Annotated in this window: 52 protein-coding genes and 4 tRNA genes (2 of these 56 only partly in view); 26 read left to right on the forward strand and 30 right to left on the reverse strand. The window is 64.0% G+C overall.

What is annotated here, in order from left to right; all coding sequences use genetic code 11:
- The 6 genes from AC1RNN_RS07030 to adk form a co-directional block, all read left to right on the forward strand.
- Positions 1-491, forward strand: partial view of a MotA/TolQ/ExbB proton channel family protein gene (locus AC1RNN_RS07030; RefSeq protein ID WP_493087476.1) — the 3' portion only. Its footprint begins 136 nt before the window's first position; the window shows 491 of its 627 coding nt (coding positions 137-627); its start codon lies beyond the left edge, outside the window; it ends in the stop codon at positions 489-491.
- Between the two features lie 26 nt (positions 492-517).
- Positions 518-946 carry an ExbD/TolR family protein gene (locus tag AC1RNN_RS07035; protein ID WP_493087474.1) on the forward strand — a complete coding sequence of 143 codons (429 nt, stop codon included), beginning with the start codon at positions 518-520 and terminating at the stop codon, positions 944-946.
- Between the two features lie 3 nt (positions 947-949).
- Entirely contained in the window at positions 950-2,005 is a 1,056-nt protein-coding gene (gene lpxK / locus AC1RNN_RS07040) for a tetraacyldisaccharide 4'-kinase (RefSeq protein ID WP_493087472.1), read from the forward strand.
- A complete protein-coding gene (locus AC1RNN_RS07045) occupies positions 1,986-2,168 on the forward strand; it encodes a Trm112 family protein (protein WP_493087470.1) in 183 nt (60 codons plus the stop codon). Before lpxK ends, AC1RNN_RS07045 begins: the two co-directional genes overlap by 20 nt.
- 5 nt (positions 2,169-2,173) lie before the next feature.
- On the forward strand, positions 2,174-2,950 hold the full coding sequence (gene kdsB / locus AC1RNN_RS07050; RefSeq protein WP_493087468.1) for a 3-deoxy-manno-octulosonate cytidylyltransferase: 777 nt from the start codon (positions 2,174-2,176) through the stop codon (positions 2,948-2,950).
- 109 nt (positions 2,951-3,059) lie between these two features.
- Positions 3,060-3,716 (forward strand): adenylate kinase, encoded by a 657-nt coding sequence (gene adk / locus AC1RNN_RS07055; RefSeq protein ID WP_493087466.1) that lies wholly within the window; start codon positions 3,060-3,062, stop codon positions 3,714-3,716.
- A 45-nt stretch (positions 3,717-3,761) separates the two neighbouring features.
- Here the strand turns inward: adk and AC1RNN_RS07060 are convergent, their stop codons facing one another.
- Positions 3,762-4,727: an asparaginase gene (locus tag AC1RNN_RS07060; RefSeq protein ID WP_493087464.1), complete on the reverse strand. Its 966-nt coding sequence runs from the start codon at positions 4,725-4,727 to the stop codon at positions 3,762-3,764.
- A 114-nt stretch (positions 4,728-4,841) separates the two neighbouring features.
- Between AC1RNN_RS07060 and lexA the strand changes: the two genes are divergently transcribed.
- The 3 genes from lexA to AC1RNN_RS07075 all read left to right on the forward strand — a co-directional run bounded on the left by lexA (position 4,842) and on the right by AC1RNN_RS07075 (position 6,933).
- Positions 4,842-5,516 (forward strand): transcriptional repressor LexA, encoded by a 675-nt coding sequence (gene lexA / locus AC1RNN_RS07065; RefSeq protein ID WP_493087462.1) that lies wholly within the window; start codon positions 4,842-4,844, stop codon positions 5,514-5,516.
- Positions 5,517-5,535: 19 nt separating this feature from the next.
- Positions 5,536-5,859 (forward strand): hypothetical protein, encoded by a 324-nt coding sequence (locus AC1RNN_RS07070; protein ID WP_493087460.1) that lies wholly within the window; start codon positions 5,536-5,538, stop codon positions 5,857-5,859.
- Positions 5,860-5,925: 66 nt separating this feature from the next.
- Positions 5,926-6,933 carry a D-2-hydroxyacid dehydrogenase family protein gene (locus tag AC1RNN_RS07075; protein WP_493087458.1) on the forward strand — a complete coding sequence of 336 codons (1,008 nt, stop codon included), beginning with the start codon at positions 5,926-5,928 and terminating at the stop codon, positions 6,931-6,933.
- A gap of 40 nt (positions 6,934-6,973) precedes the next feature.
- Here AC1RNN_RS07075 and AC1RNN_RS07080 read toward each other — a convergent pair whose 3' ends face one another.
- Complete coding sequence (locus tag AC1RNN_RS07080) at positions 6,974-8,926, reverse strand: type IV pilus assembly protein FimV (protein WP_493087456.1); 1,953 nt, start codon at positions 8,924-8,926, stop codon at positions 6,974-6,976.
- 297 nt (positions 8,927-9,223) lie between these two features.
- Between AC1RNN_RS07080 and AC1RNN_RS07085 the strand changes: the two genes are divergently transcribed.
- Genes AC1RNN_RS07085 through AC1RNN_RS07095 form a run of 3 tightly spaced genes read left to right on the forward strand, consistent with a single transcriptional unit; the run spans position 9,224 to position 12,379 of the window.
- Positions 9,224-9,943: a Crp/Fnr family transcriptional regulator gene (locus AC1RNN_RS07085; protein WP_493087454.1), complete on the forward strand. Its 720-nt coding sequence runs from the start codon at positions 9,224-9,226 to the stop codon at positions 9,941-9,943.
- A 27-nt stretch (positions 9,944-9,970) separates the two neighbouring features.
- A complete protein-coding gene (locus AC1RNN_RS07090) occupies positions 9,971-11,056 on the forward strand; it encodes a phosphotransferase (protein ID WP_493087452.1) in 1,086 nt (361 codons plus the stop codon).
- Positions 11,057-11,104: 48 nt separating this feature from the next.
- On the forward strand, positions 11,105-12,379 hold the full coding sequence (locus AC1RNN_RS07095; RefSeq protein ID WP_493087451.1) for an acyl-CoA dehydrogenase family protein: 1,275 nt from the start codon (positions 11,105-11,107) through the stop codon (positions 12,377-12,379).
- Between the two features lie 99 nt (positions 12,380-12,478).
- On the opposite strand, the gene AC1RNN_RS07100 is transcribed toward AC1RNN_RS07095, so the two are convergent.
- The 12 genes from AC1RNN_RS07100 to AC1RNN_RS07155 all read right to left on the reverse strand — a co-directional run bounded on the left by AC1RNN_RS07100 (position 12,479) and on the right by AC1RNN_RS07155 (position 25,566).
- On the reverse strand, positions 12,479-13,717 hold the full coding sequence (locus AC1RNN_RS07100; RefSeq protein ID WP_493087450.1) for a cyclic di-GMP phosphodiesterase: 1,239 nt from the start codon (positions 13,715-13,717) through the stop codon (positions 12,479-12,481).
- Between the two features lie 114 nt (positions 13,718-13,831).
- Positions 13,832-14,461, reverse strand: a complete 630-nt coding sequence (locus AC1RNN_RS07105; RefSeq protein WP_493087448.1) for a DUF6806 family protein — start codon at positions 14,459-14,461, stop codon at positions 13,832-13,834.
- A 13-nt stretch (positions 14,462-14,474) separates the two neighbouring features.
- Positions 14,475-14,567: transfer RNA gene (locus AC1RNN_RS07110), tRNA-Leu, on the reverse strand.
- A 71-nt stretch (positions 14,568-14,638) separates the two neighbouring features.
- Positions 14,639-14,712: transfer RNA gene (locus AC1RNN_RS07115), tRNA-Cys, on the reverse strand.
- An 81-nt stretch (positions 14,713-14,793) separates the two neighbouring features.
- Positions 14,794-14,869: transfer RNA gene (locus tag AC1RNN_RS07120), tRNA-Gly, on the reverse strand.
- A gap of 61 nt (positions 14,870-14,930) precedes the next feature.
- On the reverse strand, positions 14,931-17,375 hold the full coding sequence (gene lon, locus AC1RNN_RS07125; protein WP_493087446.1) for an endopeptidase La: 2,445 nt from the start codon (positions 17,373-17,375) through the stop codon (positions 14,931-14,933).
- 142 nt (positions 17,376-17,517) lie between these two features.
- Positions 17,518-18,783 (reverse strand): ATP-dependent Clp protease ATP-binding subunit ClpX, encoded by a 1,266-nt coding sequence (gene clpX / locus AC1RNN_RS07130; protein WP_294768169.1) that lies wholly within the window; start codon positions 18,781-18,783, stop codon positions 17,518-17,520.
- A 100-nt stretch (positions 18,784-18,883) separates the two neighbouring features.
- A complete protein-coding gene (gene clpP / locus AC1RNN_RS07135; RefSeq protein WP_255413700.1) occupies positions 18,884-19,513 on the reverse strand; it encodes an ATP-dependent Clp endopeptidase proteolytic subunit ClpP in 630 nt (209 codons plus the stop codon).
- Between the two features lie 137 nt (positions 19,514-19,650).
- On the reverse strand, positions 19,651-20,961 hold the full coding sequence (tig, locus tag AC1RNN_RS07140; RefSeq protein ID WP_493087443.1) for a trigger factor: 1,311 nt from the start codon (positions 20,959-20,961) through the stop codon (positions 19,651-19,653).
- A gap of 67 nt (positions 20,962-21,028) precedes the next feature.
- Positions 21,029-21,115, reverse strand: a tRNA-Leu gene (locus tag AC1RNN_RS07145).
- A 115-nt stretch (positions 21,116-21,230) separates the two neighbouring features.
- A complete protein-coding gene (locus AC1RNN_RS07150; RefSeq protein ID WP_493087441.1) occupies positions 21,231-24,386 on the reverse strand; it encodes an efflux RND transporter permease subunit in 3,156 nt (1,051 codons plus the stop codon).
- Positions 24,387-24,393: 7 nt separating this feature from the next.
- Positions 24,394-25,566, reverse strand: coding sequence for an efflux RND transporter periplasmic adaptor subunit (locus AC1RNN_RS07155; protein ID WP_493087439.1), 1,173 nt, complete (start codon positions 25,564-25,566; stop codon positions 24,394-24,396).
- Between the two features lie 150 nt (positions 25,567-25,716).
- Between AC1RNN_RS07155 and hpnC the strand changes: the two genes are divergently transcribed.
- The 4 genes from hpnC (at position 25,717) to AC1RNN_RS07175 (ending at position 31,305) form a co-directional block, all read left to right on the forward strand.
- A complete protein-coding gene (hpnC, locus tag AC1RNN_RS07160; RefSeq protein ID WP_493087437.1) occupies positions 25,717-26,610 on the forward strand; it encodes a squalene synthase HpnC in 894 nt (297 codons plus the stop codon).
- 40 nt (positions 26,611-26,650) lie between these two features.
- Complete coding sequence (hpnD, locus tag AC1RNN_RS07165) at positions 26,651-27,490, forward strand: presqualene diphosphate synthase HpnD (protein ID WP_493087436.1); 840 nt, start codon at positions 26,651-26,653, stop codon at positions 27,488-27,490.
- A complete protein-coding gene (gene hpnE, locus AC1RNN_RS07170; RefSeq protein WP_493087434.1) occupies positions 27,487-28,797 on the forward strand; it encodes a hydroxysqualene dehydroxylase HpnE in 1,311 nt (436 codons plus the stop codon). The genes hpnD and hpnE overlap by 4 nt, the downstream gene beginning before the upstream one ends.
- Positions 28,798-28,905: 108 nt before the next feature.
- Positions 28,906-31,305, forward strand: coding sequence for a penicillin acylase family protein (locus tag AC1RNN_RS07175; RefSeq protein ID WP_493087433.1), 2,400 nt, complete (start codon positions 28,906-28,908; stop codon positions 31,303-31,305).
- 24 nt (positions 31,306-31,329) lie between these two features.
- Here the strand turns inward: AC1RNN_RS07175 and AC1RNN_RS07180 are convergent, their stop codons facing one another.
- The gene (locus tag AC1RNN_RS07180) at positions 31,330-32,025 is read right to left on the reverse strand and encodes an HAD family hydrolase (protein ID WP_493087431.1); all 696 of its coding nucleotides are present in this window, start codon (positions 32,023-32,025) and stop codon (positions 31,330-31,332) included.
- 21 nt (positions 32,026-32,046) lie between these two features.
- Between AC1RNN_RS07180 and hemH the strand changes: the two genes are divergently transcribed.
- A complete protein-coding gene (gene hemH, locus AC1RNN_RS07185) occupies positions 32,047-33,150 on the forward strand; it encodes a ferrochelatase (protein ID WP_493087430.1) in 1,104 nt (367 codons plus the stop codon).
- A 2-nt stretch (positions 33,151-33,152) separates the two neighbouring features.
- Here hemH and AC1RNN_RS07190 read toward each other — a convergent pair whose 3' ends face one another.
- Positions 33,153-34,124 (reverse strand): bifunctional helix-turn-helix transcriptional regulator/GNAT family N-acetyltransferase, encoded by a 972-nt coding sequence (locus tag AC1RNN_RS07190; protein ID WP_493087428.1) that lies wholly within the window; start codon positions 34,122-34,124, stop codon positions 33,153-33,155.
- A gap of 113 nt (positions 34,125-34,237) precedes the next feature.
- On the opposite strand from AC1RNN_RS07190, the gene AC1RNN_RS07195 reads away from it, so the two are divergent.
- Positions 34,238-34,450: a SlyX family protein gene (locus tag AC1RNN_RS07195; RefSeq protein ID WP_493087426.1), complete on the forward strand. Its 213-nt coding sequence runs from the start codon at positions 34,238-34,240 to the stop codon at positions 34,448-34,450.
- 16 nt (positions 34,451-34,466) lie between these two features.
- Entirely contained in the window at positions 34,467-35,105 is a 639-nt protein-coding gene (locus AC1RNN_RS07200) for a LysE family translocator (RefSeq protein ID WP_493087424.1), read from the forward strand.
- 43 nt (positions 35,106-35,148) lie between these two features.
- On the opposite strand, the gene AC1RNN_RS07205 is transcribed toward AC1RNN_RS07200, so the two are convergent.
- The 4 genes from AC1RNN_RS07205 to modA form a co-directional block, all read right to left on the reverse strand.
- Complete coding sequence (locus AC1RNN_RS07205; RefSeq protein ID WP_493087422.1) at positions 35,149-36,777, reverse strand: GGDEF domain-containing protein; 1,629 nt, start codon at positions 36,775-36,777, stop codon at positions 35,149-35,151.
- Between the two features lie 126 nt (positions 36,778-36,903).
- Positions 36,904-37,998, reverse strand: coding sequence for a molybdenum ABC transporter ATP-binding protein (modC, locus tag AC1RNN_RS07210; protein ID WP_493087420.1), 1,095 nt, complete (start codon positions 37,996-37,998; stop codon positions 36,904-36,906).
- Positions 37,995-38,678, reverse strand: coding sequence for a molybdate ABC transporter permease subunit (gene modB / locus AC1RNN_RS07215; RefSeq protein WP_493087419.1), 684 nt, complete (start codon positions 38,676-38,678; stop codon positions 37,995-37,997). Before modB ends, modC begins: the two co-directional genes overlap by 4 nt.
- A gap of 3 nt (positions 38,679-38,681) precedes the next feature.
- Complete coding sequence (gene modA / locus AC1RNN_RS07220) at positions 38,682-39,434, reverse strand: molybdate ABC transporter substrate-binding protein (RefSeq protein WP_493087417.1); 753 nt, start codon at positions 39,432-39,434, stop codon at positions 38,682-38,684.
- Positions 39,435-39,477: 43 nt separating this feature from the next.
- Between modA and AC1RNN_RS07225 the strand changes: the two genes are divergently transcribed.
- Positions 39,478-40,254, forward strand: a complete 777-nt coding sequence (locus AC1RNN_RS07225; RefSeq protein ID WP_493087415.1) for a TOBE domain-containing protein — start codon at positions 39,478-39,480, stop codon at positions 40,252-40,254.
- A gap of 75 nt (positions 40,255-40,329) precedes the next feature.
- Here AC1RNN_RS07225 and AC1RNN_RS07230 read toward each other — a convergent pair whose 3' ends face one another.
- The 10 genes from AC1RNN_RS07230 to AC1RNN_RS07275 all read right to left on the reverse strand — a co-directional run bounded on the left by AC1RNN_RS07230 (position 40,330) and on the right by AC1RNN_RS07275 (position 50,763).
- The gene (locus AC1RNN_RS07230; protein ID WP_493087413.1) at positions 40,330-41,211 is read right to left on the reverse strand and encodes an alpha/beta fold hydrolase; all 882 of its coding nucleotides are present in this window, start codon (positions 41,209-41,211) and stop codon (positions 40,330-40,332) included.
- A gap of 8 nt (positions 41,212-41,219) precedes the next feature.
- Positions 41,220-42,293 (reverse strand): branched-chain amino acid ABC transporter permease, encoded by a 1,074-nt coding sequence (locus AC1RNN_RS07235; protein WP_493087411.1) that lies wholly within the window; start codon positions 42,291-42,293, stop codon positions 41,220-41,222.
- A gap of 10 nt (positions 42,294-42,303) precedes the next feature.
- A complete protein-coding gene (locus tag AC1RNN_RS07240; protein WP_493087409.1) occupies positions 42,304-43,284 on the reverse strand; it encodes a branched-chain amino acid ABC transporter permease in 981 nt (326 codons plus the stop codon).
- Positions 43,281-44,006, reverse strand: coding sequence for an ABC transporter ATP-binding protein (locus AC1RNN_RS07245; RefSeq protein WP_493087407.1), 726 nt, complete (start codon positions 44,004-44,006; stop codon positions 43,281-43,283). Before AC1RNN_RS07245 ends, AC1RNN_RS07240 begins: the two co-directional genes overlap by 4 nt.
- Positions 44,003-44,776: an ABC transporter ATP-binding protein gene (locus AC1RNN_RS07250; RefSeq protein ID WP_493087406.1), complete on the reverse strand. Its 774-nt coding sequence runs from the start codon at positions 44,774-44,776 to the stop codon at positions 44,003-44,005. The genes AC1RNN_RS07245 and AC1RNN_RS07250 overlap by 4 nt, the downstream gene beginning before the upstream one ends.
- Before the next feature lie 59 nt (positions 44,777-44,835).
- On the reverse strand, positions 44,836-45,975 hold the full coding sequence (locus tag AC1RNN_RS07255) for a substrate-binding domain-containing protein (RefSeq protein WP_493088223.1): 1,140 nt from the start codon (positions 45,973-45,975) through the stop codon (positions 44,836-44,838).
- A 212-nt stretch (positions 45,976-46,187) separates the two neighbouring features.
- Positions 46,188-47,672, reverse strand: a complete 1,485-nt coding sequence (locus AC1RNN_RS07260) for a sigma-54 interaction domain-containing protein (RefSeq protein ID WP_493087404.1) — start codon at positions 47,670-47,672, stop codon at positions 46,188-46,190.
- A gap of 105 nt (positions 47,673-47,777) precedes the next feature.
- Complete coding sequence (locus AC1RNN_RS07265) at positions 47,778-49,289, reverse strand: tripartite tricarboxylate transporter permease (RefSeq protein ID WP_493087403.1); 1,512 nt, start codon at positions 49,287-49,289, stop codon at positions 47,778-47,780.
- Positions 49,289-49,801: a tripartite tricarboxylate transporter TctB family protein gene (locus AC1RNN_RS07270; protein ID WP_493087401.1), complete on the reverse strand. Its 513-nt coding sequence runs from the start codon at positions 49,799-49,801 to the stop codon at positions 49,289-49,291. The genes AC1RNN_RS07265 and AC1RNN_RS07270 overlap by 1 nt, the downstream gene beginning before the upstream one ends.
- Complete coding sequence (locus tag AC1RNN_RS07275; RefSeq protein WP_493087399.1) at positions 49,801-50,763, reverse strand: Bug family tripartite tricarboxylate transporter substrate binding protein; 963 nt, start codon at positions 50,761-50,763, stop codon at positions 49,801-49,803. The genes AC1RNN_RS07270 and AC1RNN_RS07275 overlap by 1 nt, the downstream gene beginning before the upstream one ends.
- Before the next feature lie 85 nt (positions 50,764-50,848).
- On the opposite strand from AC1RNN_RS07275, the gene AC1RNN_RS07280 reads away from it, so the two are divergent.
- The 6 genes from AC1RNN_RS07280 to nusB all read left to right on the forward strand — a co-directional run.
- Positions 50,849-51,526, forward strand: coding sequence for a response regulator (locus AC1RNN_RS07280; RefSeq protein WP_493087397.1), 678 nt, complete (start codon positions 50,849-50,851; stop codon positions 51,524-51,526).
- A 1-nt stretch (position 51,527) separates the two neighbouring features.
- Positions 51,528-52,952 (forward strand): sensor histidine kinase, encoded by a 1,425-nt coding sequence (locus tag AC1RNN_RS07285; protein WP_493087395.1) that lies wholly within the window; start codon positions 51,528-51,530, stop codon positions 52,950-52,952.
- A 6-nt stretch (positions 52,953-52,958) separates the two neighbouring features.
- Entirely contained in the window at positions 52,959-53,360 is a 402-nt protein-coding gene (locus AC1RNN_RS07290) for an RNA-binding S4 domain-containing protein (protein ID WP_493087394.1), read from the forward strand.
- 121 nt (positions 53,361-53,481) lie between these two features.
- Entirely contained in the window at positions 53,482-54,600 is a 1,119-nt protein-coding gene (ribBA, locus tag AC1RNN_RS07295; RefSeq protein ID WP_493087393.1) for a bifunctional 3,4-dihydroxy-2-butanone-4-phosphate synthase/GTP cyclohydrolase II, read from the forward strand.
- Between the two features lie 54 nt (positions 54,601-54,654).
- A complete protein-coding gene (gene ribH / locus AC1RNN_RS07300; RefSeq protein ID WP_493087392.1) occupies positions 54,655-55,122 on the forward strand; it encodes a 6,7-dimethyl-8-ribityllumazine synthase in 468 nt (155 codons plus the stop codon).
- A protein-coding gene (gene nusB, locus AC1RNN_RS07305; RefSeq protein ID WP_493087391.1) for a transcription antitermination factor NusB crosses the window boundary here: on the forward strand, positions 55,122-55,564 show its 5' portion. 106 nt of this gene lie beyond the right edge of the window; 443 of the gene's 549 nt are visible here — the first part of the coding sequence; its start codon is at positions 55,122-55,124; its stop codon lies off the right edge, out of view. Before ribH ends, nusB begins: the two co-directional genes overlap by 1 nt.

Below are 55,564 nucleotides of genomic sequence, written 5' to 3' on the forward strand. Positions count from 1 at the left end.
AAGTGCTCAGCGTCACCCGCACCAGCGTGCCTGCGCCCGACGTGGTGAGCCAGCTGGAAAAGAACTCCGCCCTGGGCGAGGTGCTTGCCAGCGGCCTGCGTGCCGTCAATGCCGACCCGCAGATCTCCGAAGACGATGTGCGCGCCACCATGGAGGGCGCGGGCCGCCGCGTCAGCCAGCGGCTGGAGCAATACCTCAGCGCCCTGGGCACCATCGCCTCAGCCGCACCGCTGATGGGCCTGTTTGGCACCGTGGTGGGCATGATTGAAATCTTCGGCTCCCAGGCCCCGGGCGGCAGCACCGGCGGCAACCCGGCCCAGCTGGCGCACGGCATCTCGATTGCGCTCTACAACACCGCCTTCGGCCTGATCGTGGCAATTCCCTCGCTGATCTTCTGGCGCTACTTCCGTGCCCGTGTCGATGGCTACCTGCTCACGCTGGAACTGGCCGCCGAGCACCTGAGCCGCCACCTCAAGGCGATGCGCAAGTAAGCCGAGCACGCAGGAGCCGCCACACCATGAACTTCCGCCCCCGCCGCCACGAAGAGCCCGAGATCAACCTCATCCCCTTCATCGACGTGCTGCTGGTCGTGCTCATCTTCCTGATGCTGTCGACCACCTACAGCAAGTTCACCGAACTGCAGCTCAAATTGCCCGTGGCGGATACCGACGCCCAGCGCGACTACCCCAAGGAACTGATCGTCGCGGTCAGCGCCGATGGCGCCTACAGCATCAACCACACCCCCGTGGCGGGCCGCAACCTCGACAACCTGGCCGTGGCGCTGACCGAGAACGCCAAGGCCGGCAAGGACACCGTGGTCATCATCAGCGCCGACGCGAGTGCCAAGCACCAGGCCGTCGTCACCGTCATGGAAGCCGCGCGCCGCGCCGGCCTCAACCAGATCACCTTCGCCACCCAATCCTCCGCCCAGGCGGGCGGCAAATAAGCCATGGTCGCAGGCCTGCAACAGGCCTTGCTGCGGGCCTGGACAGGCCGCGGCGTACTGGCTTGGGCTCTCACTCCCCTCGCCCTGATTTACGCAACCCTGCTCGCATTGCGCCGCCTGGCCTACCGCCGCCAGTGGCTACGCAGCGAGCGCGTGGGCGTGCCCGTGCTGGTGGTGGGCAATGTGGTGGCTGGAGGCGCCGGCAAGACGCCTACCGTGCTGGGCGTGGTGGCGCATCTGCAGGCCCGAGGCTGGCAGGTCGGCATTGTGTCGCGCGGCTACGGACGCAAGGGGCACGGCTGCCAGGCCGTGGAATCACACTCCAGCCCTGCCGAGGTGGGTGATGAACCCCTGCTGTTGCAGCGCAAGACCGGGGTGCCCGTCTTTGTCGGACGCAAACGTGCCGAAGCGGCGCGCGCCCTGCTGGCCGCCCACCCGCAAACCCAGCTGATCGTCTGCGATGATGGCCTGCAGCACTACGCGCTGTACCGTGATGTAGAGATTTGTGTGCTGGACGGCCGCGGCACCGGCAACGGCTGGCTGCTCCCCGCCGGCCCGCTGCGCGAGCCCTGGCCTTTGCAGCCCTTGGTACAGGCAGGCCAGCGCGGCAACACCTTGCTGCTGCAAACCGGCGCCAGCGCGCTGCCCGGCTACTTGGCCGAGCGCCGTTTGGCCACGTACAGCGTGGGCATCGACGGTGATGCGCAACCACTCAGCGCCCTGACAGCACCCGGTGCACCGCCGGTAATGGCGGTGGCAGGCATTGCCCAACCCGAAACCTTTTTCAGCATGCTGCGGGCCAGCGGCCTCGTTTTGCAGAAAACCCTGGCGCTGCCGGATCACTATGATTTTGATAGCTGGTCGCGCACTATCGACGGGGGCTACACCGTTATTTGCACCGAAAAAGATGCGATCAAGCTCTGGCAGCATGTCCCCACGGCACGCGCCGTGCCCCTGCTGCAGACAGCGCCCCCCGCGTTCTACGCCGCGCTGGACCGCGCCCTCCAAGCCCACCGACCTGCCCCGGTATCATCCTCCCATGGACACCCGACTTCTTGAACTGCTGGTCTGCCCCGTGACCAAGGGCCCCCTGGAATACAACCGCGACGCGCAGGAGCTCATCTCGCGCAGCGCCCGCCTGGCCTACCCGGTGCGCGACGGCATCCCCATCCTGCTTGAAAACGAAGCGCGCGAACTGAGCGACGCCGAACTGGGCCAGTGAGCACCATGGGTTTCACCGTCCTCATCCCTGCCCGCTTGGCCTCGACCCGTCTCCCCAACAAGCCCTTGGCCGACTTGGGCGGCATCCCCATGGTGGTGCGTGTGGCCCAGCGTGTGCGAGAAGGCGTGCCGCAAGCCAGCCAGGTGGTTGTCGCAGCAGACAGCGAATCGATTCTGGAAGCCTGCGCTGCCCATGGCGTGCAAGCCATCCTCACGCGACAAGACCACCCTTCCGGCAGTGACCGCCTGGCCGAGGCCTGCGACATCCTCGGCCTGACCGACGACGAGATCGTCGTCAACGTCCAGGGCGACGAACCGCTGATGGACCCCGATCTGGTGCAGGCCGTGGCAAGCATTCTGCAGGCCACCCCCGAGGCCAGCATGGGTACCGCCGCCCACCACATTACCGAGCTGGCAGACTTTGCCAGCCCCAATGTGGTCAAGGTCGTACACGACGCCAACCACCTGGCCCTGTACTTCAGCCGTGCGCCCATCAGCTGGTGGCGCGATGGTTTCGCCAATGGCATCAGCAGCCTGCCCTCCCCGGCACCGCTGCGCCACATCGGCATCTACTCGTACCGTGTCGGCTTTCTGCGCGAATTTCCACGCCTGCCGCAGGCCCCCATCGAAGTGCTGGAGGCGCTGGAACAGCTGCGCGCGCTTTGGCATGGTCACCGCATCGCAGTGCATGTGAGCGAGCATGCCCCCGGCCCCGGCGTGGACACGCCCGAAGACCTGGCACGGGTGCGTGCCATCCTCGCGGGAATGGCCCCCAAGCTGTAAGTTAAGCGCGGGGCAGCCCGTGCTATTCTCCAAGGCTGTACGCGCAAGAAAAAATGCACCAGCAAGGTGCCACGAACGCGCCAAGGTTTTGTTTTATCCGAGGTTATCCATGAGACTGATTCTGTTGGGCGCACCTGGCGCTGGCAAAGGCACGCAAGCCACCTTCATCTGTCAAAAGTACGGAATCCCACAGATTTCGACCGGCGACATGCTGCGCGCTGCCGTGAAGGCCGGCACACCGCTGGGCCTGCAGGCCGACGCAGTCATGAAGTCCGGCGGTCTCGTCAGCGACGACCTCATCATCAATCTCGTCAAGGAACGTATCAATCAGCCCGACTGCGCCAAGGGTTTCCTGTTTGACGGCTTCCCCCGCACCATCCCCCAGGCCGATGCCATGAAGGCGGCCGGTGTGGCACTGGACTATGTGGTCGAAATCGACGTGCCCTTTGACGCCATCATCGAACGCATGAGCGGCCGCCGCTCACACCCCGCGTCAGGCCGTACCTACCACGTCAAGTTCAACCCGCCCAAGGTCGAAGGCAAGGACGACGTGACCGGCGAGCCCCTGATCCAGCGCGATGACGACAAGGAAGAAACTGTGAAGAAGCGCCTGGACGTGTACAGCGCCCAGACCCGCCCCCTGGTCGAGTACTACTCCCAATGGGCCGCCAAGGACCCCGCCAGCGCCCCCAAGTACCGCGCTATCAGCGGCATGGGCGATGTCAACGCCATCACGGCGCGCGTGTTCGAGGCCCTGGCCAAGTAAGCGCCCAGATTGCCCCATGAAAAAAGCCCGCTGACGCGGCTTTTTTTACGCCAGCAGGGAAAGCATGAGCGCAATGCGCGCCTTCACAGGCGGCAGACCCACGGCAGCCAGCGCCGCCGGCGCCGGCCCCGGCACCAGCTGACCGCGCGCGCAGCGGCTGGTACGCAACACGCGAATGCCCTGCGCCTGCGCCTCCAGCAGAGCCGCCTCCAGCTCGGTGTGCAAGGTGCCATTGCCGGTCCCTGCCACCACCAGACCGCGCAGTGGCGACTCGGGCACAGGTGTGCACAGGCCGCGCACCGCATGGGCACTCGCTCCTGCGTAGTTCATGAGTACTTCCACACGCGGCCAGTGTTCGGTATTGAGCTGGGCCAGGGCAGGTAGCGCCAGGCCCGTGGGCTGGGGCTTCCAGGTGGCAAACCAGCGCACCCGCCCTTCTTCGACCACGCCCATGGGGCCAACGTCGCCGGAATCAAAGGCATCGACCCGGTAGGTATGGACCTTCTGCACATGGCGCGCAGCATGGACGGACCCGGCGCATACCACCCACACCCCTGCCGTCCCGCTACAAGCCACAGCCACGGCATCGAGCAGGTTCTGCGGGCCATCCGGCACCAGCGCCGAGGCCGGCCGCATCGCGCAGGTCAGCACCAGCGGCTTGCCGTGCAACTGCGCCGGCGCCAGCATCTGCTCCAGAAAAAACGCCGTTTCCTCCAGCGTGTCCGTTCCGTGGGTCACCACCACAGCATCCACCGACGCATCGGCCAGATGCTGGGCGCAACGCTGCGCCAGGCTGCGCCAGACTGCAAACGACATGTCCTTGCTGTCGATCTGCGCCAGTTGCTCGGTCTGCAGGCTGCGCTCTGCCAGCTGCGCATCCAGCCCGGGAATCGCCTGCAGCAGATCGGCCACAGCCACCTGCCCCGCTGTATAGCCCACGTTGTCTCCGGCCTGGCGCGACTGGCCGGCAATCGTGCCACCGGTTCCCAACACCACTATTTTTTTAAGCATGCCAACACATCTTTCTTGCAAATTCTTCAAAACTGTTTAAAAATACAGTTACTGGATGAGAAAACAGTGTGTACAGACACACAGCCAGCACCGACCCACACAGAAGGAGTCAGTATGCTCGAAAGTCCCAAGCTCACCGCCCGCCAACAACAGATTCTGGACCTGATCCAAGGCGCTATCGCACGCACCGGCGCCCCGCCCACGCGCGCCGAAATCGCCAGTGAACTGGGCTTCAAGTCGGCCAACGCCGCCGAAGAGCATCTGCAGGCCCTGGCCCGCAAGGGCGTCATCGAGCTGGTCAGCGGCACCTCCCGCGGCATCCGCCTCAAGGGCGATGTACTGCGCTCCATGCAAGAGTCGCGCATGAAGCAGTTTGCCCTGCCCATTCCCGGCCTGGCCCAGCTCGCGCTCCCTCTCATTGGCCGTGTGGCCGCTGGCTCCCCCATCCTGGCCCAAGAGCATGTGGACCAGACCTATTACGTGGAAAACAGCCTGTTCCAGCGCCAGCCCGACTACCTGCTCAAGGTGCGCGGCATGTCCATGCGCGACGCCGGCATCATGGACGGCGACCTGTTGGCCGTGCAAGCCACAAAGGACGCCAAGAACGGCCAGATCGTCGTGGCCCGCCTTGGGGAGGAAGTCACCGTCAAGCGCTTCCGCCGCAACAAGCACCTCATCGAACTGCACCCCGAGAACCCGGACTACCAGACCATCGTGGTCGAGCCCGGCGAGCCTTTCGAAATTGAAGGCCTCGCCGTAGGGCTGATTCGTAACACCATGTTGATGTAAACCCACCAGGACGAAGACCATGCACACCGCCGCCATCAAACCGGACTTCTGGACACCCCTGCGCCAATGGGTGCACGCCCTCTGGCCGGAAGCCCGCAAGTCACCCGCCCTGCACCCCGGTGCTACGCCCAACAACAGCTGCCGCGCTCCTCAATTGATAGCTTCTCGCGCACTATCCACGGGGGCCAGCACCGAAAAATGCATGAACAACAAGCCGCTGCGCGTCGTGCGGGTGGTAGAAAGTGGCCAAGCACGCACCGCCGTGGGGCGCATGGTCATCTCCGGCCGCATGGCCGACGTCTGCGCCGAACTGGACCGCCTGGCCGCCTGCGAAGCTGCGTAACAACAGCGGGGCAAATTTGCCCTTTTGGCGGCAGCGTGCGCCACATCCCAAGGCACAATGGCATGCATGAATATCGTGATTCTGGATGACTATCAGGACGCCGTTCGCAAGCTGCAATGCTCAGCCAAGCTGGATGCCTTCCCTGCCAAGGTGTACACCAACACAGTCAAAGGCCTGGGCCAGTTGTCCATCCGGCTCAAGGATGCCGACATCATCGTCCTGATCCGCGAGCGCACCCAGATCACCCGCTCCCTCATCGACAAACTCCCCCGCCTCAAGCTGATCGCCCAAACCGGCCGGGCCGGTTCTCACATCGATGTGCAAGCCTGCACGGAACGCGGTATCGCTGTGGCAGAAGGCGTGGGCTCCCCCATCGCCCCCGCCGAATTGACCTGGGCCCTGATCATGGCTGCCATGCGCCGCCTGCCCCAGTACATTGGCAACCTCAAACACGGCGCCTGGCAACAATCGGGGCTCAAGGCGGGCTCCATGCCCTCCAACTTCGGACTCGGCAGCGTGCTGCGCGACAAGACCCTGGGTGTCTGGGGCTACGGACGCATTGGCCAGCTGGTGGCGGGCTACGGGCGCGCCTTTGGCATGCAGGTAGTCATCTGGGGTAGTGAAGCTTCGCGCCAGCGTGCCCAACAGGATGGATTCCTGGCCGCCGACAGCCGTGAAGATTTCTTCTCCCGCAGCGACGTACTGACCCTGCATCTGCGCCTCAATGAAAGCACCCGTGGCATCGTCACTGCGGCCGACCTGGCCTGCATGAAGAGCACGGCACTGCTGGTAAATACATCCCGGGCGGAGCTTTTGGAGACTGACGCCCTGATTGGTGCCCTCAACCGGGGCCGCCCGGGCATGGCCGCGGTGGACGTGTTTGAAACCGAACCCATCCTGCAAGGCCACGCCCTGCTGCGACTGGAGAACTGCATATGCACCCCCCATATCGGCTATGTGGAGCAGGACAGCTACGAGATGTACTTCGGCGCTGCCTTTGACAATGTGGTGAATTTCATCAAGGGCACGCCCTCCAACATCATCAACCCCGGCGCCCTGCAGGTTCGCCGCTGAGCGCAACAAGCCGCGCATTGCGGCGCCGCGCCTCGGGGACTTAACGGCGTGGCGGTGTCAGCGGCGGCGTGAGTGACAGGCCGGACGCATCAAAGTCGATAAGGTTGTCCTGCGGCTGCGCGGGCGCAGGGGCAGAGTCCGACAAATCCAGATCAATGTCCATGGCCGGTGGCAAATCCACCGTAGGCAGTGCAGCTTCCACAGGCGCGGGGCCGGTTTCAGCCGCAGCTGGCACCAATGGCTCTGCTGGCTTGGCTGCGCTGAACGGTGCCACGGCACTGCTGACCTCGCCCGATAGGCGCGTCACCAGCGCATGCAGCAGCAACAGGTCCCGGAAAGCCTCCAGATCGAAACGCACATCTGCAGCGGCATCCCGCTCGCGCACCAAACACTTCTCGATGAAATCCAGCGCCGCCTTGCTGGGCCAGACAGATGCGATGTGCGAGCACAGCTCGGGATATGCCTCCAACCCCTGACCGGACTCATTGAACTGCGCATAGGGAGGCACCTGCCCGGTAAACAGCGCGTTGAACTCATCACGGTAACGGTCAAACGCATCCTTGCGGCTCAGCGTGTGCAGCGCCTTGAGCAGGTCCAGGTAGACCAGCGGATTGGATTCCTCGTGGTCCGCAATGTTGTGCTCCAGCAGAGAGATGGCCTCGTCGTACTGACCCAAGGTCATGAAGAATTCGGCCTGCTGGCGCACGTCCAGCACTTCCTGCGTATTGATGGAGCGCAGCGAACCGGACATGCTGGGCGAAAAATCGCGCAGCCCCATCATGCGGGAAGACGGCCGATCCAGTGAAGGGGCAGGCGCAGCAGGCACCACGGGGGATGGCGGGTCCAGGTCATCCAGATGCAGGTCAATGTCCACATCCGCCAGTGGTGCCGATACGGGGACCACCAAGCCCTGGGTCCGCAGAGGCTGCGCGGCAGGTACCGCAGCAGGAACCGACATATCCGGTTGGGCAACACCTGACGCAGGAGCCTCCGACTTGGTGTCGCGCTCCATCGGCGTATGCACCGAGTCACCTTGGCCACTCCACCAAGGCGCATCTCCGGCATTGCGCAATTTGCGCCAAAACCACAACATGCCACCCGCCAATGCCAGCAGGGCTGCAGCCAATGCGTAAATCAACGGATTGGCATATTTCTCGGCCTCGGACTTCTCCAGACGGCCCAGCAACGCCTGCATCTGGCGCTGGTTCTGTGCACTCAGCTCACTCAGCTTGCCGACGTTCTGTTCCAGCCCCTGAAGTCGGGCGGCATCGCGCAGGACTTCTTCCGGCGTCAGATTCAGGCTCTTCCAGAGCGCGGAGGCAGCCAGGCGTTTCTGGACATCTTCCACGGGTGGCGCAATCAGTTCGGAAGACGACTTGAGTGCCGGCTCCCAATCCTGCGAAAGATCCAGCGGTGTCAATTTCAGGCGTGGCTTGCTGCCTTGCGCCTTGGCCACGGGTACCGGCGCCGGCACATCGCTGCGTACCGGTGCCTTGCGCGCGGGTTTGCTCGCTACCGTGGCGGCCGGAGTACTGCCAGTACTGGCAGCCGGCGCAGTGGAGGCTGCTGGCGGAGGCACCGTCACGGGTGCGACTGCTGGGGGGCGGGTCGCCGGGCCGGGCACTGCGCTTTGTACAGGCGGGCTGACCTCGGACGCCAAATCTGCCAGCATCACATAACGGCGCGAGGTGGATACACCGCAACCTGTGCGGACATAAACGGAGACCACAGGCTCATCCACCGGCACGCGCGACACGATGCGCACCGCGGTGGGCTGACCGGAGGCATTGAGCTCCGGGCTGACGGATACACGGGAAGATTCCTGCCGGATGTCACCGTAGAACACATCGGCCTCAAAGCACAGCGCACTGCCATCCTCGTCCGGCGCCAGCTGCACAGGCACGGTAACCTGGAATGGTTGCCCCAGCAGGGCTGCACCACGCGCACGGCCCAATGTGAGCGCACTACTCTCCAATGCCGCGCACAGGAGCATCGCCGCGAGGGCGCAATGTTTGAGTGAAAAGTCCGGCTTCATTGATTTTGTTGATTCTCGCATACCCCAAACACGCTCAAAAGCTATCGTACGAGGGAACAAGGCGCGCTATTTGGAGCATCGCGGCACCGGAAGATTCCGCCCATTCAGTGAACGCGCGGATGCACCTGGCCAACAGCCGTTTGCGCATGGCCTCGCAGGCAGACACACTGGTGACAACCCCCGGGCGTCTCTATGGTCACGGGGGTGACAATGTGCGCTCGATTTCCCTTCCGCAAGTCACGCAAAAGACAGGCCATGGACGAACCCATTCTTACCATTGATGAACGTTCTGCAATCAATGCAGGGCGCTGGTTTTCAACCCTTTCCCCATCGCTCAAACACGACATTCTTCGATGCGCCTACGTCAAACGTTACAAGGACGGCGAGCTGATCGCAGCGCGCGGCGAGCCGCCCGAGGAATGGATTGCCTGCGCCAAGGGCGCGGTGCGGGTGAGCTCCACATCCATCTCGGGCAAGCAGATCACGCTGACCTATGTGGAGCCGGGCATCTGGTTTGGCGACGTGGCGATCTTCGATGGAGACCGCCGCACGCACGACGCCTACGCGCATGGGGACAGCACCATCCTCTGCGTAGCCAAAGCAGACTTCCGCAAGATCCTGGCCACCCATGTGGAACTCTACGAAGCCATGCTTCGCCTGCATGCGCGCCGCATTCGCCAGCTCTACGGACTGGTGGAAGACCTCAACACCCTGCCCCTGCGCGCGCGCCTGGCCAAGCAATTGCTGCACCTAGTGCGCAGCTATGGCGTGCCTTCGCTCAGCGATGCCAGCGAAGTGCGCATCGGCCTGCAACTGGCGCAGGAGGAGCTGGCGCAGTTGTTGGGCGCCTCGCGCCAACGCGTGAACCAGGAACTCAAGGCCATGGAGCGCGAGGATGCCATCCGCATCGAGCCCGGTGGTTTGGTCGTTCGCAACCGCGCTGCTTTGATGCACATCATTGACGCAGACGACTGATTTTCCTTTTCATCCTGATTGCACTGCATGAGCGATTTCGACCACTTTGTGGGTACCCGTTCCGTCTCGGGCCAGCACGCCTTTGACATTGCCGCGCTGGATACCTGGCTACGGGCGAACTTGCCCGGCTATGCCGGACCGCTGGAGGTCGAAATGTTCAAGGGCGGGCAATCCAACCCCACCTACAAGCTGAACACACCGGGCAAAAGCTATGTGATGCGCGCCAAACCCGGGCCAGTGGCCAAGCTGCTGCCTTCGGCGCACGCCATTGAGCGCGAGTTTGCGGTGATGCAAGGTCTGCACGGCACCGATGTGCCCGTACCCCGCATGCACTGCCTGTGTGAGGATGAGTCGATCATTGGCCGTGCCTTCTACGTCATGGAGTTCGTGCAGGGCCGCGTGCTGTGGGACCAGTCACTGCCAGGCATGACGCCCGCCCAGCGCGGCACCATGTACCAGGAAATGAACCGCGTGATTGCTGCGCTGCACTCGGTGAAGTTTGCAGAACGCGGCTTGGCAAGCTATGGCAAGCCGGGCAACTACTTCGAGCGACAGATCGGCCGCTGGAGTAAACAATACCAAGCCTCCATTACCCAGCCCATCCCAGAAATGGACCAACTCATGGAGTGGCTGCCGCAGAACATTCCGGCCATGGCGCGCGACGATAGCCTGGTGAGCATCGTGCATGGTGACTTCCGGCTCGACAACCTCATGTTCCACCCCGACGAGCCACGCGTCATCGGTGTGCTGGACTGGGAGCTGTCCACCCTGGGCCACCCCCTGGCCGACTTCAGCTACCACTGCATGGCCTGGCATATCCCGCCCGGCGCCTTCCGCGGCATTGGCGGGCTGGACCTGCCCGCGTTGGGCATTCCCTCGGAAGACGAGTACATCGGCCTGTACTGCGAGCGCACCGGCCTGGCCACACCCGCGCAACTCAAGGCCGACTGGAATTTCTACATGGCCTACAACATGTTCCGTATTGCGGCCATCCTGCAGGGCATTGCCAAGCGCGTGGAAGCTGGCACGGCCTCCAGCGCCCAGGCCGTGAGCTCCGCCGCTGGTGCCCGCCCTCTCGCCCAGCTGGCCTGGAAATTCGCCCGCAAGGCCTGAGTCACCCTGCCCCACACGCCACGACACGCCCCTTTCCCCGGAGACTCCATGGATTTCGACTACTCCCCCAAGACCAAGGACCTGCAGGCCCGTCTGCAAAAGTTCATGGATGAGCACATTTACCCGGCCGAGGCGGCTTACCACGCCGAGATCGCCGCCAACACGGCCGCAGGCAAGCGCTGGACACCGCTCAGGACGATTGAAGACCTCAAGCCCAAAGCCCAGGCGGCCGGGCTGTGGAACCTATTCCTGCCGGTGGACAGCGCCGAAGCCTCGGGCTACCACGGCGCGGGCCTGACCAACCAGGAGTACGCGCCCTTGGCCGAAATCATGGGCCGCGTCATGTGGTCCAGCGAGGTGTTCAACTGCTCTGCGCCCGACACCGGCAATATGGAAACCATCGCACGCTATGGCTCCGAGGAGAACAAGGAGCGCTGGCTCAAGCCCCTGCTCGAAGGCAAGATCCGCTCGGCCTTTGCCATGACCGAGCCCGATGTGGCCTCCAGCGATGCCACCAACATTGCCACCCGCATTGAGCGCCAGGGCGACGAGTACGTGATCAACGGCAGCAAGTGGTGGATTTCCGGCGCCGGCGACCCACGCTGCGCGGTCTACATCACCATGGGTAAAACCGATCCCGAAGCGCCCCGCCACTCCCAGCAGAGCATGGTGCTGGTGCCTGCCGACACCAAGGGCATCACCGTGGTGCGCCCGCTCACCGTGTTTGGCTACGACGACGCACCCCACGGCCACATGGAAATGCGGTTTGAGAACGTGCGCGTGCCCGTGGGCAACATCCTGCTCGGCGAAGGCCGCGGCTTCGAGATCGCTCAGGGCCGCTTGGGGCCTGGGCGCATCCACCACTGCATGCGCCTCATCGGTCTGGCCGAGCGTGCACTGGAACTCATGTGCAAGCGCGCCTCCAGCCGCATTGCGTTTGGCAAACCGATTGCCGCGCAGACGGTGACGCAGGAACGCATCGCCGAGGCACGCTGCAAGATCGACATGGCGCGCCTGCTCACGCTCAAGGCTGCCTGGATGATGGATGTGGCGGGCAACAAGTTCGCCAAAAACGAGATCGCGATGATCAAGGTGGTCGCCCCCTCCATGGCTTGCGAAGTCATCGACTGGGCCATCCAGGTGCATGGCGGCGGCGGCATGTGCGACGACTTCCCGCTCGCCTACAGCTACACCTGCGCACGCACCTTGCGATTTGCCGACGGCCCCGATGAGGTACACCGCAACGCCATCGCCAAACTGGAGCTGGGCAAGTACGCACTCAACCCCAAGCCCGTGGATATGCCCATCACACGCGGCTGCTGAAGCACAAAGAGCGGTATTCCGAAGGAACTACCGCTCTTTTTTTGATAGCTGCTTGCGCACTATCCATGGGGGCAAGAGGCCTATTTCATCGAAGATCGACTACCAAGGCGCATTGGGCAGGCCAGACCACAATTCATTGAGGTCGGCGATGCGCCACTTAGCCGGGTCTTCGCGGCTGGCGATCTTGTCGTTCTCGCTGGGCTTGGACAGGTCCACCACCTCAGGTCGGATGCGCAAGTTGGATTTGGTCGAGAAAAACACCTTCACTCGCGGCGTGGTCAGCGACTTGCTGGTCTGCTCTACCACCACACCCAGACGGCCAGAACTCAGCCGTACCAGCGAGCCAATCGGATAAATCCCAAGGCTCTTCACAAAGGCCTGAAACACCTTGCCCTCAAAGTGGCCGTTGGCCCACTCCGCCATCTTGCGCAGCGATTCGGCCGGGTCCCAGCCCGTCTTGTAGGGCCGGTTGGAGGTGATGGCGTCGTACACGTCGCATACCGCTCCCATCTTGGCAAACAGGCTGATTTCATCCGCCTTCAGACCTTTGGGGTAACCCGATCCATCGGTCTTCTCATGGTGGTGCAAACAGACATCCAACACCATGGGGTCCACACCCTTGCTCTCCTTGAGTATGTCGTAGCCGCGTTCAGGGTGGGTCTTGATAATGGCAAACTCTGCATCCGTCAGTTTGCCGGGTTTGTTGAGTACGTCCATGGGCATGGCAGCCTTGCCCAAGTCGTGCATCAGGCCAGCCAATCCCGCCGAACGGGTCTGCGCCTCCTCCAAACCCAACTGCTTGGCCAGCGCCACCATCATGGCGCACACGGCCACGGAGTGCATATAGGTGTAGTCGTCGGCCGTCTTGAGCCGGGCCAGACTGATCAGGGCACCAGGATTGCGTGTCACCGAATCGGTGATCTCTTCCACCATCTGCCGGGCATTGCCCGCGTCCACGGCCTTGCCCATGCGCGCTTCCTGGAACATGGACATGACAGCCTGCTTGGACTGGTAGCAGATCTTGGCCGCGCGCTGCAGCTCCACATCAATGGATACCGGAGCCACCTCGCGCTGGGCCGATACGGCCTGGCGCAGCTCTTCTTCCACCTGTTCTTCGGATTCAGATTCGGTGACGGCCGTTTGCCCTGCGGCGACATCCAGCCCCTTGGAGCTGTCGATCCAGACTTCCTTGATGCTGCTCGCCAGAATCGTCTTGATGTCCTTGGGGTCCGTGATCACGAAGCCGGACCGCCAAAACGGGTGCTCCATCCAGGAACCACAAAATTCCTTGAGGTGCATGCCCACGACCAACTGGCTAACGCTGATTTTCTTGAGCATGGATGGGTTATGGGCTACACGCTACGACACAGGCTCCAACGCCCCTGCAATACGGACAACGACGAGATTTCAGTATAAGGGCGCCCATGCCCCGAACCCAAGAAATTTAGCGGCTCAATGCAAATGGCGTGGCTTGCGCCCACCACCATGACCGCTGCCAAAACCGCCGCCCGATCCGCGCGGTGGTTTGCCAATTTCCAGCGAGCTGACCAAAGCATCAAAGCGTTGGGTAAACAGCTTGTCCACCTCGGCCACCACGCCGCCAAGTTCGGAGCCATCAAAGTGGCGCTCCATAAGATTGATCACGTCCTGCACCAGCAAATCGCGCTGAACTTGCATGATGGAAGCGGGGTTGGGCCCGACAAACAGCACCACAAAGTCATCACGCGAAGTGCTACCCGGCGCCGCCTCTTCCTCGTCGAACTCGGAGTCGTAGAAGGTCACCTCGATGGCGGCACCTGCGTCGGCCAATTCATTGAGGTTCATGCAGACCTCGTCCAGTGTCTGGCGGAAGTCGTCGTCTCCAGCCACCGTCCAGCACATCTGCAGCAAATGCTCATTGGCCTCGAGCTGGATGCCGGGCTCGTCCTCATAGCTGCTCTTGGCACCATCGGTCAGCGAACGCGCTCCCGCGTACTTCCACATGGGCTTGAGCGCGTCCTGCAGCTGGGCAAACGTGACATTGGCACGCAACAGCACCTGGCCATGCACATGGATTTCGAAAGGGGCGTTGTAGTTCGACATAGCAGTAGGTGGTTGGTGCCTGAGACCGGAATCGAACCGGTACGCCCGTTATTCACGAAGCGGCGGATTTTAAGTCCGATGTGTCTACCTATTTCACCACTCAGGCACGTGGGCATATTGTCAAACAAAAACGCCCCGCCAACCGAGGCCGACGAGGCGTTTGCGACCAGACGCATCTGGAGGCGCGGTCCGGAGTCGAACCGGACTAACCGGATTTGCAATCCGGGGCATAACCGCTTTGCTACCGCGCCCTATCCGGAATTCGGCACATCACAGAAGCTGTGAACGCAACCGAATAAAAAAGGGAAGCTGCTGCTTCCCTTTTTTGGAATTGGAGCGGGAAAAGAGTCTCGAACTCTCGACCTCAACCTTGGCAAGGTTGCGCTCTACCAACTGAGCTATTCCCGCATTCTAAGCCTCAAATTATAGCGTACTTTTTGCGCCCCTTGCAAACACCGCCACTTTTTTATCAGTGTTTCACGGACTCGCTCAAAACCACATCGGTCACGGGAGTCGCCACGCCAGCGGCGGGAGCTGCAGCATCGTCCTCAGGCAGGGCCACGGGCTGGGACTCCAGCGCCAGTTCCAGCACCTGGTCGATCCAACGCACCGGCACAATTTCCAGACCGTTCTTTACGTTCTCCGGAATGTCTTGTAGGTCCTTGGCATTCTGCTCGGGAATCAGTACGGTCTTGATGCCGCCACGCAGGGCAGCCAGCAACTTTTCCTTGAGCCCGCCAATCTCTGTGATCTCGCCGCGCAGGGTGATTTCACCCGTCATGGCGACGTCACCGCGCACGGCGATACCCGTCAATGCGGATACAAAGGCCGTGGCCATCGCGGCACCGGCGCTAGGGCCGTCTTTGGGCGTGGCGCCATCGGGCACGTGGATGTGGATGTCCTTCTTCTCGAACACCTCATCCTTGATACCCAGGCGGCGCGAACGACTGCGCACCACGGTGCGTGCGGCCTCTACCGATTCCTTCATCACATCGCCCAGCGAACCGGTGCGCGTGATGATGCCCTTGCCCGGTGTGAGCGCGGCTTCGATGGTCAGCAGATCACCGCCCACCTCGGTCCATGCCAAGCCAACCACCTGGCCCACTTGGTTCTGCTCTTCGGCGCGGCCATAGGTGTACTTGCGCACGCCCAGGAAGTCATTGAGGTTGTCCACGGTGACCTGCACCTGACCCTGCAGCTTCTTGAGCAGCAGGCCCTTGACTACCTTGCGGCAGACCTTGGAGAGCTCACGCTCCAGTGAGCGCACGCCGGCTTCGCGGGTGTAGTAACGCACGATGTCGCGCACGGCGGCCTCAGTCACCAGCAGCTCGCTGTCTTTGACGCCATTGTTCTTCATCTGCTTGGGCAGGAGGTAAGTGATGGCGATATTCGTCTTTTCGTCTTCGGTGTAACCCGAGAGACGAATCACCTCCATGCGGTCCAGCAGTGCCGGCGGAATGTTCATGGAGTTGCTGGTCGCCACGAACATCACATCGCTGAGGTCGTAGTCGACTTCAACATAGTGGTCGCCGAACTTGTTGTTCTGTTCGGGGTCCAGCACTTCCAGTAGCGCGCTGCTGGGATCGCCACGGAAGTCTGTGCCGAGCTTGTCGATTTCGTCGAGCAGGAACAGCGGATTGCGCGTACCAACCTTGGAGAGGCTTTGCAGCACCTTGCCCGGCATGGCGCCGATATAGGTACGGCGGTGGCCGCGGATTTCGGCCTCGTCACGCATGCCACCCAAGGCCATGCGCACATACTTGCGCCCGGTGGCCTTGGCGATGGATTGCCCCAGCGAAGTCTTGCCCACGCCAGGAGGGCCGACCAGGCACAAGATGGGCGCCTTGACCTTGTCCACGCGCTGCTGCACCGCAAGGTATTCCAGGATGCGGTCCTTGACCTTGTCCAGGCCGTAGTGGTCCTGGTTAAGCACGTTCTCGGCGTTCATGAGGTTGTGCTTGATCTTGGTCTTTGCAGTCCAGGGCAGACCGGTCAGCACCTCGATGTAGTTGCGCACCACGGTAGCCTCGGCCGACATGGGCGACATCAGCTTGAGCTTCTTGAGCTCGGCCTCGGCCTTCTTCAAGGCCTCCTTGGGCATCTTGGCGGCCTTGATCTTCTTTTCGATCTCTTCAATGTCGGCGCCGTCTTCGCCCTCACCCAGCTCCTTCTGAATGGCCTTGACCTGCTCGTTGAGGTAGAAGTCGCGCTGGTTCTTCTCCATTTGGCGCTTCACGCGGCCACGGATCTTCTTGTCCACATTGAGGATGTCGACCTCGCGCTCGATCTGCTCGAAGAGGTTTTCCAGCCGGTCCTTGACCTGGGGCAGGCTCAACACGGCCTGCTTGCTATCCAGCTTGAGCGGCAGGTGCGCCGCAATCGTGTCGGCCAGGCGGCCGGCATCGTCAATGCTGGATATGGAAGTGAGTATCTCGGGAGGGATCTTCTTGTTGAGTTTGACGTACTGGTCAAACTGCTGCATCACTGCACGGCGCAAGGCTTCCACTTCGCTGGCCGCCTTACGCGCCTGCTCGGTGTTTTCCTCGGGCACGGCGATGGGTGTCACATTGGCAGTGAAATGCTGCTCGCCCTCCACGATTTCGTTAACCGCGGCACGCTGATGACCTTCGACGAGCACCTTGACCGTGCCGTCGGGCAGTTTGAGCATCTGCAGAATGGTGGAGACACAACCCACGTCGAACATGTCGGAGACCACGGGGTCGTCCTTGGCGGCGGCCTTCTGGGCCACCAGCATGATGCGGCGGTCGGCCTCCATCGCGGCCTCCAGTGCCTTGATGCTCTTGGGGCGGCCCACAAACAGCGGGATCACCATGTGGGGGAAGACCACCACATCGCGCAGCGGCAGCAGTGGCAGATCAAGGGGGGTAGCAGGCAGGGGTGTGTGGCCAGACATGGGGAACCTTTTCGTTACCTGTTGAATATGGACCGGGTTGCCTGAATTTCAAGCGCACTCACATTATGGTTGGCAGAGTCACCCGCAGTATCAGGTGTACTCGCCCAAAAGCCGTGTTTATCGGCCCTTGGGTGGAATAGCGTCAGGCCTTCTTGGCCGATTCGCGGTATACCAGCAGGGGCGGCTTGTTCTCTTCGATGGTGGATTCGTCCACCACCACCTTTTCGACATTCGCAGCAGTAGGCAGCTCGTACATGGTGTCGATGAGCGACTGCTCCAGAATCGAGCGCAGGCCACGTGCACCGGTCTTGCGCACCAGCGCACGGCGGGCAATTGCCTTGAGCGCGGCGGGGCGGATTTCCAGCTCGGCGCCTTCCATGGCCAGCAGCTTGGCGTATTGCTTGACCAGAGCGTTCTTGGGCTCGGTCAGGATCTGCACCAGCGCGTCCTCGGTCAATTCGGCCAAGGTCGCCACCACGGGCATGCGGCCCACCAGTTCGGGGATCAGACCAAACTTGATCAGGTCTTCCGGCTCGACTTCCTTGAACACCTCAGTCAGGGCACGCTGCTGCTTACTCTTCACGGCTGCGCCGAAACCAATGCCGGAGGCCTCGGTGCGGCTCTCAATCACCTTCTCCAAGCCCGCGAACGCACCGCCGCAGATGAACAGGATGTTGGTGGTATCGATCTGCACAAAGTCTTGGTTGGGGTGCTTGCGTCCGCCTTGGGGCGGAACGCTGGCCATGGTGCCTTCGATGAGCTTGAGCAGGGCCTGTTGCACGCCCTCGCCCGACACGTCACGCGTGATGGAGGGGTTGTCGGACTTGCGGGATATCTTGTCGATTTCGTCGATATAGACAATGCCGCGCTGGGCGCGTTCCACATCGTAGTTGCAGCTTTGCAGCAACTTGAGAACGATGTTTTCCACGTCCTCGCCCACGTAACCGGCTTCGGTCAGCGTGGTGGCATCGGCCATCACAAAGGGTACGTCCAGCATCCGCGCGAGCGTCTGCGCCAGCAGCGTTTTGCCAGAACCCGTGGGGCCAATCAGCAAGATGTTGCTCTTGGCCAGCTCGACGTCGTCTTTCTTGGCCTTTTCCTTGTGTTTGAGACGCTTGTAGTGGTTGTACACCGCCACGGCCAGCGTGCGCTTGGCCGGCTCCTGCCCGATCACGTAATTGTCGAGATTCGACTTGATGTCGGCGGGCGTGGGCAATTCGCTGCGTGCGTCTTTGCCTTCGGTGGTCGCCGGCAATTCGTCACGGATGATTTCGTTGCAGAGTTCGATGCATTCATCGCACACAAACACCGAAGGTCCGGCAATCAGCTTTTTGACCTCGTGCTGGCTCTTGCCGCAGAAAGAGCAATACAAGGTTTTTTCGCCGGTTGCGCCTTTTTTCTCGGCCATGTGAGGTCTGCCTTTTTCGCTAAGTTAAGCAATGATAACCAAATAAAAACGGTGCCTTCCGGGCAGAAAGGCACCGTTGGACGGCTCAAAAGCCGGTCAGTCAGGGGCGCTTGGCGATCACCTGGTCCACGAGGCCGTATTCCTTGGCTTCGTCGGCAGACAGGTAGTAGTCACGCTCGGTATCGCGCTCGATTTTTTCCAGCGGCTGGCCGGTGCGCTCGGCGAGGATCTTGTTCAGCTGCTCGCGGGTCTTGAGGATTTCGCGGGCATGAATCTCGATCTCTGTGGCCTGGCCCTGGGTGCCGCCAAGAGGCTGGTGAATCATGACCTTGGAGTTGGGCAGCGAGAAGCGCTTGCCCTTGGCACCTGCGGCCAGCAGGAAGGCGCCCATGCTGGCGGCCATGCCGGTGCACAGGGTGGACACATCGGGCTTGATGAAGTTCATGGTGTCGTAGATCGCCATGCCAGCGCTCACCGAACCGCCGGGGGAATTGATGTAGAAGGAGATGTCCTTGTCGGGGTTCTCGCTCTCCAGGAACAGCAACTGGGCCACCACGAGGTTGGCAGTCTGGTCGTTGACCGGGCCCACCAGGAAGATCACGCGCTCCTTGAGCAGACGTGAATAAATGTCGTAGGAGCGCTCACCACGACCCGACTGCTCGATGACCATGGGGACCATGCCCAAAGCCTGTGTCTCCATCGCACCGGACATTCCATATTTCACGTTCATAAGCTCTCCAAATTGAATGGTGTAACTGTACCGAAAAACGATAGCCTCCAAACAAATGGGGCTTGACCGCCAGACTGCAAGTCCCGCGCAAGCCCCATTTCTGTGTCAGCGTGCAAGCACGCCGGTTCACACGCTTATCAGTTCTGGCCCATCAGCTCGTCGAAAGAGACTGCCTTGGCAGTGACCTTGGCCTTGGACAGCACGAACTCGGTCACATTGTTTTCGATCACGATGGCTTCGACTTCAGCCATGCGACGGTTGTCGCTGAAGTACCATCGGACCACGTCGGCGGGCTTCTCATAGCTGGCAGCCAGCTCATCCACGTGGGCCTTGATCTGCTCGGGCTTGGCGGCCAAGTCATTGGCGCGCACCAGCTCGGCCACCACTAGACCCAGGCGCACACGGCGCTCGGCTTGGGGACGGAAGATGTCATCGGGGATAGGCGCCTTGTCGGCGTCCTTGATGCCGCGTTGCTTCAGATCGGCACGGGCACCTTCGACCATGCGGTCGAGTTCGGCTTGCACACTGGACTTGGGCAGGTCGAGCTCGGCCTTGGCCACGAGCGCATCCATGGCTGCTTGCTTGTTCTTGGCCAGCAGGCGGAACTTGACTTCGCGCTCCAGGTTCTTGCGGATGTCGGCGCGCAGGGCTTCCACGGTGCCTTCGGCAATGCCCAGGGACTTGGCCAGTTCGCCGTCCACGGCGGGCAGGTTGGCAGCTTCGAGCTTCTTCAGGGTCACCAGGAAGTCGGCGGTCTTGCCGGCCACGTCCTTGCCATGGTAGTCAGCGGGGAACGCCAGGGGGAAAGTCTTGCTTTCACCGGTCTTCATGCCGCGGGTCGCGTCTTCGAATTCCTTGAGCATCTGGCCGTCGCCCAAGATGAACTGGAAGTCGTCGGCCTTGCCGCCGGCAAAGGCTTCACCGTCGATCTTGCCTTCGAAGTCCACCGTCACGCGGTCGGTGTCTTGTGCAGCGGTGCCTTGGGCGCGCTGAGCGAAGGTGCGGCGTTGCTTGCGCAGGATTTCGATGGTCTTGTCGATGGCTTCGTCTGTTACTTCGGCGCTGAGCTTTTCGACTTCGGCAGTGGTCAGGTCAGCGATCTTGACTTCGGGGAACACTTCGAACACGGCGTCAAAAGCCACCTGGCCTTCGGGAGCCTTCTCGGCTTCGGTGATCTTGGGTTGGCCAGCCACGCGCAGCTTGGCTTCGTTGGCGGCTTGCGAGAAAGCCTCGCCCACCTTGTCGTTCATGACTTCATAGTGCACCGAGTAGCCATAACGCTGGGCCACCACATTCATGGGCACCTTGCCGGGACGGAAACCGTCCATCTTCACGGTGCGGGCCAGCTTGCGCAGACGGCTGTCCACTTCAGTCTGGATCACGCCCACGGGCAGGGTCAGAGTGATCTTGCGCTCCAGCTTTTCCAGAGTTTCTACGGTAACGGACATGCTTAGCTCCTAAATAGGTGATTTGGCAGGACTTTCACCTGCAGCATCCCGTGGATGCCATTGTGGTTGGTGCGCGGGGGGGGACTCGAACCCCCACACCATTGCTGGCGTCAGGACCTAAACCTGGTGCGTCTACCAATTTCGCCACCCGCGCAAAAAACAACAATGGGTGGCCGGAAGTCCCTGCAGGCACCAAGCCCGGGAGACCCTGACCACCCATTCGAAATCGGTCAACCTGCTATTTTAACCTGCAGAAAGACCGTCTTTCTTCAAGCCGCTGCAACCGGCTCCTTCTTGACCCGGAACCAAGCGGCGTACATCGCCGGCAAGGCCAGCAATGTCAGCACGGTGGCGACGATCAACCCGCCCATGATGGCTACGGCCATAGGGCCCCAAAACACCGAGCGCGAGAGCGGGATCATGGCCAGCACGGCAGCGGCGGCCGTCAACACGATGGGGCGCAGACGGCGCACAGCAGACTCCACGATCGCGTCCCAGGCGGGAATGCCGTTGGCACGGTCCTGCTCGATCTGGTCGATCAGGATCACTGAGTTGCGCTGGATCATGCCCATGAGCGCAATCACACCCAACAAGGCCACAAAGCCGAACGGACGGCCCAGCAGGATCAGCGCCCCCGCCACACCGGCAATCCCCAAGGGTCCGGTGATGAACACCAGCAAGGCGCGACTGAAGCTTTGCAGTTGCAGCATCAGCAGCGTGAAGGTCAGGAACAGCATGACGGGCACACCCGCCACGATGGAGGCCGAGCCCTTGGAGCTTTCTTCCACCGCACCGGCAACCTGGATGGCATAGCCGTGCTGGCCGTTCTTCTGCCACTGCGCCTCCAGCTCCTTGAGCTTGGGCAGCAGTTCGGCGGTCACGGTGGCGCCTTGCAGGCCTTCCACAATGTCGCCCTGCACGGTGATGGCGTAGTCGCGGTTTTCGCGCCACATCACACCAGGCTCCCATGTGAATACGGGCTTGGCGATCTGCGTGAGCGGGATCGACTTGCCGCTGGCCGTGGGCAGGTAGGCATTGGCAATGTCGGTGATGGCATTGCGCTCATCCAGCGGCTGGCGCAGCACGATGTCGATGAGCTTGTCGCCCTCGCGGTACTGGCCCACGGTAGTACCAGCCAGCACCGTCTTGGACGCTTGGGCGATGGACTGGCTGGTCACGCCCAGGGCACGGGCCTTGGCCTGGTCCACTTCCAGACGCAGCACCTTGACCGACTCGTTCCAGTTGTCATTCACGCCGCGTGTGTTGGGGCTGGCGCGCATCACCGCCTTGACCTCGTCGGCGCGCTCACGCAGTGCAATCGGATCCGGGCCGACCACACGGAACTGCACGGGGTACGGCACGGGCGGGCCATTGGGCAGCAGCTTCACGCGACCACGCACTTCTGGGAACTCACTGGCCAGCAGGGCCGGCAGCTTCACGCGCAGCGATTCGCGCACCTTCAAATCCTTGGGGATGATGATGAACTGCGATACGTTGGTCTGCGGGAACACCTGGTCCAACGGCAAATAGAAGCGCGGCACGCCCGAACCAATCCAGGTACTCACGGTGTTCACACCCTCTTCCGCCATCAGGCGCTTCTCGACGCGCTGGGTGACTTCCAGGTTGGCCGCGAAAGAAGTGCCTTCAGGGAACCAGATATCCACCAGCACCTCGGGGCGGCTGGAATCAGGGAAGAACTGCTGCTGCACCTTGCCCATGCCGACGATACCCAACGCGAACACCAGAATGGTCGCACCAATGGTCAGCCAGCGATGCTGCACACACCAGTTCACTGTCTTGCGGAAGATGTTGTAGAACGGCGTGTCGAAGTGCTCGGCGTGCACGGACTCCTCACCCGCATGGTGCTTGTGCTCCTTGAGCAGCAGAGTGCCCAGGTAGGGAACAAAGTACACCGACACAAACCAGCTCAAGATCAGCGCCAGCACCGTCACCGCGAAGATGGCGAAGGTGTACTCGCCCGTGGTGGACTTGGCCAGGCCGATGGGCAAAAAGCCCACGGCAGTAATCAAGGTACCCGTCAGCATGGGCATGGCGGTAACTTCGTAGGCAAAGGTAGCGGCACGCACCTTGTCGTAGCCCTCCTCCATCTTGCGCACCATCATTTCCACCGCAATGATGGCGTCGTCCACCAGCAGACCCAGCGCGATGATGAGCGAGCCCAGCGAAATCTTGTGCAGGCCAATGCCCCAATAAAACATGCCCAGGAAGGTCACGGCCAGCACCAGCGGAATCGTGATACCCACCACCAGACCGGGGCGGATGTCCAGAAACCAGCGCTTCCACAGCGGGTTGTTACCCGGGCGCTTGTGCAGGCCCAGCGAGATGAAGCTCACGGCCAGCACAATGACCACGGCCTCGATCAGCACGCGCACGAACTCATTGACCGAGCTGGACACCGACTTGGGCTGGTCCTGCAACTGCACCAGCTTGATACCGGCGGGCAGGTCTTTCTCGATCCCCTTGAAGACCGATTCCAGCGAATGGCCCAGCGCAATGATGTCTCCGCCCTTGGTCATGGAGACGCCCAACGCAATGACTTCCTTGCCCTGGTGGTGCACCTTCACCGAGGGCGGGTCCACATAGCCTTTGGCGATGGTGGCAATGTCTTTCAGGCGCAGCTGGTTGCCGGATGCGCCGCGAATGGGCATGGCTTCGAGCTCTTCCACGCGGTTGAACTGGCCGCCCACGCGCACCTGCACCACGTCCAGCGGGGTTTGCACGGCACCGGCCGATTCCACCGCGTTTTGTTGGCCGAGCTGGGCCAGCACCTGGTTCAGGTCCAGTCCGAGCTGGGCCAGGCGTTTTTGCGAGATTTCGATGTACAGCTTCTCGTCCTGCGCACCGAACAACTCCACCTTGGCCACATCGGGCACGCGCAGCAGGCGCTGGCGCACGTCGTCCGAGAAACTCTTGAGCTCGGCGTAGTTGAAGCCGTCCGACTCCAGCGCGTAGATCACGCCATATACGTCACCGAAGTCATCATTGAAGAACGGGCCGACCACACCACCGGGCAAGGTGCCGCGGATGTCGCCCACCTTCTTGCGCACCGTGTACCAAACGTTGGGCACGTCCGATGGTTTGCTGGAGTCCTTGATCTGGAAAATGATCTGCGACTCACCGGGTTTGGAGTAGCTGCGGATCTTGTCGGCGTAAGGAACTTCCTGCAGCGAGCGTTCGATCTTGTCGGTGACCTGCTCAGCCACCTGCTGTGCCGTGGCGCCAGGCCAGTAGGTGCGCACCACCATAGCGCGGAAGGTGAAAGGCGGGTCTTCGTCCTGCCCGAGCTGGAAGTAGGAAGCCACCCCCAGCAGCAGCAGCACGATCATCAGGTAGCGCGTGAGCGCCACATGGTCCAGCGCCCACTTGGAAAGGTTAAAACCCTTTTTTGGTTCGTCGAGGTTCATGCGCGCCTCACTTTGCAGCGGTTTCGCTGGCAGCCGGGGCCGCCGCAGGCGCTACAGTATCAGGAGCTGTTTGCGCAGGATTGACGGGGGCTTGCGCTGTTTTCTCCTTGTAGATGGTGACCTTCTGGCCGGGCGACAGCACATGCACACCCGCCGTCACCACCTGCGCACCGGGCGTCAGTCCACCGGCCACCACCACCTCGTTGCCATCGGCCGTGGCCACGGCGATGGTTTGCAGTTTGACCGTCATGCTGCCGGTATCCAGCACCCACACGGCAGTCGCCTTGCCACTTTGCACCAATGCGCTGGTCGGCAGCTTGATGACCTGCACACCGCTGCGGTCAAACGCCTGCGGCACCACCGACACCGTGGTACCCAGGGGCAGTGCGTCCTTGGTGTCCAGCGCCACCTTCACCGTGAAGGTGCGGGTCACCGGGTCGGCACTGGCGGCCACTTCGCGCACTAGGCCCTTCACCGTCGTCTTGCTCGCCCAGACGCGCACATCCACAGAAGAACCGGCCTTGATCAGCGCCACCTTGTCTTCGGGCACGGCAAACACCACGTCACGCGGGCCATCTTGCGCAATCTGCACCACCGGGGCGCCAGCGCTCACCACCTGGCCGGGTTCGGCGTTGATGGCCGTCACCACGCCCGACATGTCCGCCACCAGCGTGGTGTAGGACGCCTGGTTGCCTTGGCTGTTGAGCTGGGCCTGGGCCTGGTCGAGCTGGGCCTGGGCGGCCTTGAGCGTTGTTTCGCGGCGTTCCAGTTCGGCACCGCTGATGAAGTTCTGGTCGCGCAGCTCCTTGAAGCGCTTGAAGTCAGCCGCGGCCAAGTCGCGGTTGGTGGCGGCAGCGGCCACCTGGGCGCGCGCGGCTTCGGCGGCCAGCTTGTAATCCTGCGGGTCCAGTTGGGCCAGCACCTGGCCGGCCTTCACGGTTTGCCCCAGCTCCACCGCGCGGCGCACCAGCTTGCCCGCCACGCGGAAGCCCAGGCGCGATTCGATGCGCGGACGCACCTCGCCAGAGAACTCCGCACCCGACTGGATGCTGGCCATACCCACCGTGCTCACCTTGACGGCACGCACGGGCTCCTCACTGGGGGCCGGCTTGGAGCAGGCAGTGGCAAGAAGCACCGTGGCAAGCACAGCACCTGCGGTATAGAAATTTCGGGTTTGCATGGTGGCAAGGACTCAAAGAGAGGAAAACATACGGCGCCAGGCCCGGGACCGGAGCGCCACTAATGACCGATCGGTTAGTAATTTAAGGGAGGCCCTGATCTTTGTCAAGGCAAGGTAAAGCACCATAGGCCGAAAGGCACAATGGCGGCCATGTCCAGCCCCCCGGTTTCGCCCGCGCCCTCCTCCGCCACCACCGCACCCGCGGTCACGCATTACGAGAATTTCCCCGTCGCGTCCTGGCTCTGCCCGCCGCATCTTCGGGCGCCCATTGCGGCCATTTACCACTTTGCCCGCACGGCCGACGACATTGCCGACGAGGGCGATGCCACGCCTGCCCAGCGCCTGGACGCCCTGCGGGACTACCGCGCCGCCCTGCAGGCCTGCGGCCAGGCGGCGGCCAGCGGCAAGGCCATGCCAGACAGCGTCTGGCCCCAGGTGTTTGCCCCGCTGCGGCAGGCCCTGGTGCAACACCGCCTGCCCTTGACGCTGCTGCACGCCCTGCTGGATGCCTTCGTACAAGACATAGAGAAAACGCGCGATGGCGCAGGCTATGCCGACGAGGCAGAGCTGCTGGACTACTGCAGCCGCTCGGCCAACCCCGTGGGGCGCCTGCTGCTGCACCTATACGGAGTGCAAGACGACACCGCACTGGCCCTGAGCGACGCCATCTGCAGTGCGCTGCAACTCATTAACTTCTGGCAGGACCTGAGCGTGGACATTCCGCGCGGCCGCTACTACCTGGCGGAGGCCGACCGCACCCGCTTTGGCGTACCCCAGGCCGATATCCTGGCCCGCCGCCAGACCGCAGACGCTACGAAACTGATAGCTGCTTGCGCAGATTCCGCGCGGGCCCTGATGCTCAAAGGCGCCCCACTGGTACACCGCCTGCCGGGCCGCGCTGGCTGGGAGCTGCGCCTCGTCGTGCAAGGCGGGTTGCGCATTCTGGACAAGATCGCCGCGCTGGACTACGCCACGCTGCAGACACGCCCGACGCTGAAGTGGTGGGACGTCCCCGTCATGCTGTGGCGCGCCCTGCGCATGTAAGCGGTTCTTTTGGGGGCCGCGGGATGTAACAATCCCCGCCATGACCCCCGAGCAATACGTACAAGAAAAAGCCGCCGCCAGCGGCAGCAGCTTTTATTACGCCTTTCTGTTTTTGCCTGCGCCCCGGCGCGCGGCCATCACCGCTTTCTACGCCTTTTGCCGTGAAGTCGACGACGTGGTCGACGAGATGATGGACGCCGGCGTGGCTGCGACCAAGCTGGCCTGGTGGCAGACCGAGGTGGCGAATGCGTTTGCCGGCAACCCGGTGCACCCCGTCATGAAGGCGCTAATGCCGCACACCGCCACCTACGGCATCGAGGCGCGCCACTTGCTTGGCGTCATCGAAGGCTGCCAGATGGACCTGGAGCAGACCCGCTACCTGGACTACCCCAACCTGCAGCGCTACTGCCACCTGGTGGCCGGCGTGGTGGGCGAAGTGGCGGCGCGCATCTTCGGCCAGACCGACCCGCAAACCACCGCGTACGCCCACAAGCTGGGCCAGGCCCTGCAGCTCACCAACATCATCCGCGACGTGGGCGAAGACGCCCGGCGCGGGCGCATCTACCTGCCGGTCAACGAGCTGCAGCAGTTCGACGTGAAGGCGCACGAGATTCTGAAGCGCAACTACTCCGACCGCTTCACCGCGCTGATGCAATTCCAGGCGCAGCGCGCCCAGGGCCTGTACGACGAAGCCCTGGCCCTGCTGCCCGCGGCCGACCGCCGCACGCAAAAGCCCGGCCTGATGATGGCCAGCATCTACCGCGCCCTGTTGCGCGAAATCGAGTCCGACAACTTCCAGGTGCTGCACCAGCGCATTGCGCTGACGCCCCTGCGCAAGTTCTGGCTGGCGTGGAAAGTCCAGGCCCTCGGCCGTCTATGAAGGTAGCGGTTGTAGGCGCCGGCTGGGCTGGCATGGCCGCGGCGGTCACTGCCACCCAAGCCGGCCACCACGCTACAGTTTTCGAAGCAGCCCGCGCAGTCGGCGGGCGGGCCAGAACCCTGAATGGCACCTTGCCGGAGGGTACGCCCGTGGTGCTGGACAACGGCCAGCACATCCTGATTGGCGCCTACAGTGAAACCATCAAACTCATGCGCACCGTGGGTGTGGACCCTGAGGCCACGCTCTTGCGCCTGCCACTCACCCTGCTGTTCCCCGACGGCGACGGCTTGGCCCTGCCCGACTGGCCCAGCCCGCTGGATGCGCTGGCCGGCATTGCCACGGCCAAGGGCTGGACCTGGACCGACAAATGGAGCCTGCTGCGCGCGGCCACGGGCTGGCAACTGGGCGGCTTTGCCTGCGCGCCGCAGACCAGCGTGGCCGATCTGTGCCGTGGCCTCACCCCCACAGTGCTGGCCACCATGATTGACCCGCTCTGCGTCTCCGCCCTCAACACGCCAGCCGATCGCGCCAGCGGCCAGGTCTTCCTCACCGTGTTGCGCGACTCGCTGTTTGGCGGACGCGGCAGCTCCAACCTGCTGCTGCCGCGTGCCGACCTGGGCGCCCTCTTCCCCCAGGCCGCGGCCGACTGGCTGCAGGCGCAAGGTGGCGTGCTGCACCTGGGTAGGCGCGTGGACCCCGTTGCCTCGGAAGGCACAGGCTGGCGCGTCAACGGCCAATACTTTGACGCCGTGTTCTGGGCCACTTCATCGTCAAATGCGGCCTCAGCCCTCATGGAATCTGCGCAAGCAGCTCCTGAAACCATAGCAACTCCAATGCAGGCCTGGGCAGCCACCGCGCAGGCGCTGCAGTTTGAAGCCATTGCCACCGTCTACGCCCACGCCCCGCAGGCATGCCTGGGCCAGCCCATGCTGGCGCTGCGCAGCGACGCGGCCCACCCGGCGCAGTTTGTGTTCGACCGCGGCCAGTTGGGTGGCCCGCAGGGTTTATTGGCCTTTGTGGTCAGCGCCAGCGCAGGCGAACGCGACGTGCTGCAGGCCCAGGTGCTGGCCCAAGCCCAAACCCAGCTGGGCCTGGCGCTCACACCGCTGCAAACCGTGGTGGAAAAACGAGCCACCTTCGCCTGCACACCGGGCTTGGTGCGCCCTACCCAAGCCATCGCGCCCGGCCTATGGGCCTGCGGCGACTATGTGGAAGGCCCCTACCCCGCCACGCTGGAAGGCGCGGTGCGCAGCGGCGTAGCTGTGGCGCAGGCGATAGGCGCCCCGGGCCTGCGCCAATCCGTTTGAGCCACGGCAAGAAGCCACCAGATTTCTCCGGGTAACACGGGGAAACCCGGCCCCTGCCGGACAAACCTGCGACATGAGAAACGGCAATTTGGTGGCACCATTGCTGCCATGAAATTCGTTCTGAAAATTGTGGGGAGCCTGCTTCTGCTGCTCCTGATTGCCATCATGGCAGTCGCCAGCTGGTACCTCTACCAGAAACAGGCTGTACGTAGCGGCACGCTGGAGCTGGAGAAGCTGAGTGCGCCGGTGGACGTGCGCTTTGATGAACGCGGTGTGCCCCACATCCGCGCCGCTAACCAGACCGACCTGTACCGCGCGCTGGGCTATGTGCATGCGCAAGACCGGCTGTTCCAGATGGAGATGGTGCGCCGCCTGGCCAAGGGCGAGCTGTCTGAAGTACTGGGGCCCAAGCTGCTCGACACGGACAAGCTGTTTCGCACCCTGGGCATAGGCGCGCGGGCCAAGGCCGTGGTGGCAAGCATGGACATGAAAACGCCCGCCAACCAGATGCTGCTGGCCTACCTGGATGGCATCAACCAGTACCAGGACCGGCACCGCTCGCCCATTGAATTCGACATTCTGGGCATTCCGCATCAGCCCTTCACGCCCGAAGACACCGTCGCCATCTCGGGCTACCTGGCCTACAGCTTTGCCGCCGCCTTCCGCACCGAGCCGGTGATGACCCAGATCCGCGACAAACTGGGCCCGGACTACCTGCGCATCTTCGATATCGAATGGCACCCCGAGGGCGTCATCGCCCCAGCCACGCAAGTCAGCGACGGCGCGTGGCGCAGCCTGGAGCACATCGCCAGCGTGAGCCAGGACGCCATGGACCTAGCGGGTGTGCCCTTGCTCGAAGGCAGCAACGCCTGGGCGATCTCGGGCCGGCGCACCGCCAGCGGCAAGCCGGTGCTGGCGGGTGATCCGCACATTGCCTACTCGGTGCCCGCGGTTTGGTATGAGGCGCACCTCAGCGCGCCAGACTTTGAGCTGTACGGCAACTTCCAGGCCCTGAGCCCCTTTGCGCTGCTGGGCCACAACATGGACTTTGGCTGGAGCCTAACCATGTTCCAGAACGACGATGTGGACCTCATCGCCGAGAAGCTCAACCCGCAAAACCCCAACCAGGTCTGGCACAACAACCAGTGGGTGGACCTGCAGGTACGCACCGAAACCATCACCATCAAGGGCAGCCCGCCGGCCAAGCTGGTGCTACGCCGATCGCCGCATGGGCCCATTATCAACGACGCCTTCCCCGACGTGCTGGGCGACACGCCCATTGCCATGTGGTGGGCCTTTCTGGAAACCGAGAATCCGGCCATCCAAGCCTTCTATGAGCTCAATCGCGCCGACACACGCGAGAAGGCCCGCGAGGCCGCCAGCAAGATCCACGCGCCCGGCCTCAACGTGGTATGGGCCAACGCCAAGGGTGACATCGGCTGGTGGGCCGCGGCCAAGCTGCCACAGCGCCCCGAGGGCGTGAACCCCACCTTCATCCTGGACGCAGCCAAGGGCGAGGCCGAGAAGCCCGGCTTCTTCGCCTTCATGTTCAACCCGCAGGAAGAAAACCCGGCACGCGGCTACATCATGTCGGCCAACCACCAGCCGCAGCCCAAGAGCGGTGTGCCCGTGCCTGGCTACTACAACCTGGCAGACCGCGGCCAGCGTTTGGACGCTGCGCTCAGGAACCCGGACAAGAAATGGGACATGGCCGCCTCGCAGGCCCTGCAGCTGGACAACGGCAACGGCTACGGCAAACGCGTTCTGCGAGATCTGTTGCCGGTGCTCGAGGCCGTGGTCACCGATCCCAACGACAAGGCATTCCTGGAGCCCCTGACCAAGTGGGACGGCAACTACACGCAGGACAGCATTGCCCCCACGCTGTTCACCCAACTCATGTACGAAATTGCCAAGGCTGCCATGGCCGATGAGCTGGGCGAAGCCGGCTTCAAGAACCTGCTGCGCACCCGCGTGCTCGAAGGCGCCCTGCCCACCCTGATTGCCGACGCCGACTCCCCCTGGTGGGACAACCGCCGCACCAAGGCCACAGAAAGCCGCTTCGAGATCGTGCGCATAGCGTGGGCCAACACCCTCAAGCGTCTGCAAGACCTGTATGGCACCAGCCTGCTGGACTGGCGCTGGGGCACCGCCCACACGCTGACCCATGGCCACCCGTTGGGCCGCCAGAAGCCGCTGGACATGCTGTTCAACGTGGGCCCCTTCGCGGTGGCTGGCGGGCGGGAGGTGCCCAACAACCTGTCCGCCAACCTGGGCACTGCGCCCTGGGCCGTGAGCTACGGGCCGTCCACGCGCCGAGTGATCGATTTTGCCGATGCCAGCACCGCCTTGGGCATCAACCCCGTGGGCCAAAGCGGTGTGCTGTTTGACAAGCACTATTCCGACCAGGCCGAGCGCTTTGCGGCGGGGGTGTATGTGCCCCAGCACCTGCGTGAGGACGACATCAAGGCACACACCGAGAGCCAGCTGCGCTTCGCCCCGGCGCGCTGAGGGCCTGGGCCTTTACAGGGTTCGTCAGGCGCTCAGCAGGTCGCGCAGCTCGCTCATGCTGGCCACCGTGGCGTGCGGATGCTGCGCGTGGCTCCAGAGATGCTCGGAGCGGTTCACCCACACCGCCTGCATGCCCACGCCCAGCGCACCCAACACGTCCAGCGCAGCGTCATCCCCCACGTGCAGGATCTCTTCGGGCGCCAGTTGCAGGGCCTGTGCGGCCAAGTGGAAGATCTTGGGATCCGGCTTGCCCACGCCAGCCTCGCGCGCGTTCACGCTGCCGCTGAAATAGTCGCCCAGCCCCACGCGGCGCACATCGGCGTTGCCGTTGGAGATGGCGTACAGCGGCCAGCGCTTCGCCATCCAGTCCAGCACGGGGATGGCGTCCTCAAACAGCTCCACGCGCATGCGCTCGGCAAAAAACAGCTCGAAGCCCGGCTCGGCCAGCGCCGTGTCCTCACCCGCGCGCTGCAGCGCAATGCGGATCGATTCGCGCCGCAGCAGGCTCAGGTCGTGTGCTTGCGCTGCCCAGCGCTGTTCTGTTTCCTCGCGGATGGAGCGGCGGGCATGCGGGTCGGCATACAGCACCGCAGTGGCCGGTGCGTGCTGCAGCAGCCAGGCGTGCAGCACCTGTTCGGCGCGTTCAATACAAGGCCAGATGGGCCACAGGGTGTCGTCCAGGTCCAGGGTGATGGCCCGGATGCGTGAGAGTTCCAGCATAGGTCGGTGAGAATACCCCACATGCTGTTTACATCTCCCTTTCAAGCCGAGCCCCCACACACCCATGGCCATGAGGCCCGCACTGCCGTGCTGCTGTGCAACCTGGGCACGCCCGACGAGCCTACCGCTCCCGCCGTGCGCCGCTACCTGGCCGAGTTTCTGGGCGACCCGCGCGTGGTCGAAATCCCGCGCCTGCTGTGGCTGCTCATCCTGCACGGCATCATCCTGCGCACCCGCCCCGCCAAGTCTGCTGCCAAATACGCCAGCATCTGGACGCCCGAAGGCTCGCCGCTCAAAGTCTGGACCGAGAAGCAGGCCAAGCTGCTGCAAGGCTGGCTGGGCCAGCGCGGCCACCGCGTCAAGGTGCGCTGGGCCATGCGCTACGGCAGCACCTCCATCGCCTCGCAGTTGGACGCCATGAAGGCCGAGGGTGTGACCCGCGTGCTGGTGCTGCCCGCCTACCCGCAGTACAGCGGCACCACCACCGCCAGCATCAGCGACGCGGTCTGTGCCTGGGCGGCCAAGACACGCTCCCTGCCTGAATTCCGCTTCGTCAACCGCTACAACGACGACCCGGGCTACATCACCGCCCTGGCCGCCAGCGTGCAGCGCCACTGGCGCACCAACGGCCGGCCCGACAAGCTGCTCATGAGTTTTCACGGCGTGCCCGCGCGCACGCTCGACCTGGGCGACCCCTACCACTGCGAATGCACGAAGACCGCACGCCTGTTGGCCGAAGCCCTGGGGCTGTCAAAAGAGCAGTATGCGGTCAGCTTCCAGTCCCGCCTGGGGCGCGCCCAATGGCTGCAGCCCTACACCGAACCCACCCTCATCGCTTGGGGCCACGCCGGCGTGAAACGCGTGGACGTCATCTGCCCCGGCTTCAGCGCCGACTGCCTGGAGACCCTGGAAGAAATCAATATGGAAGGCCGCGAGGCCTTTCTGCATGCCGGCGGCAAGGAGTTTCACTACATCCCCTGCCTCAATGACGATCCCGAATGGATCACCGCGCTGTGCCACCTGGCGCAGCAGCACATGCTGGGCTGGCCTACGCAGGCAGCGGCCGACAGCGACGCGTTGAAAGCCTCTCAGGCAGCCGCACTGGCCCTGGGCGCAAAGCGCTAACGTCAGACGCTGCTGCCCAGGTCCAGTTCCCAGGTTTCTGCTATCTGCTTCTGGCCAAACCCCTCAAAGGGTTCACTCGCAATCAGTTGGTAGCCGGCCTTGCTGTAGATGTGTTTGGCGGCTGCCAGCTGGCTGTTGGTCCACAAGCGCACGCGGCGGTAGTCGACGTCCCGGGCAAAACGGTGGCATTCCGCCACCAGGCGGTCTCCCAGTCCGAGGCCACGGGCCGCAGGCTCCACCAGCAGGAGGCGCAGCTGGGCCACCCCCTCCAGGGGCGCGTTGCTGGCTTCATCGCGCGCCTGCACCAGGCACACGCTGCCCAGATTGATGCCGTCGCGCTCAGCGATCCAGCAGGCCTCGCGCGTGGCGTCGAACTGGTCGATAAAGTCGGCCGCAATGCGTGCCACCATGGACTCAAAGCGCACATCCCACTGGTACTCGCGCGCATACAGGGCGCCATGCCGGGACACCACCCAGCCCATGTCTCCGGGGCGGTGCGCCCGCAGGATGAAGCTGTTGTTGGCCTTGGCGGTGCCCGGCTCCTGCAGCAAACCCTGCACGCTGTGGAAGGCCTGCAACAAGGTCGTTTGCTGCGCATCGCTGAGCGGGGCGAGCAAGGCGCCCATCTGCTCCTGCGAGCGCTGTTCCAAGGGCGCCAGGGCCTGGCGTCCTGCGGGCGTGAGTTGTAGCAACAATTGCCGGCCGTCCTGGGGGCTGCGTGTGGCTACCACCAGATCGCGCGCCTTGAGCGATTTCAGCAGGCGGCTCAGGTAGCCGGCATCGAGGTCCAGCAAACGCCCCAAATCTGTCGCCGTGATGCCGGCGCCCGCCTCCAGATGCGCCAGTTCCCACAGCACGCGCCCCTCGGTGAGGGAAAAAGCAGAGTCCAGCAAGCCCTCGCCCAGCATGCCAATACGGTGTGTGAAGAAGCGGTTGAAACGACGGAAGGCGTCGATACGGTCGATCGAGTTCATGGTGGCATGATGCAATATTTAATTGCTTTTAGCAATTATTTATTTGCCAAATACAAATTAATGATAACAAACCGCAAGGGAAAACCTGCCGCAACATAGTGTCCAATAGCCCCATGGATCGCAATGAATACACCGAACAACGGCTGACCGAGCTGGAGATCAAGGCCAGTTTTCTGGAGGACACGCTGGACCAGCTGGACCAGACCGTGATCCGCCAGCAGGCGCAGATCGAGTTGCTGATCCGCGAAATCACCTTTTTGCGCCAGCAGAACACCGAGCCAGCCACGGCCCGCAACCTGCGCGACGAGCTCCCTCCCCATTACTGACAACCCAAGGAACCCCATGACGCTGCAAACCTGGTGGCTATTTGTGATGATGACGTTTGTGGTCTCGGCAACGCCCGGGCCCAACATGCTGCTGGTGATGAGCACGGGCGCCCGCCAGGGCCTGCGCGGTGCCGTGGCTACCATGGCGGGCTGCATGACCGCCCTGATGCTGATGCTGAGCCTCTCGGCCGCAGGCTTGGGCGCGCTTCTGCAGGCCTTCCCGACCGTGTTTGACGCGCTGCGCCTGGCGGGTGCGGCCTACCTGGCCTACCTGGGCGTACAAGTCTGGCGCAGCCCGGTTGAGGAAGCCAAGACAGAAGACGGTACCGCCGCCAACCAGTTCGGCGAGCCGCAAGGCGCGTGGTCGCTGTACCGCCAGGGCGCGCTGGTGGCCGCCAGCAACCCCAAGGCCATCCTGTTTGCCGCAGCATTCTTCCCGCAGTTCCTGAACCCCGAAGTGCCCCAGCTGCCGCAGTTCGGCATCCTGCTGGGTACCTTTGCAGTGGTGGAAGTGGCCTGGTACTTTGTCTACGCCATCAGCGGCCGCCAATTGGCGCGCTACCTGCAGCGCGCCACGGTGATGCGCGCGTTCAACCGCCTGACGGGTGGGGTGTTTGTGGGGTTTGCCGCTTTGATGGCTGCGGCCAAGCACTAAAACGCTACAAAAACAGGAGCTGCTCGCGCAGCTTCCACGGGGGCTAGCCAAGGCTTTGATGCCTGGAGTCCTTTTCCTCGTACATGCCGACGTCGCAGCGGTGCAGCCAGCTCTTCAGGGTGTCACCGTGCTGCGCACCGGCCACGCCCACACTCACGCTGACGCGCAGCCCCGGACGCAGACGGTCCCAGGGGTGGGTATCCACGGCATGCTGGATACGGTCTGCCAAGCCATGGGCCGCGGCCTCTTCCACATGCGAGAAGGCCACCACAAACTCATCACCCCCCAGCCGGACGGGCACATCGCCCTCCCGCACGAAGCTGCGCAGGATGTGGGCCAGCTCCTGCAAAACGGCGTCGCCCACCTGGTGGGAATACTGGTCGTTGATGCGCTTGAAATAGTCCACATCCACAAAGGCCATCGCCGGTGAATGGCCACGCTCCACGCTCTTGCAAAGCAGGTCGGGCACCATGCGCTCGAGGTGACGGCGGTTGAACAGGCCGGTGAGCGCGTCTTCCATGGCCAGTTGCTCCAGTTGCTGGGCCTGCTGGGCGAGGCGGCGCGCCGTGGCGCGGCTGGCGCGGGCCTGTAGCTGCCATTCAATGCGTTCTTCGCGCTGTTGCATGGCGGCACGGCGCAGGTCGTTCTCGCGCAGCTTGAGGGCACGCAACTGGGCCTGGGCAGCACGCTCCTTGCCTTGGGCGCTCAGGATCTGGGCCAGCAGCAGGTAGGCAATGCTAACCTTGTGTTCGTTGTCCACCGACATGGCCAGCTGCATCATGCGGTGGCAGTGGTATTCGGCCAGGGGCCAGTCCTGGGCCGCCCAGGCGATCTCGGCACGCAGCCAGAGTTCGATCAGGGTGACCGAGGGATTGGCGTCACCGCGCGTTTCGGCGGCCTGGGCAAAGTCGGCATGGCTTTGCGCCACCGCCAGATTGCCCAGCCAGCAGGCCTCGAAGCCATCATTGAGTCCCATGAGCGCCTGCGTCTTGAGCTGGGCGCCCTGAAACAGCAGCAGGTTGGCCGGCAACTGGACACTGCGCAGGCCAGCACGACGCAACTCGCCCAGACGGTCCAGGCTGGTGAATTGCCCCTGGTAGTAGCGGTCGTAAAAACAGCGGGCGACTTCCATGTCCCGCTGGTTCACGCGCGGCTGGTAGGCGTCCATCCAGTGGCCGTTGTCTTCCAGTATGGCAATGGCGCGCTGGAAGGCCAGGTCGGCCCGATCGAAGCTGCCACCATGGCCGTAGGCCATGCCCAGGTAGTTGTAGGACATGGCCAGCGTGAGGGCAGGCGCATCGGTATTGAGCTTGAGCCCCAGCAAGGCAGCTTCCACGCCCTCCTCACTGTGGCCCATGACGCCCAGCGTATGGGAGAGCGTGGCCAGGGCTTCCGCCTCGCCGCGCGGGTCTTCGCACATCTGGAACAGGGTGGCGGCGCGCTGGGCGGTCTCCTGAGCACGGCGGAAGCGGGACACCAGGCGATCGGCCTGCGCCAGCGCCAACAAGGCACGCGCCTCCGTGGGCAGATCCTGCGCCGTCTGGGCGCGGGACAGGGCGGACTTGGCCAGCACCAGGCTGTGCGCCACATCCCCATGCTTGAGCGCCAACTGGGCCTGATGCAGCATTTGCATCACAGGCACAAAGGGTTCGGGGGGCGCGTAGGCAAGCATGGGAGGGGTGGAAAAGTGCGCTGCAGGGTTTGAATCAGGAACGCCATCAGCGTAGTGGCAGCCCCATCCCATGTCACTCCCCCAAACGGGTGAATTTGCCCACCCAGGACCTGAAAATTCCTGAAGTCAGCCCGCCAGGGCCAGCGCCTTGACCTGCGCCCAGACGGGCTGCCCGGGCTGCAGGCCCAGCGCATGCACCGAGCGCCGCGTCACCCGCGCCAGCAAGCGCGTGGCGCCGCAGTCCAGCTGCACCAGCGCTTGGGCAGGGTGCACATCATCCGCAATCGCCCGCACGGTGCAGGGCAGCACGTTCTGAATGCTGGTCTGCGCCGGCGCCTGAGTGGTCAGGCTGACATCGCGCGCCAGCACGCGCAGCCGGGCCGCCCGGCCAAGGGGCAAGCCGCTGTGGGGCAGCCAGAGGCTGCCGCCATCAAAGTCCAGCCGGGCCAGATGCCAGCCGCTATCCACCTCGGCCACGCGTGCGTGCAGCAGCGCGCAGGCATCCTCACCCAGGCGGGCCGGGCCGTCGGCCTGCGCCAGTACCAGGGCCGCCGGGCCTTGCGCCCGCACCTGCCCGCGCTCCAGCACCACCAGGGTTTCGGCCAGGCGCACCACCTCGTCCATCGAATGGGTGACGTAGAGCATGGGGATATCCAGCTCATCCCGCAGGCGCTCCAACCAGGGCAGGATGTCCTGGCGCCGGGCCGGATCCAGCGAGGCCAGTGGCTCGTCGAGCAACAGCAGCTCGGGCTGGGTGGCCAGGGCACGGGCCATCGCCACGCGCTGGCGCTCCCCGCCCGACAGGGCCTGGGTACCGCGATCCAGCAGTGGCGCCAGACCCAGCAGCGCAATGGCCGCCTCCAGCGCCTGCGCTGACTGGGCCCGCTGTTTGGCGGGGCTGCGGCGCTGGGCGTACGCCAGATTGCCGCGCACGCTCAGGTGCGCGAACAGGCTGGCCTCCTGAAAAACATAGCCCAGCGGGCGCTTCCAGGTGGGCAGGTGGATTCCGCGCGCACTGTCCTGCCAGACCTCACCATGGATACAAACCTGCGCGTGGGCGGTTTTTTCCAGCCCGGCCACGCAGCGCAACACCGTGGTCTTGCCCGAGCCCGAGGCGCCGAACAGCACGGTGATACCACGCGCGGGCAGTGCCAGGTCCACATCCAGCGCGAAGGCCGGGCGCTGCAGCTGCAGGCGAATCTGGTGCAGTGTGCTGCTCATGGGCTCACCCTGGCGCCACGCGGGTTCAGAAAGCCCAACACCAGCAGCACTGCAAAAGAAAACACCACCATGCCGCCGGCCAACCAATGGGCCTGGGTGTACTGCAGGGCCTCGACATGGCCATAAATCTGGGTGGAGACCACGCGCGTCTGGTGCGGAATGTTGCCGCCCAGCATGAGTACCACACCGAACTCACCAATGGTGTGGGCGAAGGTCAGCACACCGGCGGTGAAGAAACCGGGGCGCGCCAGTGGCAAAGCCACGGTCAAAAAAGCGTCCAGCGGACTGGCTCGCAAGGTAGCCGCAACTTCCAGCGGGCGCTCGCCCATCGCCTCAAAAGCATGTTGCAGGGGCTGCACCGCAAAGGGCAACGAATACACCACCGAGCCCAGCACCAAGCCGCCAAAGGTAAAGGGCAACAGGCCCCAGCCCAGGCCTTGTGTCAGTTGCCCCAGTGGGCCATTCGGCCCCAAGCTCACCAGCAGATAGAAGCCCAACACAGTGGGCGGCAACACCAGTGGCAGCGCCACCAGCGCGCCAATGGGACGGCGCCAAACCGAGCGCGTGCGCGCCAGCCACCAGGCCAGTGGCGTGGCGAGCAGCAGCAGAACGACGGTGGTCACCGTAGCCAGCCGCAGCGTGAGCGCGATCGCGCCCCAGTCGTCAGCCGAGATGGGCATGCTTCAGGGCACCTCGTAGCCGTAACCGCGGATCAGGGTTTTGGTGGCGTCGCTGCGCAGGTAGGCCATAAAGGCCAGCGCAGCGGCGTTGTCCTTGGCTTTGGTCAGCACGATGGCGTCCTGCTTCAGGGCAGTGTGCATAGTGGCGGGCACCAACCAGGCCGAGCCTTCGGTGATCTTGCCGTCCTGCATGACCTGGGACAGCGCCACAAAGCCCAGCTGCGCATTGCCGGAGGCCACGAACTGGTGGGCCTGGCCAATGCTCTCGCCCTGCACCAGGCGGCCCTGCACCTTGGGCAGCACACCCAGCTTGGTCATCACTTCCAAGGCCGCAGCACCATAGGGCGCGACCTTGGGGTCGGCGATGGACAGGTGGTTGAAGGCGGTGCCCTGCAGCACGTCGCCCTTGTCGTCCACCAGACCGGCCTGGCGGCTCCACAGCACCAACCGGCCCGTGGCGTAGGTGAACTGGCTGGCGGCCACACCGGCGCCCTCTTGCGCCAGGCGGCGCGGGGTTTCGTCATCGGCCGAGAGCAGCACGCCAAACGGCGCACCGTTCTTGATCTGCGCATACAGCTTGCCGGTGGAACCCGCCACCATGGCGACCTTGTGGCCCGTGGCGGCGGCAAAGGCAGTGGCTATCTTCTGCGCCGGTGCGCTGAAATTGGCGGCCACCGCCACCGTCACTTCGTCGGCCTGCGCCGACAGGGCGAACAAGGCCAATACCCAACCCACGCACCGCACACCAGTTCGCATACCGATCTCGCTATTCCAAAAAGGGATAGCGTAGCATAGCCCCATGCCCAGCACTGCACCGCCCCCTGCCCTGCCCCTTGCAAATGCCCTTGGCCACGACGTGGCGGACAAGCGCCTCGACATCCTGCGCCGCATCGGCCAGGTCGGCTCCATCTCGGAGGCCGCGCGCGGCGCGGGCGTGAGCTACAAGGCGGCCTGGCAGGCCATCGACACGCTGACCAACCTGGCCGGCGCGCCGCTGGTGGAACGCACGGTGGGCGGTAGCGGCGGCGGTGGCGCGCTGCTCACCGCGACCGGCCGCCAGTTGCTGGAGGCTGCAGACACCTTGCAGACCCTGCGCACCCAGGCGCTGGAGCAAGTGGCACGCGGGGGCGGCAGCGCCGCGCCGCAACTGGCGGGGCTGGGGCTGCGCACCAGCATGCGCAACCAACTGCCCTGCCAGGTGCAGCGCCTGGTACGCGCCGGGCGCGCCACGCGTGTGCTGCTGACGCTGGCCGACGGCGGCACGCTGGCCGCACGCATCACGCGGGAGAGCGCGGAGCTGCTGGGTCTGCAGGCAGGCAGCCCGGTGCTAGCGCTGGCCAAGGCCATGGGCGTTGCGGTGCACGCCGCGCCGGCGGAGGCCAGCGCAGGCACCAACCGACTCGCCGGCACGGTGACCCGGGTGGCGCGTGCGGCCTCGGGGGACGAAGTAGTGATCCGCCTGGCGGGCGGCTTGCAGATGGTGGGCTTTGCTGCGCCGGGGGTGCACCTGCGGATGGGTGGGCCAGCGGTGGCGCTGGTGGATGAATCGGCCGTAGTGCTGGCCACCGCGGGCTGAGTCGCAGCCTCAAACCACTATCAATTCAGTAGCTGCTCGCGCAATATCCACGAGGGCTGGAAGCTATTTTCTTGCTTATCTGGCAGCGTACGCGGCTTGGGCGGCATCAATGAACCCGCTCACCAGACTCAGCTGCGACGGCACATTGAGCGCTGGCGCATGGCCGCAGCCCGGCACCTCCACCAGTTGCAAGCGCCCAGCGGCGCCGGGGCCACGGGTCTGCATGGCCTGCACCGTCTGCGGCAACACCAGGTCCGACTCGGCGCCCCGCAGACACAGCACAGGGATCTGCAGGCGGTCGTAGTGGTCCCAGATGCGATAGTCGTCGGGGTGCTCGGTGAACTGCTGCACCATGGACGGGTCGTAGTGCGGGGTCACACGGCCATCACTCAGGCGGCGGGTCGATGTTTCGGTCAGGCGGCGCCATTGCGCGTCGCTGAGCCAGCCGTAGGGCTGGTAGACCTGCCGAAAGAAGGCCTCCAACGCCTGCACCGTGTCAAACGCCGGCGGCTTGCCGGCATAGGCGCGGATGCGGTCCAGCGCGGAATTGGCCAGCTCAGGCGCGTTGTCGTTGAGCGTAAGACTGAGGATGCGGCCCTGCAACTGTGGCTCGAACAGGCCGCTGGCGCACACCGTGCCAATGGCGCCACCCATGGAGGTGCCAACCCAATGCGCCTGGTCGATCTTCAGCACGTCGAACAGGTCGGCCGCAATGCGCGCATAGAACTGCAAGCGGTATTCCTGCGCTGGCTGGCGGCTCCACTGGCTCAGGCCGCGGCCCAGGGTGTCGGGGCAGATGACGCGGTAGCGCGGGCTCAGGTGCTGGGCGAGCTCGTCCATGTCGCGGCCGGTACGCGCCAGGCCGTGCCAGGCGATGACCACGGGCGCGTCGGGCGCGCCCCATTCGGTGCAATGGATTTCATAGCCTGCGCACTGCAGGTAACGTGAGGTGGGCATGCCGCTGCTCATGACTTGCTCCCCAAGCTGGCAGCCCGCAAGCGCCCCACTACGCCAGTGGGAAAGTAATAAACCGACAACACAAACAGCACACCCAGCCAGAGCAACCAGCGGTCCGGCGAGAGCAACGCCGACAACCACGGCAAGCTGGCCGCAGCCTCGCTACCCACGCGCAGCAGGTCCTGCAGATAACTTTGCGCCACCAAGAACAACACGGCACCCACGATGGAGCCATACAACGTGCCCATGCCGCCGATGACGACGATGAGCAGCACGTCCATCATGATCTCGAAGGACAACGAGGTGTCGGGCCCGTTGTAACGCAACCAGAGCGCCAGCATGGCACCGGCCAATGTGGCGAACAAAGCCGACAGGATGCTGGAGATGGTGCGGTACACCACCACGCGGTAACCAATGGCCTCGGCGCGGAACTCGTTTTCTCGGATCGCCTGCAGCACGCGGCCGAAAGGCGAATTCACGATGCGCAGCAAGGCCAGGAACAGCACCATGGATACAGCGAACAACAGGTAGAAGCACAACAAGCGGCCATCCAGCGATGCGCCCAGGAACGGTGTCTCGCTGAACTCGAAGCTGGGCGACAGTACCGCCGGCACCTTGAAGGTCAGGCCGTCTTCGCCACCCGTGAACTCGTGCAGCTGCGAGGCCAGCGTGAGGAAGGCCGAGGCCACAGCCAGCGTGATCATGGCAAAGAAGATGGCCCGCACCCGCAGCGAGAACAGGCCAATGAGCCAGGCCAGCAGCAGCGATACGAGGAGCGCCCCGCCTACCCCCACACCCAGCGCACTCCAGGTGGCCCCCAGGCGCGTGGTGGCAATCGCAATGCCATAGGCACCGATGCCAAAGAACATGGTGTGGGCAAAGCTGACGATGCCGGTGTAGCCCAAGAGCAGGTCAAAGCTGGCCACCAGCACGATGAAGACCAACACCTTGGCCGCCACGTTCAGCGCCTTGACGCCGGGGAACAGGAAAGGCGTGAAGGCGAGCGCGAGCACCAGCACGGCCAGGATCAGCGCGAGCCAGCGGCTGCGCGGCAGGTCGTTGGAAAGAATGCGTGTGAACATGTCTGCGTCCTTACCGATTGGCGACCGGATACACGCCTTGTGGGCGCCACAAGAGAATGCCGACCATGAGCGCGATGTTGGAAAACAGCGCGACCTTCGGCAGCAAAAAACCGGTGTAGTTGGCCATCAACCCCACCAGCAAGGCACCGATAAGCGCGCCGCCCGTGGAGCCCAGGCCGCCGATGATGATGACGATGAAGATCAGCACATTGACCTGTGCACCCATTTGCGGCGTCACGGTCTGCTGGTACAGACCCCACATCACACCGCCCAGACCGGCCAGCGCACTGCCCACCACAAACACGCCCACGAACAGCCGCTTGATGCGGTAGCCCAGGCTCTCCACCATCTCGCGGTCCTGCACGCCGGCACGGATCAGCAGGCCAATCTTGGTACGGCCCAGCACCCAGGCCAGCGCGGCAAATACCAGCAGCCCCACCACCACGGCCATGAGGCGGTACTTCTCGATGGCCGCATCGCCCAGCAGTACCGCGCCGCGCATGCCCTCGGGCAACGGCAGCGCAACCTGCGCCGGGCCCCAGACCACCTTGATGAGTTCCTCACCAATGATCATGCCGCCCATGGTGATGAGGATTTGCTTCAGGTGCTGGCCATACACGGGCCGCACGATGAAGCGCTCGAACGCCAGGCCCAGCGCGCCTGCCACCGCCATGGCCACCAGCATGGCCGGGAACACGGCGACCAGGTTGCGCCAGAGCTCGGCCGAGCCGGTCCAGTCGCCCATGGCACCCATGACCGTGGTGGCCACAAAGGCGCCCAGTGCGATAAACACGCCATGGCCGAAGTTGAGCACGTCCATGAGGCCGAACACCAGCGTCAGGCCGGAGGCGATGATGAAGATAATCATGCCCATGGCCAGGCCTGCCACGGTCAACGTGAGCCAGGTGCTGGGGGCGCCTACCAGAGGCAAAGCAAGCAGCGCCAATAAGGGCACAAGTGCGAGTGGTTTCCAGTCGAAATCTTTTGTCATAGCGCCAACCCCAGCAGCGATTGCTGCAGTGCCTCGTCCTCGGCCAGCGCCTGCATGGCGCCCGTGTGCACCACGCGGCCATCGTCCATCACGGCCACATGGTCGCCCAGGCGTTTGGCGAAGCTGATGTTTTGTTCGACCAGCAAGATCGTGGTGCCGGTCTGCTTGAGCTGGGCGAACGCGTCGATCATGTTGTTGATGATGGCCGGCGCCAGGCCCTTGCTGGGCTCGTCCACGATGAGCAGCTGGCGCGGCTCGACGATGGCGCGCGCCACGGCCAGCATCTGTTTCTGCCCGCCCGAGAGCTTGCCGGCCGGGTGGTTCCAGAACTTCTCCACGGCGGGGAACAGCGAGAAGATCCACCTCAGGCGTTCGCCATCGATGTGCTGCGCGCGCTTGGCCTTGCGGGCCGCGAGCAGCATGTTTTCCTGCACTGTCAGGTCGGCAAAGATGCCCATGTTCTCGGGCACATAGGCAATGTCCAGGCCCGCAATCTGTGGCGTCTCGGCCGCCGTGATGTCTTTGCCATCAAACACCACACGGCCCTGGCTGGCGTGCCACAGGCCCATGATCGTGCGCAGCGTGGTGGTCTTGCCCGCACCGTTGCGGCCCAGCAGCATGGTGAGCTGGCCGCGCGGTACCTGAAGGTCTACGCCATGCAGGATGTGGTACGCGCCGATATGGGTGTGTACGCCTTCCAAAGTGAGAAGGTTGTCGCTCACGCGGCCTCCTTGTCGGCAGGGGCCACGCCCAGGTAAGCCTGTTGCACCACGGGAGAGGCAATCACCTCCGTCGGTTCACCATCGGCCACCAGCGTGCCGTTGTGCAGCACGATGATGCGATCCGCCAGTTCGCGCACCACGTCCATCTTGTGCTCCACCAGCAGGATGATTTTGGTCGGGTCGTTCTTCAGCATGCGGATCAGGTTCAGGATCACGGGCGCCTCGTCGGCACTCATGCCGGCGGTGGGTTCGTCGAACATATAGACATCGGGGTCCAGCGCCATCAGCAGCGCCACTTCGAGCTTGCGCTGGTCGCCATGCGGCAGGCTGGCCACGGTGGCGTCCTGCTTGTCGCGCAGGGCCACGGCCTGCAAAATTTCGAGTGCGCGCGTGGTCAGCGCGCGGTGGTCGCTCCAAATGCTCCATAGGTTCAGGCCGCGCAGGTGCTTGCCCTCTTTGGTCGCCTGCACGGCCAGGCGCACGTTCTCCAGCACGCTCAAGCTGGGAAACAGATTGGTAAGCTGAAACGCCCGCCCCAGCCCGGCCCGCGTGCGGGCCGAGGGACTCAGCGCAGACAGGTTGATGCCGTGCAGGTACACCCTGCCCTGCGTGGCCTGCAACTGGCCCGAGATCAGGTTGAAGTAGGTCGTCTTGCCCGCGCCATTGGGGCCGACGATGGCGGTCAATGTGCCAGGCAGGAAATTGCAGCTGACAGCATTCACCGCCACGTGGCCGCCAAAGCGGATCGTGAGGTCTTTGGTTTCAAGCATGGTGTCCCCGCGGTTCGGGGTGATAGAGAAGGCGGCACCGCTGAGGCGCCACCGGGACATCAACGGGTGTTGCGGATCGGCACGTTCATCTCATCCGCCTTGATTTCGCGGATCAGCTCGGGCACGCCCCAGGCAAATGCCGGGTCCACCTTGATTTTGAAGTGGTACATGCTCTGCATGGCCTGGTGGTCTTCCTTGCGGAAGGTCATCTTGCCCTTGGGCGTCTCGAAGCTCATGCCTTCCATGGTCTTGATCAGCGTGTTGGCGCTGGCATCGCCATTGGCATTCTTGAGGGCCGTCACCACCGCCATCGCGGCGGAAAAGCCACCAGCCGTGAAAAAGTCAGGCGGGGCCTTGAACTGGCTGTAGTGGCGTGCCACCAGGGCCTCGTTGACGGGGTTCTTGGGAATGCCGAAGTAGTAATAGGTGGCGCCTTCCATGCCCGGCAGGCTCTTGTAGGCCGCCATGGCGGGCAGGATGTTGCCGCCGGTAGCGATCTCGATGCCGTAGCGCTTGAGGTCCAGATCCACGATCTTGAAGGGGTTGCCCGCACCGGCCCAGAGGATCCAGATGATCTTGCGGCCGGGCTGGTCCTTGAGCTTCTCGATGAGGCGCTGTGCACCGGCCGTGAAGTCCGTGGTGGCGGCCGGCAGGTACTCCTCATGCACCAGCTTGCCCTTCTTGACGGAATCCTTGAAGGCCTTCACGCCGTCTTTGCCAAAGGCATTGTCCTGGGCCAGCGTGGCAATCGTCACGCCGGCCTTGTCGATGGCCACGGCGTTGGAGATCGCGTCCTGCGAACTGTTGCGCCCGGTGCGGAAGATGTACTTGTTCCACTTCTCGCCGGTAATGGAATCGGCCACGGCGGGCTCGACCAGCAGGATCTTCTTGTACTCCTCAGCCACCGGCAGCATGGCCAGCGCCACGCCCGATGCCGTGGGGCCCACAGCCAGATCGGCCTTGTCATCGGAATAGGCGGCGGCCAGGAGCGACTTGCCCAAGTCAGGCTTGCCCTGGTCATCCTTTTCGATCAGCACCAACTTCTTGCCCGCCACGGTCAGCGTGCCACCGGTTGCATAGTCCAGGCCCATGGCAAAGCCAATGGCGGTCTGCTTGCCATAGGCTTCGAGCGGACCGGTCTTGCTGTAGATATGGGCGATGCGGATTTCCTTGCTTTGCGCGAAGGCGGCGCCTGCCATCAGCGTGGCGCAGAGTCCGGCAGCGACGAGCGTGAGCCGGCCGGCCCAAGGGGCTTGGTGCATGTCTGTCTCCTGTTGTTGTGGTTTGACAGGCAGGCTTTTGCACAATATGTGCCAGAACGCAAGCGATTGATTTGATTAAAGAAATTGCCGAGCACCTGCTTGGCAGGTCTATGAATGTATAATTTCAATACACCTGAAATGTCCTAATTTCAGGCAATTGTATTTTTATCAGTCACATCGAGGCGTGCATACAGCGTGGCCCGCGAGATGCCCAGGGCCTTGGCCACGGCCACCTTGTTGCCACCCAGCGCCTGCATGGCCTGGGCAATGGCCTGAGCCTCCAGCGCGGCAATCTGCTCAGCCAGGGGCCGCACTTCGGGCGTTGCGGCCACCGGCGGCACGGGCGCCGCAGCCTGCAGAGGCTGCAGCCCCGCCTCGCCCAGCACCAGCGCAAACAGCTCGGCCTCCACGCGCGTGGACTCGCTGCGCATCACCGCCTGCTCCAGCACATTGCGCAGCTCACGGATATTGCCGCGCCAGGGCTGTGCCTCCAGCAACGCAATGGCACCGGGTGCGAGCTCGGGCGGCGGCAGACCGCTGCGCAGCGCCAGGTCTTCGCCCAGCACCTCCAGCAGGGCCGCAATATCGGCGCGCCGCTCGCGCAGCGGCGGCACGCGGATGGGCAGCACATTGAGGCGGTAGAACAAGTCCTCGCGGAAGGTGCCCGCGCGCACCAAGGCAGCGAGATCACGCGAGGTGGCGGCAATTACGCGCACATTGACGGGCAGCAATTTGTTCGAGCCCAGCGGCTCGATCTCGCTCTCCTGCAGGGCGCGCAGCAGCTTGCTCTGTAGGGCCTGCGGCATATCGCCAATTTCGTCGAGGAAGAGCGTGCCGCCATCGGCCAGACGGAACTTGCCGTCGCGCCCCTTGCGGTCCGCACCGGTGAAGGCGCCGGGCGCGTAGCCAAAAAACTCGGCCTCCAGCAGCGCTTCAGGCACGGCGGCGATGTTGACGCTGATGAACGGCCCACGTGCACGGCTGGAGGCGGCATGAATGGCGTGTGCCAGCAGTTCCTTGCCGGTCCCGGTCTCGCCCAACAGCAGCACCGGGCTACTGGAGAGCGCGGCGCGGCGCGCATGGCGCTTGACCTCCACCGCGGCCGGGCTCTGGCCCACAAAGCTGGCGAAGGTGTACTTGGACTGGCGCTGCCCCCTGGTCTGCAGGCGCTGGCTGGCCAGCTCGCGGCGGGCATCGTCCAAGTCCCGCTGCAGCAGCGAGAACTTTTCGATCAGCGGCTGCAGCGTGGTCTCGGCATGGTCGAACAGCACGATGCCCAAGGCGCCTATGACCTGGCCGGCCGCATCGCGCAGCGGAATGCGGCTGACCACAAAGGTGCCGGCGCGGTTGGTCAGCAGGTCGATGAGGATGGGCTTGCCCGTCTCCAGCACCTGGTGCATCTGCGTGTTGTGCACGACCATGGAGACCGGGTGGCCCACAAAGTCTTCCTCGCGCTCAAAGCCCAGCGCCGGCAGGAAGCGCTTGTACTGCTCGTTGATCCAGACCACGCGGGCCTGGCGGTCCACCAGCATCATGCCTTCACTGGCGCTGGAGAACAGCGCAAACATGGAGCGCGCCGCCAGCTCCAGAATGCTCTGGGCGTCGCGGGGCAGGGAGTCGTCGGGGGTGGCCATGGGCCTATGTTAACCGCGCAGGCTCTGCGCAAACAGCTATAAAAAAAGGAGCTGCTCGCGCACATTCCGTGCGGGCTGCAGCTCCCTTTTAAGGATAAAGGCTGATCAGGTTGCTGCCTGTGCCGCCTTCTTCTTGGCCATGTGCTTGGCCACGCGGGGCAGCACCAGCACGGCCAGCACCACCACCAGCAGGGTCACCGACATGGGGCGCTGCAGGAAGATCATCGCGCTGCCCTCGCCGATGGACATGGCGTTGCGCAGCTGGGCCTCGGCCAGGGGGCCCAGGATCATGCCCACGATCACCGGTGCGGTCGGGAAGCTGAAGCGGCGCATCAGCAGGCCCAGCACACCAATCGCGTACAGCAACAGCAGGTCAAACGCGCTTTGGCGCATGCCGTAGGTGCCCACGGTGGCGAAGATCAGGATGCCGGCGTACAGCTGCGCCTTGGGCACCTTGAGCAGCTTGACCCAGAAACCCACCAGCGGCAGGTTCAAGACCAGCAGCATGACGTTGCCGATGTAGAGCGATGCGATCAGTGCCCACACCAGGGCCGAGGAGCTGCTGAACAGCTGCGGACCGGGCTGGATGCCGTAGTTCTGGAACGCGCCCAGGAGGATGGCTGTGGTGTTGGACACGGGGATACCCAGCGTCAGCAGCGGGATCAGCGCCGTGGTCACCGTGGCGTTGTTGGCGGCCTCGGGGCCGGCCACGCCTTCGATGGCACCCTTGCCGCCGAACTCGGCTTTGTCCTCGCCCTTGGCCAGCTTCTTTTCGGTCGCGTAGCTCAGGAAGGTCGGGATCTCGGTACCGCCGGCCGGGATGCAGCCAAACGGTGCGCCAATGGCCGTACCACGCAACCAGGCCGGGATGGAGCGTTTCCAGTCCCGCTTGGTCATGGTCACGCGGCTCATCTTGTTCTCGGTCTCGACGACCTTGCCTTCGAACAACACGGCGTGCAGCGCTTCGGCCACCGCAAACAGGCCCACGGCCACCAGCACGATTTCCACGCCGTCCAGCAGCTCGGGCACATTGCCGGTATAGCGCGCCTGGCCGGTGATCTGGTCCATGCCGATGAGGCCGGCCGCCAGGCCCACGAACAGCGCCGTGAGACCGCGCACCGTGCTCTGGCCCAGCACCGCGCTCACCGTGGTGAAGGCCAGCAGCATCAGGCAGAAGTACTCGGGCGGGCCCAGCTTGACAGCGTACTCGGCCACCAGCGGAGCAAACAGCGTGACCACGATGGTGGCCACCGTGCCGGCCACAAAGGAGCCGATGGCCGCCGTGGCCAGCGCCGCACCGGCGCGACCGCTCTTGGCCATCTTGTTGCCTTCCATCGCGGTCACCATGCTGGCGGTTTCGCCGGGCGTGTTGAGCAGGATGGAAGTGGTGGAGCCGCCGTACATGGCGCCGTAGTAGATGCCGGCAAAGAAGATCATCGAGGCTGTGGCATCGACTTGCGTCGTGATTGGCAGCAGCATGGCCACGGCCGTGGCCGGTCCAATGCCGGGCAGCACACCCACGGCCGTACCCAGCGCGCAGCCGACAAAGGCCCACAACAGGTTGACCGGCGTGCCCGCCGTCATGAAGCCTTGCAGCAGTTGATTCCAGATATCCATTACAGCCACCCGCTATGCGTCAGCCCTGGCAAGCTGATGGCCAGAAACTTGGTAAACATCCAGTAGACCGGTGCCGAAATCAGCAGGCCCACCACACCGTCAATCAGCCACGAGCGCAGGCCGCCGGCCGGCTGCCCTTGAGACATGCGCACGCCGCGCGAGGCCAGCACAAAGCAGACCGCGCAGCTGAGGATGAAGCCCACCGTGGTGATGATGGCGGCGTTGATCAGCAGGCCGGCCGACATCCAGACGAAGCCCACCCAGTAAGGGGCCTCCTCCTCGTCGCCTGCCTCGTCCATGTCGCGAAAGCCGCCGCTACGGGCTTCCCACAAGAGGAAACCACCGCAGACCAGCAGCGCCACCGACACCAGCCAGGGCAGGAAGTCCGGGCCAATGCCCGCATAGCCTGCCTCGGAGGGAATGATCCACGCGCCGCAGGCCAGGCCCGCGGCGAGTAAAAGCACGCCCAGCGCCAGCGCAGTCTGCTGGCGTACCTTGATCACCGAAATCATCAAAGCATTCCGGAGAGGTGCATCACGCCGCGCAGGCTGGAGAACTCGTTGTCCACGAACTCGTCAAAGGCCTTGCCAGTCAGCACGGCCGGGGTCCAGCCGTTCTTTTCCAGGGCTTCGGCCCAGGACTTGGACTTGGTGGCCTTGACCACCAGATCGGTCAGCTCAGCACGCTGTTCCGCGGTGATGCCAGGGGCGCCGTAGACGGCACGCCAGTTGCCCAGCACTACGTCATAGCCTTGCTCTTTCATGGTGGGGATATTGGGAATACCTGGCAGGCGTTTTTCGGATGTGACGCCGATGGCGCGCATCTTGCCCGCGGTGATGTATTCGGCAAACTCGCTGTAGCCGCTGCCGCCCACGGTGACGTTACCGCCCAGGATGGCCGCGGTGGCTTCGCCGCCGCCACGGAAGGCCACGTAGTTGACCTTCTTGGGGTCCACATTGACCTTGGTGGCCAGCATGGAGGCGCAGATGTGCTCGGTGGAGCCGCGCGAACCGCCGCCCCACTTCACGCTGCCGGGGTCTTTCTGCATCTGGGCGACCACATCCTTCATGGTCTTAAGGGGGGAATCGGCAGGCACCACGAACACGTTGTATTCGCTGGTGATGCGGGCGATGGGGGTGGCCTTGTCCAGGGACACGGCGGGCTTGCCGGTGATGATGCCGCCCACCATCACGGCGCCAGTGATCATGATGGCGTTGGGGTCACCCTTGGCCGCGTTGACGAACTGGGCCAGGCCGATCACGCCGGCAGCGCCACCCTTGTTTTCGTACTGCACGGTGTCAGCCACCTTGGCGTCGATCATGGCCTTGCCCAGGGCACGGCCGGTACCGTCCCAGCCACCACCGGGGTTGGCGGGAATCATCATCTTCAGGTTGGCGGCGGCACGTGCGCTCAGGGGCAGGGCACCGGCAGCGGCCATCACGGCCATGGACTTCAGGAAGGTATCGCGACGCATGGGATGTCTCCTAGGTTGTGTTAGCAGGCCCTATGATGCGAGCCCAGCCTGTCAAACGGCTGTCCAATTCCCTAGGGAAAACCCCATGCACCTGCTGCTCATCGAAGACGACCCGGCCCTGCACACGACGCTGCAGCGCAGCCTGGTGCGCGCCCAGATGCGGGTGGATGTGTGCAGTGACGGGCTGCAGGCCCTGCCGGTCTGGCGCGCCTCGGAACCTGATGTGGTGGTGCTGGACCTGAGCCTGCCCGGCATGGACGGGCTGGACATCCTCAAAGCCGCACGGGCCGAGGGCCTGGGCACACCCGTACTTATCCTGACCGCGCGGGGTACCGTGGGTGACAAGGTGCTGGGCCTGAACGCCGGCGCCGATGATTACCTGCCCAAGCCCTTTGACCTGGACGAACTTGAGGCCCGCGTGCGCGCCCTCTACCGCCGCCACGCCAGCAGCGCCCTCAGTCACCAGCCCGACCTGCAATTGGGCAGCCTGCGCCTGGACAAGCAGAATGGGGCCATCTACCACCGTCACCAGGTCATGGACCTGACCCCGCGCGAGCTCGCGCTCATGGCCGCCCTGATGGCCCGCCCCGGCCATGCCGTCAGCAAGGAACGCCTGTTCGAAGTCGTGTTCCCCGGCGAAGTGGACGTGCAGTTCGAAGCCATCGAGGTGGTGGTCTACCGTCTGCGCAAGAAGCTGTCCGCCACTGGCGTTGCCCTCGTCACCCTGCGCGGCCTGGGCTACCTGCTCAAGGCCGAAGGCTGAGATGGCGGAACACGCCACCCCAGCCGCCCACTCACCGCTTTCGCTGCGGCGCAGCCTGCTGCTGGGCATCCTGCTGCCCATCCTGCTGTTTGTGGTGGTGGACACCGTCAGCCTGTACCGCCAGGCGCTGGGTGCCGTGAACACCGCCTACGACCGAACCCTGCTGGCCTCGGCCAAAGCGATTGGTGAACTGCTGGACATTGAGGGCGACGGTGCCGCCGCCCGGCTGCGCGCACAGGTGCCCTATTCGGCGCTGGAGGCCTTCGAGGCCGACAACCGCAGCCGCATGAGCTACCGCATCTCCGACGCGCGCGGCAAATGGGTGGATGGTGCCGAAGACCTGCGTGCCTGGACTGGCACCCTGCCCAACCAGGGCCCCTATGCCGCATTGGTGGACTTCTATGACGACACCTTCCGTGGTGACCCGGTACGGGTGGCCGTGCTGCTGCAGCCCGTGGCCAGCCGGCGCGAGCGCACCATGGCCATGGTGCAGGTGGCCGAGACACTGGAGCTGCGCCGCACGCTGGCCCGACAAATCCTGATCGACACGCTGCAGCGCCAGGCCATCCTCATTACCGTGATCACTGCCGTGGTGCTGGTAGTGGTTCAGCGCGTGACCAGCCCGGTGCGGCGCTTGAGCAGCAAGCTGCAGCAGCGCCAGGAAGACGACCTCACCCCGCTGGACGCCTCCGAGCTTCCACGCGAAATCAGCCCGCTCACCGAGGCGACCAACCAGGTGATGCAGCGCCTGCAGCACCTGTTGGACCACCAGAAACGCTTTGTGCGCGATGCGGCCCACCAGCTGCGTACGCCGCTGGCCGTGCTCAAGGTTCAGGTGCAGTCGGCCCTGCGTGGCGACGTTGCGCCGCAAGAAGCGCTGCAAGAGATACAGACTACGGTGGACCGCGCCACCCAGCTCGCCAACCAGATGCTGTCGCTGGCCAAGGTGGAGCAGGTCAAGCAGCAGCAGGACTTTGCCCCCATGGACTGGGCCGAGCCCCTGCGCACGGTGGCACTGGACGTTTCGCCCCTGATTGCCGACAAGGACCTGGACTTCGAGATCACCACCCAGCCTTGCCGCGTGCTGGCCCACGAGTGGATGCTGCGCGAGATGGCGCGCAACCTGCTGCACAATGCCATCCGGCTTACGCCCCCGGGCTCGGCCCTGCGTGTGACGCTGGGCGTACAGCAGGGCATGGCCGAGCTGGTGGTGGCTGACAGCGGCCCCGGCATCTCCGACGAGCTGCGCCAGCGCCTGTTCCAGCCCTTTGCCGCCGGCCATGCGCATTCAGGGTCGGGCCTGGGCCTGACCATCACCCGCGAAATGGTGCGTGCCTTGGGCGGCACCATCCAGCTCAACAACCGCTACGAGCAGGGCCTGTGCGTCGGGCTGGACGCCTGCGTACGCCTGCCACTGCAAGCCTGAAACCCCATGGACAGTACCCGCATCGACAAATGGCTCTGGGCCGCGCGCTTCTTTAAAACCCGCTCGCTCGCCACGGACGAGGTCAACAAAGGTCATGTGCAGATCGATCAGCACGACATCAAACCGGCACGCGAAGTGCGCGTGGGCGATGTGCTTACCATCTGGCAAGCCAAGGTTCCGCGCACGATCGTGGTGCGCGGGATCAGCGAGCAGCGAGGGCCGGCCCCGGTGGCCCAGCAGCTGTACGAAGAAACGGCCGAGAGCCTGACCAAGCGCGCCCAGATCGCCGAGCAGAACCGCCTGGCCCCCGAGCCGGCCCAGGCCATGGTTCAAGGCCGCCCCACCAAGCGCGACCGCCGTGCGCTGGACAAGGGCTGGAACGAGCGCTGGAGCGCCTCTCTGGACTGAAACATCCAGCGGTTTTGCCGCCGGGGCGGGGTGATGCAGAGGGGTTTACGGCGATAATCGGGGCCTGCGCCTGCAACAGGCGCCCTCCTCCCTGGATCGTTCTTTTGAAAGTAGCCCGCGCATGACTGCCCTCTCCCCCGTTCTCATTTCTCCGGTCGAAGACATCGTGGCCGACATGCGGGCCGGCCGCATGGTCATCCTGGTGGACGAAGAGGACCGTGAAAACGAGGGCGATCTGGTCCTGGCCTCGGACCACGTGACCGCCGACGCCATCAACTTCATGGCCAAGTTCGGCCGTGGCCTCATCTGCCTGACCCTGACGCGCGAACGCTGCGAGCACCTGAACCTGCCGCCCATGGCCGCACGTAACGGCACCGTCTACAGCACCGCCTTCACCGTCTCCATCGAAGCCGCCGAGGGCGTGACCACCGGCATCTCCGCCGCTGACCGCGCCCGCACCGTGCAGGCCGCCGTGGCCAAAAATGCCGTCGCTTCCGACTTGGTGCAGCCCGGCCACATCTTCCCCCTACAGGCCGTGGATGGCGGCGTGCTCATGCGCGCCGGCCATACCGAGGCCGGTTGCGATCTGGCTGCCATGGCCGGCTGCAGCCCCTCCTCCGTGATCTGCGAGATCATGAAGGACGACGGCACCATGGCCCGCCTGCCTGACCTGCAGCTGTTTGCCGCCGAACACGGCCTCAAGATCGGCACCATTGCCGACCTCATCGAGCACCGCAGCCGCACCGAATCCCTCATCACTGCCCAAGGCAGCCGCCCGCTCAAGACCGCCTATGGCGAATTCACCGCGCGCGCCTTCAAGGACACCACCGGCAACGGCGTGCATCTGGCCTTGGTCAAGGGCCAGTGGAACGCTGACACCGTGGTGCCGGTGCGTGTGCACGAGCCCCTCTCGGTGCTGGACGCACTGGAGCTGGACCGCAGCATGCACAGCTGGAGCCTGGACGCCACGCTAGCCCATATGGCCAAGCAAGGCAATGGCGTGGTGGTGCTGCTCAACTGCGGCGAAAGTGGCGACCAGTTACTAGCCCAGTTTGCCGGCACCGCCAAGGCGTCCCAGGCCCCCGAGCGCGGCCGCATGGATCTGCGCACCTACGGCATCGGCGCCCAGATTCTGCTGCAATGCGGAGTACACAAAATGGAACTCATGGGCAGCCCGCGCCGCATGCCCAGCATGGCTGGCTACGGTCTCGAAATCACCGGCTTTATCTGCAAGCAATAACCAACCCTGTGGGGCCTGCCGCGTGGCCGGCCCGCATTTGAAAGGACTCTGACCATGTTTGGCGCAGACAAAGGCAATACCACCGAAGACCGCCTCAACGGCAAAAAACTCTCCATCGGCATCGTGCAGGCGCGCTTCAATGCGGCCATCACCGACGCACTGTTTACGGCCTGCAAGACCGAGCTGCTCAAGCTGGGTGTCTCCGAGAAGGACATCGACCACGTGACCGTACCCGGCGCTCTGGAAGTCGCGATAGCCCTGCAGGCCATGGCCGAAAAGGGCAAGTACGACGCGCTTATCGCGCTGGGCTGCATCATCCGTGGTGAGACCTACCACTTCGAGCTGGTGGCCAATGAATCGGGCTCCGCCGTCACCCGCGTGGGCCTGGACTACCAGTTGCCCATCGCCAACGCCATCCTCACCACCGAGAACCTGGAGCAGGCCGTGGCCCGCCAGACCGACAAGGGCCGCGATGCAGCCCAGGTGGCTGTGGAAATGGCCAATCTGCTGGAGGCCATCTGATGAGCGACGCCCCCACATCCACCAGCGCCAAGCGCCCGCCCCGCCAGTCCCGCACCGGCCTTACCGCCACCGGCGCACGCAAGGCAGCCAGCAAGTCCAACCGCACGCGCGCACGCGAATTCGCGCTGCAGGGCCTCTACCAGCATCTGGTGGGCCGCAATGCGGTGGAAGACATTGACCCGTTCACGCGCGATTTGGCCGGTTTCAACAAGGCCGACGCGGCCCACTTCGACGCCCTGCTGCACGGCAGCGTGGCGCAGGCCGAAGCCATGGACGCCATGATCGCCCCGCTGCTGGACCGCCCCTGGGGCGAAATCTCGCCCGTTGAGCATGCCGTGATGTGGATTGGCGTGTACGAATTCCAGCACTGCCTGGACGTGCCATGGCGCGTGGTGCTCAACGAATGCGTGGAGCTGGCCAAGGAATTTGGCGGCACCGATGG

This window comes from Rhodoferax sp. GW822-FHT02D07, assembly GCF_058802405.1.

What these genes read in the sequence shown, in the direction of transcription:
- clpP (WP_255413700.1), bottom strand. Translation starts at nt 19,513, where the DNA reads ATGAACGTGAAATATGGAATGTCCGGTGCGATGGAGACACAGGCTTTG.
- AC1RNN_RS07265 (WP_493087403.1), bottom strand. Translation starts at nt 49,289, where the DNA reads ATGGATATCTGGAATCAACTGCTGCAAGGCTTCATGACGGCGGGCACG.
- AC1RNN_RS07105 (WP_493087448.1), bottom strand. Translation starts at nt 14,461, where the DNA reads ATGTCGAACTACAACGCCCCTTTCGAAATCCATGTGCATGGCCAGGTG.
- AC1RNN_RS07090 (WP_493087452.1), top strand. Translation starts at nt 9,971, where the DNA reads ATGAGCGATTTCGACCACTTTGTGGGTACCCGTTCCGTCTCGGGCCAG.
- AC1RNN_RS07225 (WP_493087415.1), top strand. Translation starts at nt 39,478, where the DNA reads ATGCCCAGCACTGCACCGCCCCCTGCCCTGCCCCTTGCAAATGCCCTT.
- ribH (WP_493087392.1), top strand. Translation starts at nt 54,655, where the DNA reads ATGTTTGGCGCAGACAAAGGCAATACCACCGAAGACCGCCTCAACGGC.
- lpxK (WP_493087472.1), top strand. Translation starts at nt 950, where the DNA reads ATGGTCGCAGGCCTGCAACAGGCCTTGCTGCGGGCCTGGACAGGCCGC.
- AC1RNN_RS07240 (WP_493087409.1), bottom strand. Translation starts at nt 43,284, where the DNA reads ATGACAAAAGATTTCGACTGGAAACCACTCGCACTTGTGCCCTTATTG.
- AC1RNN_RS07270 (WP_493087401.1), bottom strand. Translation starts at nt 49,801, where the DNA reads ATGATTTCGGTGATCAAGGTACGCCAGCAGACTGCGCTGGCGCTGGGC.
- AC1RNN_RS07095 (WP_493087451.1), top strand. Translation starts at nt 11,105, where the DNA reads ATGGATTTCGACTACTCCCCCAAGACCAAGGACCTGCAGGCCCGTCTG.
- tig (WP_493087443.1), bottom strand. Translation starts at nt 20,961, where the DNA reads ATGTCCGTTACCGTAGAAACTCTGGAAAAGCTGGAGCGCAAGATCACT.
- AC1RNN_RS07190 (WP_493087428.1), bottom strand. Translation starts at nt 34,124, where the DNA reads ATGAACTCGATCGACCGTATCGACGCCTTCCGTCGTTTCAACCGCTTC.
- ribBA (WP_493087393.1), top strand. Translation starts at nt 53,482, where the DNA reads ATGACTGCCCTCTCCCCCGTTCTCATTTCTCCGGTCGAAGACATCGTG.
- AC1RNN_RS07060 (WP_493087464.1), bottom strand. Translation starts at nt 4,727, where the DNA reads ATGCTTAAAAAAATAGTGGTGTTGGGAACCGGTGGCACGATTGCCGGC.
- AC1RNN_RS07285 (WP_493087395.1), top strand. Translation starts at nt 51,528, where the DNA reads ATGGCGGAACACGCCACCCCAGCCGCCCACTCACCGCTTTCGCTGCGG.
- AC1RNN_RS07035 (WP_493087474.1), top strand. Translation starts at nt 518, where the DNA reads ATGAACTTCCGCCCCCGCCGCCACGAAGAGCCCGAGATCAACCTCATC.
- AC1RNN_RS07280 (WP_493087397.1), top strand. Translation starts at nt 50,849, where the DNA reads ATGCACCTGCTGCTCATCGAAGACGACCCGGCCCTGCACACGACGCTG.
- AC1RNN_RS07175 (WP_493087433.1), top strand. Translation starts at nt 28,906, where the DNA reads ATGAAATTCGTTCTGAAAATTGTGGGGAGCCTGCTTCTGCTGCTCCTG.
- AC1RNN_RS07205 (WP_493087422.1), bottom strand. Translation starts at nt 36,777, where the DNA reads ATGCTTGCCTACGCGCCCCCCGAACCCTTTGTGCCTGTGATGCAAATG.
- modB (WP_493087419.1), bottom strand. Translation starts at nt 38,678, where the DNA reads ATGCCCATCTCGGCTGACGACTGGGGCGCGATCGCGCTCACGCTGCGG.
- AC1RNN_RS07255 (WP_493088223.1), bottom strand. Translation starts at nt 45,975, where the DNA reads ATGGCAGGCGCCGCCTTCGCGCAAAGCAAGGAAATCCGCATCGCCCAT.
- AC1RNN_RS07290 (WP_493087394.1), top strand. Translation starts at nt 52,959, where the DNA reads ATGGACAGTACCCGCATCGACAAATGGCTCTGGGCCGCGCGCTTCTTT.
- AC1RNN_RS07195 (WP_493087426.1), top strand. Translation starts at nt 34,238, where the DNA reads ATGGATCGCAATGAATACACCGAACAACGGCTGACCGAGCTGGAGATC.
- AC1RNN_RS07075 (WP_493087458.1), top strand. Translation starts at nt 5,926, where the DNA reads ATGAATATCGTGATTCTGGATGACTATCAGGACGCCGTTCGCAAGCTG.
- lon (WP_493087446.1), bottom strand. Translation starts at nt 17,375, where the DNA reads ATGTCTGGCCACACACCCCTGCCTGCTACCCCCCTTGATCTGCCACTG.
- lexA (WP_493087462.1), top strand. Translation starts at nt 4,842, where the DNA reads ATGCTCGAAAGTCCCAAGCTCACCGCCCGCCAACAACAGATTCTGGAC.
- AC1RNN_RS07155 (WP_493087439.1), bottom strand. Translation starts at nt 25,566, where the DNA reads ATGCAAACCCGAAATTTCTATACCGCAGGTGCTGTGCTTGCCACGGTG.
- AC1RNN_RS07275 (WP_493087399.1), bottom strand. Translation starts at nt 50,763, where the DNA reads ATGCGTCGCGATACCTTCCTGAAGTCCATGGCCGTGATGGCCGCTGCC.
- AC1RNN_RS07235 (WP_493087411.1), bottom strand. Translation starts at nt 42,293, where the DNA reads ATGTTCACACGCATTCTTTCCAACGACCTGCCGCGCAGCCGCTGGCTC.
- kdsB (WP_493087468.1), top strand. Translation starts at nt 2,174, where the DNA reads ATGGGTTTCACCGTCCTCATCCCTGCCCGCTTGGCCTCGACCCGTCTC.
- AC1RNN_RS07230 (WP_493087413.1), bottom strand. Translation starts at nt 41,211, where the DNA reads ATGCCCACCTCACGTTACCTGCAGTGCGCAGGCTATGAAATCCATTGC.
- AC1RNN_RS07080 (WP_493087456.1), bottom strand. Translation starts at nt 8,926, where the DNA reads ATGCTCCTGTGCGCGGCATTGGAGAGTAGTGCGCTCACATTGGGCCGT.
- hpnC (WP_493087437.1), top strand. Translation starts at nt 25,717, where the DNA reads ATGTCCAGCCCCCCGGTTTCGCCCGCGCCCTCCTCCGCCACCACCGCA.
- AC1RNN_RS07045 (WP_493087470.1), top strand. Translation starts at nt 1,986, where the DNA reads ATGGACACCCGACTTCTTGAACTGCTGGTCTGCCCCGTGACCAAGGGC.
- modC (WP_493087420.1), bottom strand. Translation starts at nt 37,998, where the DNA reads ATGAGCAGCACACTGCACCAGATTCGCCTGCAGCTGCAGCGCCCGGCC.
- AC1RNN_RS07200 (WP_493087424.1), top strand. Translation starts at nt 34,467, where the DNA reads ATGACGCTGCAAACCTGGTGGCTATTTGTGATGATGACGTTTGTGGTC.
- AC1RNN_RS07260 (WP_493087404.1), bottom strand. Translation starts at nt 47,672, where the DNA reads ATGGCCACCCCCGACGACTCCCTGCCCCGCGACGCCCAGAGCATTCTG.
- AC1RNN_RS07085 (WP_493087454.1), top strand. Translation starts at nt 9,224, where the DNA reads ATGGACGAACCCATTCTTACCATTGATGAACGTTCTGCAATCAATGCA.
- AC1RNN_RS07180 (WP_493087431.1), bottom strand. Translation starts at nt 32,025, where the DNA reads ATGCTGGAACTCTCACGCATCCGGGCCATCACCCTGGACCTGGACGAC.
- hpnE (WP_493087434.1), top strand. Translation starts at nt 27,487, where the DNA reads ATGAAGGTAGCGGTTGTAGGCGCCGGCTGGGCTGGCATGGCCGCGGCG.
- AC1RNN_RS07150 (WP_493087441.1), bottom strand. Translation starts at nt 24,386, where the DNA reads ATGAACCTCGACGAACCAAAAAAGGGTTTTAACCTTTCCAAGTGGGCG.
- AC1RNN_RS07100 (WP_493087450.1), bottom strand. Translation starts at nt 13,717, where the DNA reads ATGCTCAAGAAAATCAGCGTTAGCCAGTTGGTCGTGGGCATGCACCTC.
- AC1RNN_RS07250 (WP_493087406.1), bottom strand. Translation starts at nt 44,776, where the DNA reads ATGCTTGAAACCAAAGACCTCACGATCCGCTTTGGCGGCCACGTGGCG.
- adk (WP_493087466.1), top strand. Translation starts at nt 3,060, where the DNA reads ATGAGACTGATTCTGTTGGGCGCACCTGGCGCTGGCAAAGGCACGCAA.
- hemH (WP_493087430.1), top strand. Translation starts at nt 32,047, where the DNA reads ATGCTGTTTACATCTCCCTTTCAAGCCGAGCCCCCACACACCCATGGC.
- AC1RNN_RS07070 (WP_493087460.1), top strand. Translation starts at nt 5,536, where the DNA reads ATGCACACCGCCGCCATCAAACCGGACTTCTGGACACCCCTGCGCCAA.
- clpX (WP_294768169.1), bottom strand. Translation starts at nt 18,783, where the DNA reads ATGGCCGAGAAAAAAGGCGCAACCGGCGAAAAAACCTTGTATTGCTCT.
- modA (WP_493087417.1), bottom strand. Translation starts at nt 39,434, where the DNA reads ATGCGAACTGGTGTGCGGTGCGTGGGTTGGGTATTGGCCTTGTTCGCC.
- hpnD (WP_493087436.1), top strand. Translation starts at nt 26,651, where the DNA reads ATGACCCCCGAGCAATACGTACAAGAAAAAGCCGCCGCCAGCGGCAGC.